Here is a 57,671-nt window from a genome sequence, read left to right as displayed (position 1 = left end):
TGCAGATACATTATGTTTTGATTTTGAAAAGGAAGGTCTAACGGATTTACATGCTGACTATATTTTTATGGCTCAGGTTCTGCTCCATATTCATGATGTTGAATTCGTTTTATCAAGGCTATTTGATGTTCTAAATGAGGGAGGACATTTACTAATTGTAGATTTTAATAAAAATGAAAAAGTAGTTTCAGATATAGTTCATAACGGATTTAATCAAGAAGAGCTGGCTGACGTTATGACTAAAATAGGGTATAGAGGTATTCAATCCAAAACTTTTTATAATGGAAGTAAAATATTCATGGGACAAGATGCATCTATGTTTATTCTTGATTCTCGAAAATAAACTTTTAGGCAGAAATCGGCTCTCCCTATATTCGGGGTTCCAAGGTACAACGAAATAAAAGGCCGCCCCTTATGAGACAGCCCCATGCTTCTTGTACGGTGTTAAACTTATGATTCAATCTGTGCCTAGTAATGAATTAATTATGTTCAGGTGGCTTTTTTATAAACCAACCCAGCACCAGAATAAGTATTGCCAGAATAAATTCAATCCAAAAAACTGTTTGTAGACCGGAAACCATGCTTTGTGTCTTCTCATGCATCGCAGTGGGATTGAGCGAATGGTGAAGATAACGATTGGCTCCAGACGACATGATGCCGACGAACAATGCGATGCCAATTCCCCCTGCAATCTGTTGGAGCGTATTGTATATGGCTGTGCCATGAGAAACCAGGTGACGTGGAAGTTGATTTAATCCTGTCGTCTGAGCCGGCATGACGACGAACGACATGCCTAAGAATAAGAGGATATGATTGAAGAGAACGGAACCTTGTGTTGTATCACTGTCGATGCCGGTAAACAGCCACAACGATATGGCGATCAGGAACAGTCCGGGCACAATTACGAGTCTCGGCCCGAATTTATCGAGTAATCTCCCCGATACCGGCATCAGCATTCCGTTCAAAATGCTACCTGGCATTAGAAGTAAGCCTGTCGCGAATGCGGTCAACTTCATCACATCCTGCATATAGAACGGCAGCAATGTTGTTGTGGCGAATAGAACCATCATCAGAATTACAATCAATACCGCAACCAGAGAAAAAGTGGAATGCCGGAATACGGAAAGATCGATCAACGGCTCTTTGATCTTAAGCTGGCGCCATACAAGCAAGAGCAAGAAAAGGCTACCTATTGCAATCGATCCGTAACCTTCTGGCTCAAGAGAGACACTTGTTTGGCTGAAGCCATAGGTGACGCAGCCGAAACCGACGGTTGACATCACAATGGATACAAGATCGACCCTTGGCTTGGTCAGTTCTGTCACATTCTTTAAGTAAATGAATGCATAAATCATCGAAAACAGTGCGACAGGAATCACCATGTAGAACAGCCATCGCCATTGAAAGGTATCGATAATTAAGCCAGACAAAGCCGGCCCGATGACAGGGGCGACCATGATGACCAGCCCCATGAGACCCATGGCGGCACCCCGGCGTTCTGGTGGATAGAGGGCGAGAATCGTATTCATCATCAACGGGATCAATAATCCTGTCCCGCAAGCCTGAACAACCCTGCCCATCAGCAAGATTCCGAATCCCGGGGATACTGCACACAAGCAGGTACCGGCCAAAAATAACGCCATCGCAGACATAAACATCTGGCGAGTCGTGAACCATTGCTGTAGTAATGCGGTCACCGGCACCAGTACGCCGATCACGAGCATATAACCCGTCGATAACCATTGTATGGTCGAAGCAGCAACGTTAAATTCTCTCATCAACGCAGGAAACGCATTGGTAAGTAAATTTTCGTTAAGAAACGCGACAAATGTACCGATGAGTAGAGCGGTTAATATTGCCCCTCTCTTCATTCCTCTTGCACCTTGAGCCTGATTGTCCATCTTCTACCTCCCGATTGTTCATTAAGTTCCGTCCATTGTTTGTATATCGCTTATCCCGCAACGCCTGAAGATCATTCTACGTGAAGTGGGGTGAATTGGAAAAAGCGAAATTGCTCAGCATACTCGGAAATTCATTCATATTTCGAAAGCATAAGGGGGGCTCCCCCACGGTGTCGCTCATTCGCGCATTATTTCTTGACAAGATGAGGTTAGGGGATTATGATAACGTGCCGGTCAACTCTACAAGGCAAATAAAATCAAAAAGGCTGACTTTTCGTAGTGCCTTGGCACCGGAATCGTCAGCCTATCGTGCAGATTATCCTACACCATCACTTTCTAACAAAGAATAAAAATTATCACGGTCTTGGTCATCAAATTTGCCAAGTGTCCGTACCCTAACAAATTCATGTCCGCCATACATGTCTATTTCCTCACCGTACCTATTGTAGAGCGCGATCATATTTCCATCCTGATTCAACTCCAAGTACCCGTAACATTTTGCTTCAGGCACTTCACCGTAAAAGAGCATAAATTTGATTTTGATCACTCTGTGCATGCAGATCCTCCCTTCCTGTCTTTCGTATTAGCTTTGAATATATACAGTATTCTCCATAAAATGTCAACAAATAAGTTTAGAGTATCAGTCTTCAGATGATCGATACCTGCGAGCTTCACCTTCGATTTAATTATGACGTGGCGGAGCTTGAACATTTCGAAATCGGATATACGAGGAAGCCGAAAAAATGCTAAAACGCTACTGACATCCCGTTGTCAGTAGCGTTTTTGTATATTAGGAGCATGCGAATAGCGCAGTGTTTTGGAGATAGGGTGACCTTTCTCAAATCTTACCATAGAGGTGGAATTTATTATGAGCAATATCAATTGGGAAGTGGATCGGGATCACAGCTCCGTCGAGTTTTCGGTGACGCATTTAATGATTAATAGAATCAAAGGAGTATTCGAGCATTTCCAAGCGATCTTGAGTTTTGACCCCAATGATTTAACAACCATGGGTATTCAGGCTTCCATAGACGCAAATAGTATCACAACTCGCCAATCGCAACGAGATGAGCACCTGAAGAGCGACGACTTCCTTCATGCAGCCAAGTATCCAACCATTACGTTTCAAAGCACCAGCTGCGTCCTTGCTGGCGAAAGGCAATATGAACTTACGGGCAATCTAACTTTGCATGGAGTAACAAAAGCCATCACTTTTCATACCGTTTTTGAAGGACTAAATAAAGACCCTCGCGGCCGGGAACGTGTAGGATTTCATTCAACAGCCAGTATCGAACGCAATGAATTTGGCTTGACATTCAACTCGCATCTGGAAAAAGGCGGGATTGTTGTCGGGAATGAAGTGAGAATCGAACTTTATATCGAGGCAATTAAAATAGTAGATTAGCGGTCCTAAAGGCCATCCTTTTATCGGGATGGTCCTTATTCAAAAACTTGCCGCTACAAGTAGATGCCTTGGCGGCCTCATGTTGAGCCTTCCAAGCCTCCATCCGATTGATCTGGCTTGTAGCATAGCTTGGGGGTGATAGTTTTATCAACCTGCGTTATCCGACAATACATGGCCATTCCTTCTTTGGTTAGATGAGGCAGTATAAGGCTCCATAGGATGGACAAGATGTTTTTTGAATTTGTAAGAAATTTTTGGAGAAGAATTATTTCCTGTGTGCCATACATATTTATCGATAGTAAAGAAATAGACAAATCTTCATATTGCCCGGCATATAATTCTTCTTTCATAATTCCTTTATTAACAAACCCCTTAAATATGTTGGTGAAAAGTGTATAGAAATCATTAACAACCTTAATTTGCATTTTAGCTATCTCCGGATACAACTTAGGCAATTCTGTAAAACTGGAGAAATAAAAGAAATATTTTTTACGGAATGCATTAAGAATTAAAAACTGCTGATTCAGCCCTTCGATAGAAATCTCCGCTGAGAAATTTAAGTTTTGGTATTCTTCATACTGCATTGCCATAACACCAATCATAAGATCATGTTTTTTTTTGAAATAGTATGTCAAATTACCAGGACTTATATTTAATGCATCGGAAATATCCCTCAATGTTACATATGCATATCCTTTTTTATTAAATAATTCAATTGAAGTCTCAAGGATCTTATCCCTTAAATTAATATCCATTTCTATCTCCTTTAGAGCGTTTGTGCTATGCACTTGAAATCAAAAGCATTATATCATAAATTGTTCCTTCAAGCCGAAATAAGTAGCTTGATTAAGAATACGGAAGAATTCGAGAGATAATTTGCGAAAATCCTCAGCCAAGAGTGCCATTCCCAATAAAGACCAGAGTTGAGTTGCTGTATTTGCAGGAATATACTGATTTTAGTACACGTGTACTAAAACTTTTCTGAATAATTATTGAAGGGAGTGAACCCACTTGCAAGAAATCAGAAAGAGACCTAGGAGATATCCTGTTTGATGTTAATGGAATTAAACAGTTCTATGATGAGGCTTCCAGCAAGGATAAGAGCCTAGTAATATATCCAGGGAAAGTTCACAATGCGATTGAACAGGATACAGAAGCACGCTGCTTATTGATTGACTGGTTTGAAGAAAAACTATCAAATGGAGGCAAGCTATGAATCCATTACCTATCGACATTAACGAAAGAAGTAATCACTTTTATGAACTTACTTGGAAAGAAGTACGGATTCCTATGAGAGACGGGAATTATCTCGCCGCAAATCTTTATCAGCCTAATGTGGATGGGAGTTTTCCAGTAATCATGACGATGTGTCCGTACGGAAAGGATCTGCATTTCTCGCAATTTGCTCCTGCTAATCCAACGATCGCAATAGAATATGCACACTCGCAGGATAAAGGGCCCTTAATTAGTTGGGAAACACCAAATCCTGAATTTTGGGTGCCGCAAGGCTATACTGTCTTGCGAGTAGATGAACGTGGTATCGGTAATTCTCCAGGAAAGCTGGATATATTATCAAATTCTTTGAAGAAGGATTATTATGATGCAATCGAATGGGCTGGAACGCAACCATGGAGCAATGGAAAGATAGGACTGCTGGGCATCTCCTATTTGGCTATGAGTCAATGGGCCGTGGCATCCGAACAACCTCCTCATTTAGCTTGTATCATACCGTGGGAAGGTACAGTAGATTATTATGCTGAATTCTGTTATCCGGGCGGAATCCAGGCGAACGGTTTTCTTTCATTCTGGTGGAAGAACGGAGTTTTGGCGCATCAATACAATCCCGATGGAAAATTCTCGGAAGAACAATTGCAAGCCAATCGCACTGATTTCCCGGAGATGGTAAAAAACAATCCATTACGTGATCAATCGTGGACGAATCGATTTTCTGATTTGAGTAAAGTAGAGGTACCTTTATTATCCGCAAGCAACTGGTTTAGCGCCGGAATGCATACCCGTGGAAATTTTCTGGGTTTTCAGAATGCGGTATCAGAGCACAAGTGGCTTGAAGTACATATTGGGAGCCATGTTGGTGCATTTTACACCGCTCAGGGTCGGGAACTGCAGAAAAAATTTCTGGATTATTGGCTTAAAGGAATCGATACTGGCATAATGAGAGAACCGAAAGTGAAGCTTGCCATTCCTCGCGGAGGCAATAACTACACATGGCGCTACGAGAACGAGTATCCGCTTAAGCGCACCCAATGGACCCGCTTTTACCTTGATGCAAGCTCGAATCTGCTTTCGCAAGAGCCTCCGCAAGCCAAGGCGCAGCTTTGCTATGAAGGCGATAAGGAGTGCGAGTCAAAGCACTGGGCGAAGCCATTTATGGTGAGAGAATTCTCGAGAGAGGAAAACAATTCAAAGCGTGTTCTGTTTGAAACCGATCTGTTTGATAACGAAACAGAAATTCTCGGGCCTATCAAGCTCCGTTTGTGGGCATCGTCAACTACAGATGATATGGACATTTTCGTATCTTTGCGAAATATTGACTCACTAGGCAATGAGGTCGTTAACTCAGGAGCACTAACAGAGAAATTTCCAATTAGCCAGGGCTGGCTGCGCGCTTCTTTACGTAAAACTGATGATGAATTATCTACAGAGTATAAGCCTTATTACACCTTCGATGAGTTTCAAAAGCTGGTTCCAGGCGAAGTCTATTGCTTGGATATTGAGATATGGGATAGCGCAATTGTTGTAGCTAAAGGAAACCGATTGCTCCTGGAAATTGGAAGCCAGAATCAAAGCGGCTGCGCACTGCTGACTCAGACGGGGGATGACAGGGTTTGGGATGCAGACATTACTCTGTATACAGGGGATGAATTTGATTCTTATTTGTTGCTGCCGATCATACCCTAACTGAGTTCAAATTGACATGCTTCCCAACGCCCATGTTCCCTCAGACAGAAGGAAGTTGGAGAGAATATTCCTTTGGATCGGTGACGATTTATGTGTACCAGTAAGTTGTGAGCTCCAGAACCGTACCATAAGTAGCGGCAAGTTTTTTTGGGCATAATGAGATAAAAGGAGAGGTGGAAATGTCCTATATCGTTGATTTTAATAATGTGTCTACGGTTGGTTTAGAGTCTTCACCTGTAGTAGAAGCGCTTGCTGGTTTGCGCGCTAATGAAGCCCGTTACTTTATGAACAAATACAAGCATGAATTTACGGTTGTGTCAGCTAGTGAAAGTCAGGAGACCCTTGATTATGTGAACCGAATTCTGAAAGAGCGTGATATAGAGTTTGCGGCCAAACCTTTAGAAACGTCACGTTTTCAAGTGGAAAATATTAAATTTGCTTATGTCTTTTATGAGGATGGTCTTGAGGTCAACGTCATGTATACGGTTGATGACACTAAGAAGCGGGCCGTTGGGTTTAAGCTTTCTGAGGGGATGGAGGTACCAAAGGAGCTAGAAGGGAAGTTTAAGTTTGCTAGGCAGAAGTCAAAACTAGCTGGAACAATTCGGGGTTCGTTTTTTGTAATTAAAGGAGAATACTAAAGTAGGCAAAAGCGCAATTGGAGAAATCGGATGTAAATCAGCTTCCGATCTCTCCGCAAACATGATCATGACTTGGATTATTTATCTTTGGAGTGTCGTTCACCCACTTGGTACTCATTCGCATGTTCAAACATATATTTCACCGTTACGGGACCTTGGCCCGTCAGCTTCTTAAAGTCGTCCGTAAATATATCCATTTTTCCTAAGCGAATAGCTTGTCCAAAGGTAACCATACCTTCAGAAGAGAAGGGGGCTTCGGAGTCCTCCGCAAATTTGCCATCCGTTGTTCTGGGAACACCCATGGCATCAAATATGGCGTAGTTTTCTTCATCCGTGATCTGCTTGTAGGTAATATGATGATCCGTTACTTCATTTCCAATCTCAATAAAGTCGGACATTGTTATTAATTCAGGACCATTTATATTTAATATCGCCTCATGATAATTGCTTGCTGCTAATGCATAAGCGACAGCTTTGGCACAATCTTTCCGTGAGATATAGGCCATCTTGCCGTCACCCTGATTATTTTTCAACACGCCGTCAGACTTCACATAGGTGAAGTAATTGGTAACCATGGCTTCCGCATATTGCGAATTACGCAGGAAAATATAATCTAACCCGACACTTTTGATATAATCTTCCGTATAGACGTGGTCCAGTTTTTCAATACTTGGATTGGATTCATCCGCCGCGTTAACCAATGAAGTATAGATGATTTGTTTTACTCCAGCTTCTTTCGCCGCATCGATCACGTTTTTGTGTGCATTTTGGCGTTTTACCCCCACAAAAGGCATAGAGATTAAAGCAAGCTTATCTGCATTAGCAAAAGCTTCTGCAAGACCGTCTATTGTATTGAAATTGGTCACATGCGTTTCAATACCTTGTTCGGCATACCCTTGTAAAGATGCCGGATCATATGCACAAAAAATAATTTGGTCTTTTTCTACTAATTTCAATAAAAATTCAGCTGCTTGTCTGCCCAGATTGCCATCCACACCCGTTAATAATAACTTACCCATGTTTGTCGTCACTCCTTGCTGAAATGAACTATACTTATATATTATGTGAAAAAAATAACAAAGTATAATACAAAAAACTTATGGGCTATTGCTAAAACGAATTTTGTATTTGTTGCAGGAATGAGTCGGACCTCTTCTTTCAGGTCAGCAAGATCAATCTCCAATAACCATTGGATTCAGCATGACAAGCGGATACTTATATAACTCTTCCTTTAAGATGGACTCAAAACTGAAGAGAGGATGTTGTTTACTTACAGCCGCGCAGTAGCGTCCGCTATATAATGTATGGGTTAGGATTTCTTCTTTCCCTTTAAACTCTGAGTCAAAGGCAATGGCTACGTCATGTATTCCTTTTTGCAGATACTCAGCGATATCCTTTAGCAATACTTTATTTAATTCAAGTTTAATCTTTGGATGATTTTCTTTAAATGAAGGGATGAATTTTAACAAGCTTTGGATATCTGTGATTGCAGCATATTCGATACTCAATAGTTGGGTATTATATTTTTGAAAATTTTCCATGCTTGTTTTCATATGATTCCCGTCATAAATTCAAGCCAGCATACCCTAATGTTAATGGCAAACTGGCGGTTCATAATTTGGAGGTAAAATGAGCACCATCTACTTCAGTCTCTTCTTTACCGTCTCTCCTTCAATTAATACAGGTTGATAATAGGTGTGGTTGCGTAGCTCCTTCTTTCCTTGCAGTTTCTTAATAACCCAATCGGCGGCATCACGTCCCATTTGTTCCTGTGGGTGTGTTAATGTCGTTAGTTTGATGTTTGCATTCTTGGAAATATAGGAATTATCTTGACCAATAATGGATATGTCTTCGGGAACAGATATACCAAGTTGTCTGCATACATGTACAACTTCTAATCCTACCTCGTCGTTATAGCAGACAATTGCGGTTAACTCGTCTCTTTGTTCGGTTAGGAATTTTTTTAAGTTGGCGGACAGGTCCTGCTTCATCTCTGTATAGAATGAGAGCACTTGCTCTGGGTGAAACCGTAATTTGGCTTCTCCAAGCGCTTTGATATAGCCCTTCATTCGATGCTTTCCTTGTAAATCATCCATTTTGGCAATGATACCAATGTGTGTGTGTCCGTTAGCAATCAATTCTTTTGTTGCCAGATAGCTGGATTGTACATCATCGAGACAAAAGAAAGGAACTTCCAACTCCTCATAATAAGCATTTATCATGATGAACGGAACATCCTGCTCCTTGAACGTCAAATAGTAAGAGATATTGGGATTATATAGATTGCTCTTCGTAGGCTCAATGATCAAGCCATCCACACCAAAGGACAACATCATCTCCAAAGCTTTCTTTTCCTGTGCGACATCATTATTTGTACTAGCTAATAGCAATGAATAATTATCTTCATTCAATCTAGCTTCAATCCCGCGAATAATAGAAGGGAAGATGTAATCGGAAATATAGGTCGTGATGACTCCGATGGTTTTATTACTGGAATTCCCGCCGGTTTTTGATCGGAATTGGTTGCTGACGTAAGTGCCCGATCCTTTTTCACTTCTTAAAAAACCCTCGTTGGATAGTTCTAAAATAGCCTTTCGTACCGTCTGGCGACTAACTTTATACATATCCTGCAAGGCCGATTCCGTTGGAATTTGCTCTCCTACGCTGTATGCTCCTGATAGAATGTTGCTCTTTATATCCTCAAGGATGACCTGATACTTTGGTTTCACTTTATTCCTTCTTTCCTGGTTGTCCTAATACTAATTTACCTACCCATAATATTTGTATGTACATATTTTAGCATAATTATGAGCTTATTATAATCCATAGCCTAACATGCATTAATAATAAAGGAAAAGTAGATAAATACTCGGTTTATCAGAATATTTGTATGTATAACTATGTATGTGTGTTGACAAATGTACGAACAAAAAATATACTAAGGTTGTAAATTAAAGAAAGCGCCTTCTTTCAATTATTGCGATTATAACAGTTGTTCAGAGAGAGGAGTAACGTGAGCATGGATCAAGACATTAAACAAGCGATTACTAAGGGAGAAACTTCACTTGGTATCGAATTTGGATCCACACGTATTAAGGCAGTGCTGATTGATCATCATTTTGAAACAATCGCATCTGGAAGCTATGAGTGGGAAAATCTCTTGGTAGACGGTTATTGGACGTACAACTTAGAGAGTATTATTACGGGTCTGCAAGAGGCTTATAGTGAAATGAAGCAAGAGGTTGAGCGGAAATATGGAATCACCCTTCGTACCGTTGGTTCTATAGGATTCTCTGCAATGATGCACGGATATATGGCTTTTGACAGCAAGGGCGAGTTGCTTGTTCCGTTCCGTACTTGGCGGAATGCGACAACTGGTGCTGCAGCAAAAGTGTTAACTGATAAATTCCAATTCAACATCCCTGAGCGATGGAGTATTGCTCATCTGTATCAAGCTATATTGAACGAAGAGCAACATGTCCCTCAAATTGATTTTATGACGACGTTAGCTGGATATATCCACTGGCTGCTGACTGGCAATAAGGCCATTGGCGTCGGAGATGCTTCGGGCATATTCCCAATTGATGAGACTACACATGATTATAACGAATCGATGGTTAAGCAGTTTGATGAACTTATTGCAGCCAAAGGTTACGATTGGAAGTTAGAAGGAATTCTTCCTAAAGTTTATATTTCAGGCGATCAGGCAGGTGTACTAACCGCCGCTGGAGCCAAAATCTTAGATAAATCCGAAGATTTACAACCAGGTATTCCGCTTTGTCCTCCAGAAGGCGATGCGGGAACAGGGATGGTCGCTACGAATAGTGTGAGAAAACGGACTGGCAACGTCTCTGTGGGAACCTCGGTTTTTGCCATGCTTGTATTAGAAAAGGATCTTTCAGCGGTATATCCGGAAATTGATCTGGTGACTACACCGAATGGTAATCCGGTCGGAATGGTTCATGCCAACAACTGTTCAAGCGATCTCAATGCTTGGCTGGGATTGTTCCGTGAGTTCTATGAGGCAATGGGGCAAAAGGTGGACCCGAATCAATTATTCAGTGTGTTGCTGAATAAGGCTTTGGAAGCAGATCCAGATGGCGGCGGCTTACTTAGCTACGGATATTTGTCAGGAGAGAATATCACCGGAATAGAGAAAGGCCGGCCATTGTTTGTCCGCTCCCCTGAGAGCCGTTTCAATTTGGCCAATTTCATGCGGACTCATCTGTTTACTGCGTTTGCTGCTTTGAAAATCGGAATGGATATTTTGACAAAGCAAGAAAATGTCGCAATTGACAGCATTCTGGCTCACGGTGGTTTATTTAAAACCCCTATTGTCGGACAAAAAATTGTTGCTGCTGCCATGAATGTCCCGGTATCAGTGATGTCAACAGCTGGAGAAGGCGGGGCGTGGGGTATTGCTATTCTGGCTTCTTACATGATGAACAAGGCTCAGCAAGAAAGCCTGGAAGACTTCCTCGACCAAAAAGTATTTAGAGATGCTGAGGGGCAAGAAATTTCTCCTGACAGTTCCGACGTTAAGGGATTCGAAGCATTCATGGAACGCTACACACAAGGTCTAGCGATTGAACAGGCTGCTGTAGATAATCTAGTGGAAAACTGGAGGGATTGACGTGTTAGAGCAACTGAAAGAAGAAGTATATCAAGCCAATCTGGATTTGCCTAAACATGGACTCGTGAAATACACCTGGGGTAACGTAAGCGCTGTTGATCGTGAGAGCCGCTTATTCGTTATCAAACCTAGTGGTGTTAGTTATGACACGATGAAACCTAGCGATATGGTGGTTGTTGATTTTGATGGCAATGTTGTTGAAGGAGAAATGAGACCTTCATCAGATACACCGACTCACGCTGTACTTTATAAGCATTATGCAGAGATCGGCGGTATTGTACACACGCATTCGACTTGGGCGACCATTTGGGCTCAAGCAGGCCTGGATGTACCTGTAATGGGGACTACTCATGCAGACACCTTCTATGGTTCTGTTCCTTGCGCCCGTTTCTTGACACAAGAGGAGATTGATCGTGGTTACGAAGCGGAAACCGGCCGTGTCATCATCGAGACTTTTGAGCAGCGCGGGCTGGATATTTTAGCAGTGCCTGGTGTTCTACTTAAGGGTCATGCTCCCTTCACTTGGGGCAAAGATGCAAAATCGGCGGTAATGAATAGCGTCGTGTTGGAAGAAGTTTCGAAAATGAATTTATTCGCACGAGAATTGAATCATTTTGCTGAAGAATTGCCGCAGCGCATTCTAGATAAACACTATTTACGCAAACATGGGAAAGACGCGTATTACGGGCAAAAGTAATATAAACTAAAAAATTAAGAAAAGAGGATGAATGATGTCAACAGTAGGTACAAAACAGTTCTGGTTTGTCGTAGGTTCACAACATCTGTATGGAGAAGAAGCATTAGCAGAAGTCAAAGCACACGCACAAGAAATGACCGATGCCTTAAATAAGAGTGGCGTTCTGCCTTATCCGCTTGTATTGCAGGATCTGGCGGTTAGTGCAGACAAAATCACCAACCTCATGAAAGAAGTCAACTATCGTGACGAGGTTGCCGGTGTCATCACTTGGATGCATACCTTTTCACCTGCAAAAATGTGGATTCGCGGTACTAAATTGCTGCAGAAGCCGCTGCTTCATCTTGCTACACAGTTCAATGAAAGCATTCCTTGGGCTACGATTGACATGGACTTCATGAACCTCAATCAGGCAGCTCATGGTGACCGTGAATATGGATTCATCAATGCCCGTCTGAAGAAACAGAATAAAGTGGTCGTAGGGTACTGGGAACGTGCGGAAGTGCAGAAGCAAATCGCAGAGTGGATGGATGTAGCGGTTGCTTATAACGAAAGCTTCAATATCAAAGTTGCCCGCTTTGGCGACAACATGCGTAACGTTGGCGTTACGGAAGGTGATAAGGTCGAAGCTCAAATTCAATTTGGATGGACCGTTGACTACTTCGGAATTGGCGACCTTGTTCAGTACGTCAATGCTGTGAAAGAAGAAGAGATTGATGCTTTGTTTGCGGAATACTCCGAACTTTATGAATTTGATTATGGTACTTACAGCAAGGAAGCTTGGGAAGCCAGCGTAAGAGTGCAAGCAAGCTATGAAATTGCCCTTAAACGGTTCCTGGATAATGGCGGCTATACTGCCTTCACTACGAACTTCGAAGACCTCTATGGTATGAAACAGCTTCCTGGTCTTGCGGTTCAACGTTTGATGGCACAAGGATATGGCTTCGCCGGGGAAGGGGACTGGAAGACGGCAGCGCTCGATCGTCTGCTTAAAGTAATGAGCCATAACCAATCCACTGGCTTTATGGAAGACTACACCTATGAATTAGCGGCTGGTCAGGAATCGATTCTTCAATCCCATATGCTTGAAGTTGACCCAACGTTGGCAAGCAACAAGCCTAAAATCATCGTTTCTCCGTTAGGTATCGGCGATCGTGAAGATCCAGCCCGTCTAGTGTTTGACGGCAAGGCAGGAGACGGTGTGGTTGTTTCCATGGCTGACTTTGGCACGCACTATAAACTGCTGATCAATGAGGTTACTGCATTTGAACCGACAGTTCCTGCTCCAAATCTTCCTGTGGCCCGTGTACTGTGGAACGTGAAGCCAAACTTCCAAGATGGGGTTAAAGCATGGATTGAGAACGGCGGCGGTCACCATACCGTGGTTTCCTTGAATCTAACCACAGACCAAATTGTTACTTATGCAAAACTGGTTAACCTGGAATACGTGATTATTAAGTAACTAGAAGATAGTCATCTATAAAAGCATTGGGTCAGTCCTCAGGGCCCAATGCTTTTTATTGATTTTCTAAGGATGTCGAGATAAGGGGAGGTTTTTAAGCTATCTGGCGATATAACGAAACAATAGGATTCTCCTTAAGGTAATCATTTAATTCATAAGGATGTGATACTATGGCGAGTTTACCAGCTACGAAAACGAAATTGGTTATCGTTGAAGGTATACCTGGCTCTGGCAAATCCACATTATCTAGGTACATACATGACATGGTAAACACACATCAAATAGAATCGGAACTATTTTTAGAAGGGAACTTACGACATCCCGCTGATTATGAATCGGTTGCATGTATGCCAAACGAAGAACTTGAACGGCTTCGATCAATCTATTCCGAGGTGTTTCATTACATTGATCCTTTTGTATCTTTGAATGGCAACGACTCTTTAATCGCCTATGCGCTTGCGCAACAATCAGCTCATAATGAAATTCCTTCTAGTTTGTATGAGGAAATTCGGCGTTATGAAATCTACGATGGAGTACCTGTAGAAAAGCACTGCGGGTTGATGATTCAACGTTGGAAGTCTTTTGTTAAAGATCAACGAGAAAAAGAAAAGCTGACCATACTCGAATGCTGTTTTTTACAGAACTCAGGGTGTGCATTACTCGCCCGGCATGATGCTGGAGAAGATCGTTTTATTCAGCATGTATTACAGATTGCGGAGCAAATTCAGGAGTTAAATCCAATTTTGTTCTATTTGAAGCAACCGAATGTGGGTGAGACGATTGAGCGAGTTAAAACAATGAGATCTCAAGAATGGTTAGATTTCGCGATTTGGTACCATACGGAGCAAGATTATGGAAAGAGGAAGGGTTTGCACGGGTACGAAGGATATATTCAGTTCCTTGAACATCGACGTGATCTAGAATTGCAAATCATTGAGCAACTCCCTTTTCAATCATTTATTATGGATAACTCCGATTATGATTGGGAGAATCAACAACAGACCGTTTTGAATATCATGATGAAGTATTTATAAACCGTGAAGCTCATTCCAGAAAACGTTAGTGCAATTAGAAAGGGCCTATCCCGTAAAGACATATTTTACCGAATTATTCATATACATGGACTCTACGGGTGTGTTTACCGAAGAATTGTCGGTGTCTGTTATTACTGCTAGTAAGTGAAGCTCAAATAATACAGCGTGTTGAGATCAATTCTTATTATTTCTGCAAAGAAAATTCTCACTTTTTAGCAGAAATGATTTATAATTATCAGATAATAGACAATATAATTTTTAAAAGATTATATTTTAGTTATAATAGAGACAGAAAAGATATGTTCCTGAGTGGAGCCTTGCTTCTTGGATCACCTAAGCAGGAGGGCCTGCTCTTTTTTGCAAATATAAGAGATAAGGAAGGTTTTTATGAATAGCATTCAGAAAAAAACAGACATTATCTTAATTGGTGCCGGAGTCATGAGCGCGACTCTGGGATCATTGCTGAAAGAGTTAGCACCGGAATGGGAAATTAAAGTGTTTGAGAAACTCGCAAACGCAGGAGAAGAAAGCTCTAACGAATGGAATAATGCAGGTACAGGCCATGCTGCACTGTGCGAGCTGAACTATACTTCCGAAAAAGCTGACGGATCTATAGATATTCGTAAAGCTGTAGACATTAATGAGCAGTTTCAGCTTTCAAGACAGTTTTGGTCTTTTCTTGTAAACAGCAATTTGATTCGTAATCCACAGGATTTTATCAAACCAATACCGCATATGAGTTTGGTAACAGGAGAGAAAAATGTATCTTTTTTGAAAAAAAGGTTTAAAGCGCTTTCAACTATTTCTCTGTTTCAAGGCATGGAATTCTCCGATGACCCTGAAAAGCTGAAGGAATGGATTCCGCTGATTATGGAAGGCCGTACATTGAATGAACCAATCGCGGCAACCAAAATCGACTCTGGAACAGATGTCAACTTTGGTGCTTTAACACGCATGTTGTTCGAGCATTTAAAAAGTAAAAACGTCGACATCAAATACAAGCATAGTGTAAAGGATATTAAACGTGCGAGCGACGGCTCGTGGAAAGTTAAAGTCCATAATCTGGACAACGGCAAAATCGAATACCATAATGCCAAATTTGTCTTTATCGGTGGTGGGGGTGGAAGTCTACCTTTGCTACAAAGAACTGGTATTCCTGAGTCCAAATATATCGGGGGATTCCCGGTAAGTGGACTATTTATGGTATGTAACAATTCTAAGATTGTCGCCCAGCATCATGCAAAAGTATACGGTAAAGCTAAGGTTGGTGCTCCTCCCATGTCTGTTCCGCATCTGGATACAAGATACATCAGTAACCAAAAAGCACTGTTATTTGGACCGTTTGCCGGCTTCTCACCGAAGTTCTTGAAAACGGGTTCAAATTTGGATTTGATCGGTTCTGTAAAACCCAATAACCTCATCACGATGTTGGCGGCAGGCGCAAAAGAGATGGCATTGACCAAATACCTGATCCAGCAAGTGATGTTATCGAATGAAAAGCGTCTGGAAGAATTACGCGAGTTTATTCCGAACGCCAAAATCGAGGACTGGGGGATTGTGGTAGCGGGTCAACGTGTGCAGGTGATCAAAGATACGGAGGGCGGTAAAGGAACACTTCAATTTGGCACGGAAGTGGTTAGTGCCGCTGATGGTTCGGTAGCTGCACTGCTCGGCGCTTCTCCGGGTGCTTCTACTGCTGTTCACGTTATGCTGGAAGTATTGGAAAAATGCTTCCCACAACATATGGAAGAGTGGCAACCCAAAATAAAAGAGATGATTCCTTCTTATGGGGTGTCACTAGCGGAAAATCCAGAGCTTTACCAAGAAATTTATGATTCCACAACGGAGGTGCTAGGTCTGGGCGAAAAAGAGCCGCTTCATCGTTGATTTTGCATGGCTGGTAACTGGATCATCCCACTACTTTTTAATAAAATGTACAGTAATCTTACGATATATTTTAAAGTCGAATAAGCAACAACACCAAGCGGTGGGGAGCCCCCACCGCTAAAATGTTTGTTTAACAATACAAAGTTTTGCAATCCTTCCGCATTTTCGATGTCTGCTACAGTGATCACAGTAATGATGTAGCGCGCTAACCCCTCTGAGATGGCGCGCACGGCGAACTTCGTACCGGAGTAGACCGACTGGTTTGGCACAGTCTTATGTCCTGCTACAGAAGCGATGGTCACGAAATGTTCGGAACCCTGTTTGTGCAAGATAGGCAGTGCTGCGGCTATACCGTACAAAACGCCTTTAATATTGACATCAATCATGTCCTCCCAGTCCTCGAAACAACCGTGGGGGATGCCCAGAGGCAAGTTGTCTTTGGTCTGCTTAGAGAGGATATATCACACCAACGGAAGTTCGTCGAGCCGTTCGTAAATCAACAATCCTTTCTCTTTCGCCACCCTTACCATTTCATCGGCGCCCTGAGAGGGTCCTCCAACTCGAAGCACGGCGTTACAGTAATCAAGCAGGCGAATGGAAGACGGATGAAAGATTCTGTTAAAGGTCTCGTCTCCCAGAGTAGTGGAACCAGCTGTTGCGATAAGGGGCAAAGCATACCACTCCCCCAGCACCGGCATATGACCAGCCTCGTAAACTTGAAGAGCAATTTCATTCATGTAGTTGACGTTCTTCTCAATTAATACATGATCATCATTCGTTCCAGATCGATACGGGCCTGCGATAAGGATATGAAGCGGTTTCGATTTCACTTTCAAGAGTCCTTGGATCTGAGCGTATTGGAGCAGCATTATCGTCTTGGCGTCGCGAATCTCGCCGCTTTCGACCATGTTTAGCACTTGAGCAAACGGGAGTTCCATCACTTCAATGTTTTCCTGCTCCTCGTCAAGGCCACCACCGCCACCCGTTGTCATATCTTCACTATACTCGGCCACATAGAAGTGCAGGATTTCGGTAACAGAGCCCGGTGACATATAGGCCTCGCCAACTTTCTGCACACGGTCGATACGGTATCCCGTCTCCTCCTCCGTCTCCCGAAGAATACCTTCTTCCGGTGTTTCTTTATCGAGTAGTCCTGCACAGGTTTCGATAAGCATCCCAGTTTCATTGCCGTTCCGATAAGTAGGCATCCGGAACTGTCTGGTCAGCACAACGGTTTGTTTGTGCCGATTATAGAGCAGGATCGTTGCACCATTGCCGCGATCGTACACTTCACGGGATTGTGTCTCCCATTGTCCATTATTTTTTTCAAACTCGAATGTGACCTTATTTAGGATGTACCAGTTATCCGATAGAAGCTCCTCTTTTACAATCCGTACTCTTGGGTGATACTGTTGTGCCTTCATCTCATTTCCTCCCTAGAAAGATTCCGTTCTCTTTAGTCATTTCGAGAGTTCCGTTCTGCTGCAGAAGCCGATTGACGTGGTCTCGAAACTTGTCAATAGCTGCTCCGACAAGTCGCTCTCTTGCGTTCATCGGAGTCGAAATTATATATTCGATCAGGGGTTCCGCTTCGTCGACCAACAGACAGTCCTCGTATCGAAGCAACCGAAGATCGGAAAAGCAAGAAGACAGCAAGTCCCCTCCGTTATCCAGGTGGAACCGTTTAATAGCATGATCCAACACATGAAGCTCAGGATCGAACGAAACCGCCAAGTGTTCGACCTCTTGTAGGTGTTGAGTGCTCATTGTAGAGGTGCATACTATACCTCCTTGCTTTAAGATACGGTGCATCTCGCGGATTGCTCTAGGGATGTCCGGCACGTGGTACAGCATGTTGTTAGCGATAACCATATCGAATTGCTCTTCATGGAATGGGATCTGTTGCGCGTCAACAGATAAAAACTTAAACTGCGGATGGTTGCTTCCCAAGCGGCAACGTGCTTCTTCCACCATCCCGCTTGACATATCGGTAAGCGTGATACGCCAGCTGCTTGGAATTCTTTCGGCATTTCTTATCCAAAAGGTCCCGTCGCCGCAGCCCAACTCGAGAATGTGGGCTCCCGGCTGCACCTCCAGTTGTTCAAAGATCCAACGATGCCAGCCTTGGGGATTCGTACTGTACTTGTCGTAAAGATGTATCCGTGTTTGCAGACGGTTCGCCGTCCGATATTGCTCCCCCCAATTTTGCTCACTCTGCACAGTTTGAATAACATCCGCCAAATGGCTCCAATCGGAGCCATAAGCCGACATTTCCATAGCATCTCGTATTGCATGTACTACGTGCTCTGTATGAGCAATTTTCTTTTGTAAAACATCGAGTTGTGCTTGCAACGAGTGTCTGATCTCTCCGTTGGATGGTGATTCTGCATCTAAAATGTCCATTATTGTTTGAAGCGATAACCCTAGATACTTCAACATCTGAATTCGCTGTAATCTTTCCATATCTTTCATGTTGTACAGTCTTATGGATCCAGTGCGATGACCTCCTGGACTCAGAAGTCCAATTTGATCGTAATATCGCAATGTCCTGACCGTTATCCCTGTACGTTTGGCAAGCTGTCCTGTCGTCAGACAGTTCTCTTTGTCCATCCATTGCTCACATCCAATTGATTGCTCTAGCGTGTCGTTCTCAGTCAGTATAGCAAATGACGTAACGTCACCCTCAAGAAAAATTTATGCAATAAGAAACAAGAGAAAACCACCTTAGCAAAAGGTGACTTGGTAGTTAGTCACGAATATCATGTAATAAAAATTCATCAGCTCTTCATGGAGGATACTATGAAAACTTTCATTTACATGGTGAGACATGGCGAATCACCGAAGACGGAAGGAAATGAAAGAACAAGAGGTTTGACTGATAAAGGCAAGTCAGGTGCTTTTCAAATAACTGAATTATTAAGAGAAGAGGGGATCGAGGTTTTCGTTTCAAGTCCATATCAACGGGCAATCCTGACCATTCAAGAATTAGCTCAAGTCTCAGGACAAGAAGTTTTAATATTCGAGGATCTTAAAGAAAGAATTTTTTCTAGTGAAGACAACCGAATGCCCGATGATGAATTATTCCCTTTGTTAGATAAGTCATTTTCTGATCCCAACTTTGCTTTAACGGGAGGAGAGTCTAATGCAGTTTGTCAGAACCGAAGTATAACAGTCTTAAAGGAATTGCTAAAAATCTACCGAGGAAGGAAAGTCGCATTAGGCACTCATGGAGCTGTAATGACTTTAATGATGGAGTATTATGACAAGCAGTTCGATTTGAATTTTTTACTACACACATCCAAACCAGACGTATACAGAATGGAATTCAATGATCAGGAATTAGTTGAGGTAAAAAGATTGTGGAACATGCCGTAATAGTTTGTGAGGAAAAGGTATAAGGACTATTCTTCAAAGAGAGACCACCCTTAAAAAAGGATGGTCTCTTTTCAAAACTTTTCTTTTATAACTATTGCGGTGAACCGTTAAGCAAATCTTCAGCTACTTTTACCAAGTCTTCTTTGCTCAGCGGGCTGTCCTGGTTATCAGATATGTTGTAGTGTAAACGTCTTTTTTCATCGAGCCATCCCAATCGATTTTTTCCTACCTCCAAGGGCTTGCTTGTTTCGCTTGCTCTGATGTAATAGGCCTTGGTTCCTTTAATCATCAGTTCCTCAGCCGAATCCTGTTCATTTTGCATCACGGTCGTCTTTGTGACTTCGGGAGCGTATTTGGTGACGGTGATGTTTACATAGTCATTTCCTCTCGCATACCGGGCGAGGGTGAAGTCAGACTTGTCCCAGCTCAGCTTTTGAATAAACAGATTTTCACCTTCCTGTGCAGCTTTAGCCTGTTGCGTCAGTTTATCCGTTAAAGCGCGATATTCCTCTTTGTTCATCATCCCAGGATATGCAGCGACTGGATAGACGTATCCGAAATCAAACCGGTAGCCATTCGGCAGATGAGTGGGACTATGCAACAGAGGAGCTTCTGTCCGCTTGATTTCATCCTGCAGACTGCTGAAGCTAGAAATTTCAGCTGGTTTGTAGGCAAACAGGACGGGATTAGACGAATTTTGTTGATTCATAGAATCGTCCTTAACGTAATAGGCGGCATACTCTCCAGGCTGTAGACGGTCTGTCACCTCTTCGTTCCACTGTGTGTAGGTGGTTGTATACGTTTTGGAAGCATCCGTTTCGGCAGGTGTTTTGGCGGTATTTAATACGACATCGCCTTTACTGTTACGGAATTCCAGATATTGCGAAGCGGCGTATCCAGTCACAGAGGCGCCCAATACAAAAAGCAAGATCATGATAGGAGCGGTGATGCGCGGCTGAAGACGCATTTTTACAATGAATCCCTTTTTGGGTTTCGCCTTTTGGTAGACCTGTTCCATCACTTTGTCAGAGACGTCAAAAGCTTGGATTTTTAGGACACTCTCTGGTTCTGTCAGCATGTCCATGTTTTTTAAGCCTCTGTCTTTTAGATCGGTGTATTTCAGGCCTTGTTCCTGAGTTCTGTCTTGTAATTCACGCATTTTGGGTCCTCCTCTATGGGCTCCATCATTTTTTTGAGCTTTGTTTTTGTTCTGCCGTATTTTTTCTTGATAGCTTCCTCGCTTTTGTTCATAATTTCCCCGATTTCTCCAAACGATTTTTCTTCAAAAATGCGCAGCACCAACAGGTTTCGCTCCTCTGCATTCAGTTGGTCCAATGCCCGGCTCAGCGGTTCACTGAAAAGCTGACGTTCCATAACCTGCGCAGCACTGTCTGAAGTCATGTTAGTTGAGGTGAACAGGGTCATTTTAAATTTGCGCTGTAGTTTCTTCCTGCGAATCAGGTTCAGGCAATGATGATAAGCCATTTTATACAGCCAGGAGGAGAAACCCACTGTGGGCTTGTACATACTGATTTTCTCGAAAGCACTAACGAAAATATCCTGTACAGCCTCTTCCGCTTCCTGCTCACTGCCTAATAGTCGCCAGCAGTACACAAAAATCTGACGCTGATACTCCTTTACAATGTAGGCGTAATCCTGGATCTCGCCAGCTTGGACCCGTTTAATTCTATATTCGATTTCCTCATTCAAAGATTTAGGCACCCCCTCTGATTAAAAAGAAAACTATATCTGTATAACAAATGAAGAGGACCGAAAGGGACACCTTTTCTAAAATTTTTTAAGTATTAAATTAACTCTCTAAGAGAATACGATAAAGCAGAACAATTATCACCAACGTTGTTGATTTCATAGAGCTTGAAATTATATTGTGGAAATAAATAGAATGATAAAATATACCTATCAAAAAAGTGAAAATAGATTGTAAAGAAAAAAGGGGATGGGAAATGGGGTTTTATGATAATAGAGAAAATGCCTTATTCCGCACTCTTCAAGAGCAAGTCATAATATTCAAACAATGGGGTGCTAGCATAGCTGAAAAACATGGAGAATGGGAAACGAATTATCTTTATTGGGATAAGCTTTATAATGCTGTTGAGGAAGTGTTAGAACATACTTCATTAGCTGAATGGCAGACAGAAGTTTATGAACTGATCTTATACACATTGGCAAGGGATAATGAGGTTGAGAATGTATTGCAGTTGCTAATTGTACGACCCAAAATATTTTTGTCTTTAGCCTACAGTGCAATTACATACTCTGATTACGAAGCCAGGTGGCAAATAGCCTATGGATTAGGTGAAGTAAAAGGAATGAGGGATGAAGTAAATAGTCTTTTGTCTAAGCTCTCCAATGATGAACACGAATATGTCAGAAGAAGGGCATTAATTGCATTGCAGAAAAAATGGAAAGATGAATTAAACGATCAAGAGGTAAACTCGGCAGTCCCGCCCGTATAGCTAACGATAACCATCGGCTATGCTGGGCGGGATTGCCTCACCCTCTTTAATGCAGCGTATCTTCTACTTATTCCCTTTGCGTACCTTTAACAGCTTACCCTTTACGGTCGTATTCTTCATAATCTCAAGCACCAGTGGACCTTTACCATTCAGAATCTCAACATCTGTCGCATAATCCAGAATCGTAATGATCCCGATATCATCTGCGGTGACTCCATCAAGCTTAGCGATGGTCCCCACGAAGTCGACAGCTCTGAGTTTTTTCTTCTTACCGCCGTTAAAATTCAGCTTCATAATCTGTTGGTTTAATTGCTCGCGCTTATCTTTTTTGAGTGCGGTTTTTACATGCAGTTTCTGCTCAAAATTTTCTCTACGGAGATCAACAGCCTCTTCTGAGGGGGCCTTTACCTGCGGAATCGCGAATCCAATATATGCTTCAATATCAGCTAATCTTCTGCCATCCTTAGGAGTGATGAGGGAAATGGCTTTCCCTGTTTTGCCAGCACGTCCCGTACGTCCTGTGCGGTGAACATAGCTTTCCTTCTCAAGGGGAATATCGTAGTTAATGACATGGGTGATATTCGTGATATCAATCCCTCTGGCTGCGACATCTGTCGCAATCAAGTAACGGAATTGACCCCTTCTGAATGCATTCATTACCTCAAATCGCTCGTCTTGCTCCATGCCACCATGAATGCGATCACATGGATATTCGAGATCAGCCAATGCTCTGAATAATGTATCTACATTCTCCTGCGTACGACAGAAAATAATGCAGCTGTCAGGATTCTCAACAATGAGCAGATCTTGCAGTAGTGCCAGCTTGTCTGACTCCTTCACCTGAATAAGAGAGTGATCAATTGTGGCGGTCGTTATACCAGTTGCTTTAATCTCAATTCTAACAGGATCTTTCATATATTTACGTGACAGTGTGGCTACATCTTCAGGGAAGGTAGCGGAGAATAACATGGTAACCCGGTCACTAGGCAGCGCTTGAATAATCGACTGGACTTGTTCGATAAAGCCCATATTCAGCATCTCGTCAGCTTCATCAATCACGAGGTAGGCAATCCGATCTAACGATAGCGTGCCTCGTTCGATATGGTCCAGTACACGTCCTGGCGTACCTACAGCCACATGCGTCCTTTGTTTTAACTCAGCCTTTTGGATATGAAAAGGATGTTTCCCATAAAGGGGTGTTGCTTTTATCCGCTTAAAGCGTCCAATATTCGTGATGTCTTCGGTGACCTGTAATGCGAGTTCACGGGTTGGCGTCAGAATTAAAGCTTGGGGCTTATTCTCATTCCAATCTACTAGCTCACAAATTGGAATACCATATGCTGCTGTTTTGCCGCTACCTGTTTGCGATTTGGCGACAAGATCCTTCTTCTCAAGCGCAACAGGAATGACTTCCGTCTGTATCTCTGTTGGCGTCTCATAGCCCAAGCTATTGAGCGCTCTTACAATTTCTTCACTTAATGCGTAATCTGTAAAATGCTTCTGACTCATCTTCAACCTCTTCTGCGCTGTATTTGAATACCATTACATATATAATGTCATCGTGTATCGAACTTATACTCATCTAGTATACTCTATATCCAGGTTTACTCTAATACATATCCATATTAACTGAATCCTTGGAACATTTACCGAATGGACGTAAGGAGGAAAGGAGTCTCCTCCTACGTACAAAGGGCACCCGATTGGGTGCCCTTTGTACTGCTGTATAGTGATTCCCATTCGTTAAAATTGAATTCACTCTGAATTACTTAAGAAGTGTAAGTGTCACATCTATCGTGTTATTAATAAATGATCGTTCTGGACGAGACTTTATCATTACGGTCAGTCCAATTAACGATACGACTAGCGCCTGTGATACAGCCTTCGCATTGAGCCCGATCTCAAGCTCACCTGATTGTATACCTCGTTCAATGGTTTCTTGAAATATAATCGATAGGTACATTTGATGTTCCCTTGTAAGAATTTCAAATTTCTCATCATGAGGTGCAAGTTCAACCATTGTATTGATACAAAAGCATCCTTTTCTAGGGTTTTCTGTATATTCCTCATCGACCACACCTTCAAAAAAAGCTCGAAATGCTTCTTTTACAGATGGTTTGCTTTGAAGCTTGGCTCGGATCAGAGAAGCACGGGACATCATGTATTTGCGCAGCGCAGCTTCGAACAATTCTTTTTTGCCTCCAAAAGTGGAGTATATACTAGGTCGTTGAATTTCCATTCTGGAAGTTAAATCACTCAGTGAGGTAGCTTCATATCCCTTCTCCCAAAATATTCGCATTGCTGAATCTAATACTTTATCTTCGTCAAATTTGCGGATTCGTCCCATAATCAATACCTCTCATTGTTCGTAATTTTATTCTTAACTCAATAACTCTGATTATAATTGTCTGGGGTCTTTATTTGCGTACCAATTAGTATGTTATTATCTTATAATTAGCCCGTTATATTGTCAAATGCAGATTGGTTTATCGCACCAAGGAGATATAAGTGTGAGGATAAATCAAAGTATTTTTACTATATTTATTGACAGTATTCTTTTTAATGAGTTATATTTACTGGGAAAATATATTACCGATCGGTATGATATTTTATAGGTATTTGATTGTCATACAAAGAAAGCTATTAGAATAGGAGAGATGGACCATGGAGATAGGTATTACTTCGTTTGTAGAAACAAAGCCTGACGTTCAGACAGGTGAAGTGATAAGTCACGCACAGAGATTGCGCGAAGTTGTCGAGGAAATTATCCTTGCTGATCAAGTGGGACTTGATGTGTTTGGGGTAGGTGAGCATCATCGGAAGGATTATTCGGCATCTTCACCAGCGATTGTGCTGTCAGCGGCTGCAGCGCAGACGAAACAGATTCGGCTGACCAGTGCAGTCACAGTGCTTTCTTCAGCTGATCCCGTTCGCGTTTTTCAGGATTTTGCTACGCTGGATGGTATTTCGAATGGACGTGCGGAGATTATGGCGGGCCGAGGTTCCTTTATTGAATCTTTTCCACTGTTTGGCTATGACTTGGAAGACTATGATGAGCTGTTTGAACAACATTTGGAATTGCTCCTTAAAATACGGGAGTCCGAAAAAGTAACCTGGAAAGGTGGACATCGGCCAGCAATTAACAATTTGGGTGTGTATCCACGGCCGGTTCAGAATCCTTTACCGATATGGGTTGGCAGCGGGGGCAGGCAGGATTCCGCTATCCGTGCAGGTCTGTTAGGACTGCCCTTGATGTTGGCGATCATTGGTGGAAATCCAATGAATTTTGCACCGCTTGTACAGCTTTATAAGAAGGCAGCAGCGCACGCTGGCCATGACGAATCGCAGCTTAAGGTTGGATCGCACTCGATAGGATTTGTCGGAGAGAATAATGAACGAGCTGCAGATACATATTTCCCTTCTACGATGGCAGGTATGAATAGATTAGGCAGGGAGCGGGGCTGGGCGCATTATGATCGTTCTAGCTACGATGCCGCGCGCAGCTTTGAAGGTGCGCTGTATGTTGGCGATCCTGAGACTGTTGCCCAGAAGATCATTCACCTTCGCAAACATGTAGGTGTTACACGCTTTATGCTGTATGTTCCGTTAAGTACAATGCCGCATGCCGAGGTGATGAGAGCCATTGAGCTGCTGGGAACAGAGGTAGCACCCCGAGTTCGGAAGGAAATAGCCCAGTGGGAAGCAGAGACGGAAAAAAGATTATAAAACCAAACATAGGAGTGATTCACATGGATTTTGAAAATCGTTTGTACCCAGAATTTAGGTCGGTAATTGCACAATTTCCTGGCTTTCAACTGGAAGAAAATTTAGAACTGAGTAGAAGCTATTTGTCGAGTCCTCCCATTGAGCAGTCGGAGCACGTACGCACGACAAGCCGGATGATTCCGAGCGTAGCAGGCGAGATATTAGTCAAAATCTACGAACCTGACCAGCGAACTGACGTTAGGCTTCCGGCCATGCTGTGGATTCACGGGGGAGGCTATGTGATGGGGCATCCTGATATGGACGATGCTTTGTGCGAACGCTTCGTGCAGGCGGCCAAATGTGTCGTCGTATCGGTCGATTACCGACTTGCTCCCGTGCATCCCTACCCAGCTGCCATCGATGACTGTTATGCCGCTTTGACGTGGATGACCGACGAAGCTGAACTGCTGGGCATCGACTTAGATCGGATCGCAATTGCCGGAGCAAGTGGGGGCGGCGGTCTGACCGCAGCACTTGCTTTAATGGCACGTGACAAAGGCGGGCCAGCCCTCATTTTCCAAATGCCGCTGTATCCGATGATCGATGACCGTAATATTACGGCGTCAAGTCATGAAATTACGGCCGATAACGCAACTTGGAACCGGACGAACAATTTGGCGGCCTGGAACATGTACTTGGGCGATCGTACTGAAGACACCGAGGTGTCCCCATACGCTGTGCCGTCGAGGGCGGAAAACTTAGCTGGGCTGCCGCCGACCTATACGTGCATTGGCCAGCTCGATCTGTTTCGAGATGAGACGATTGAATATGTGACACGCCTTGCCCAAGCTGGGGTAGACGTTGAATTCCATCTGTATCCCGGCACATTCCACAACTTTGAAGGGATGGTTCCGCAAGCAGAAGTAAGCCAGCGTGCTAGCCAAAGTTATGTGGACGCGATTGCAAGAGCGCTTAATCCTTAAACTATTAAATGGGTAGTCTCCAAAGTGATATGCTTCCAAAAAAGTAGACAGGTTAAATAATAAAACTTGCTACTGTAAAAGGGGAGTATATCACTTTTTGCAGTAATCTTTTTTGTCGTTTCAGAGTTGTTTGGGATTCGTGTTGTGACTGTCCTGCAATGATGTAAGATTTTTCGGGTTAAATCTATACTTTCACATGTAGCAGAAAACAACTATTCATTCTTATAATTGGAAATGTAAGCGCTTAAATTTAAGGGATGAGTATTATCAAACTATATGTGTGAGGAGGAGATTTTATGTTGAGAATTAAAGTGGGTAAGTTGGTGAGTAGCTTGGCTCTGGCGGGTGTGTTGTTATCTTCTGTTCTGGTAAACCAGGCTGATGCTGGACTGGCAAATGGAAGCAAATTTTTGGGGAATGTCATTGCGGGCAGTGTCCCTCCTAGTTACGGGACATACTGGAATCAAGTGACGCCGGAGAACTCGACTAAGTGGGAATCGGTTGAAGGCAATCGTAACAACATGAACTGGTCACAGGCGGATACTGCCTACAATTATGCCCGTAGCAATGGCTTCCCGTTCAAGTTCCATACGTTGGTATGGGGTGCTCAGGAGCCAGGATGGGTTAGGGGGCTGTCGGTTGCTGATCAGAAAGCGGAAGTGACTCAGTGGATTAAAGCAGCAGGTCAACGCTATCCGAATGCGGAGTTTGTAGATGTGGTGAATGAGCCGCTGCATCAGAAGCCGTCCTATCGCAATGCCATTGGTGGTGACGGGTCGACCGGATGGGATTGGGTCATATGGTCGTTCCAACAGGCCAGACAAGCTTTTCCCAATGCCAAGCTGCTTATAAATGAATATGGAATTATCAACGACCCTTCATTAACCGACCAATATGTCAATATTATTAATCAGCTCAAGAGTAGAGGTCTGATTGACGGAATTGGCATTCAATGCCACCAGTTCAGTATGGACACCGTCTCAGTCAACACAATGAATACTGTACTAAATAAGCTGTCGGCGACCGGGTTGCCGATCTATGTGTCGGAACTAGATATAACTGGAGATGACAACACCCAACTTGCCAGATACAAAGAGAAGTTTCCGGTACTCTGGCAACATCCTTCAGTGAAGGGAGTTACGCTCTGGGGGTATATCCAGGGACAAACCTGGAAGGCGAACACACATCTGCTGAACTCGAACGGCTCGGAACGTCCCGCACTCCAATGGCTGAGACAATATGTGCAGAGTTAAGCTATAGGTGGCACTTAAAACCCAACAGATGAGAACTTTTACTAAATGTATGGGCTGAGCAGATGTTTATTTGAAGAAGTCTTGGCTGAAATGCTATACGCCAAAGGCTTCTTTTTATTTAGCTTAAACGTAACGTATCAAAACCTAATCCAACTCAATTAGGCTTACATACCCGATCCAATAATTTCAAACTCACTTGAAATAAAACCGTCTGGACGGTATAATAAAGTGGGCGGTGATCAAAATGAATACAACTAAAAAAACATTAAAAAGAGAATTAATTCTTAAAGCGGCCTCCATAATTGTGCACGAAGAAGGAGTAGAGAAGTTAACGTTAGAAGCGGTGGCTAAGAAAGCGGGAATAAGTAAAGGAGGATTGCTTTACCATTTTCCGAATAAGGATGAATTGATTTTGGGAATGGTTGAGCAACTATCGACCAGCTTTGTCTCCGAATTTAATGAGAGAGCAGAAAACGATATGCATTCCAAAGGAAGATGGACTCGCGCGTATATGAATACATCATTTTCTGGCGATCGGAATGCAAGTGACCTGTATACCGCTCTCTCAGCAGCACAGTTTACGAACCCTCAAATGCTAAAGTTACTTCAGGACGAGTATGAGAATATCCAAAATAAAATTGAAAACGACGAATTAGATCCCGTTCGTTCCACGATAGTCCGATTAGCTATAGACGGCTTGTGGTTTACCGAAATGTTTGGGCTTGCTCCTCCTAATAAGGAAATGAGGCAAAAAATGATGGAAGAGTTAAAAACATATATAAAGGAGAATGAATAATGGCTTATCTTTTCTTGGCAATCTCTATTGTTGGTGAGCTTATTGGAACTTCAATGCTTAAGGCTTCAGAAGGTTTTACCAGATTGTATCCGACTCTATTCACAATTGTTGCGTTTGTGATCTCTTTCTTCTTTATCTCCTTATCCCTTAAGACGCTCCCTTTAAATATGACTTATGCCATCTGGTCAGGTGTAGGGGCTGTTGCTACAACGCTTATATCAGTATTGATTTGGAAAGAAAAAATCAATACAGGAAGCATCGCAGGTATTGCTTTAATTGTTATTGGCGTAGTAGTACTGAACCTATTTGGTGCAGGACATGGTGAGGCAAAAGGTACAACAGAAGCAACTAGTTCAATCGTTCAAAAATGAGATAAAGATTTTCGGACCGAGGATACAAGCACGCTTGAAGGCATAAGGGCATTCGTCGAGAAAGTTCTTGTGCCGCACGGCGTGAGGGTATGAATTTTAGTCATGTAAATTTTTTTGATTGAATTACAGATATAATAAGTCTATAATATCTATTGTAGAATGCTTCATATCCACATACGTAAGGAGGGAGTTCTATAATTAAAGAGTTCTATAATTAAAGAGTTCTATGATTAAGGAGTTCAACAAGGACCCTCAGGTTAAATTTTTATGACATGATTTTTTATCATTGTAGATATTAGTAGACTTTAAAATCTATTTAGTAGAAGGGAAGTATAATTAATGACCCAGTCTTTATTTGATCCCGAAGTATGGAAGGCTGCTTGGATTAACGATCCGGAAGCCGGTGTAAATCGAATGCTTAGAGCGGGAACGGTACCGGCTCATTCATTTGATGATATGACGAGGGCAAGAAGCTTCCACGAGCAGGCATTTAATGAAGAGGGAATAAAGAGAACAACCAGAATTATGGGATGGCTAAGGACACAGGGAGTTACCTTTGAAAATTCCTCTATCTTGGACATTGGTGCTGCCTCCGGTGTCTTCAGTATTCCTTTTGCAGAGGAAGGGGCAAATGTTACCGCCGTTGAGCCTTCAGGACCGTTGACAGCCTTAATGGAAGAGAGTATTAAGCCATCGATAAAGGGAAACGTTAAAATCGTGCGGGAACAATTTGAGGAGTTATCTATTGAAACGAATGGATGGAAAAACAAATTCGATCTGGTGTTTGCATCTATGTGTCCAGCCATTTTCGGTTGGGAAATGGTAGAGAAGGCGCTCGCCTGTGCCAGCCAGTTTTGTTACATCAGTACGAGTGCCGGGCCTAAGGAGCATAGTCTGATTCAGGAACTGCGCCCTGTAGTCGGAATAAAAGAGGACCTAGTACAAACGTCAGATATGGCATATATCATCCAACTATTAAATATATATGGCTACTCTTTTCAAACCCTGATTACTCGTGAAACCCAAACGGTAATGATGTCGGTGGACGAGGCGGTAAAACATACACTAGGCTGGTTCTCATTCTTCGGGATGCCAACAGATGAACAGTCGCTACAGAAAGCAGAAGCCTATTTAAGAAAGACTTACGCAGGGAAGAGAATCCCTGTTCAGCAAGGAGGACGCTTTGGGAAAGTTCTGGTCCGAATAAAGGATCAGCATATGTATTAATCGTTTGGATAAGTAATATTATAAGTCCAGTTTCCGGAGAGGAAACATGGACTTTTTTATGTGCAAATGCACAATCAATTTCGTCTGTTCTTCAATATTTTTAACGTGCGGCAATCGATATAATGAAAGCGTAATCAAAAATTGCCCGGGGGGTTAGACAGATGGAAGGATTGACGATCAGTTGGATAGGAGCTCTGGCAGGGCTGGCTATTGCAATTATTTTGATATTAAGAAAGCTGAATCCGGTTTACGCTTTGTTTTTGGGAGCTATTGTAGGCGCTTTATTGGGCGGAGCCAATCTGGAGCAGACGATCAGCGTGTTAATAAGCGGTACGCAAAGTGTGATGGGGACGGTCATTCGTGTGCTTGCCGCAGGTGTATTGGCAGGCGTAATGATGGAATCCGGGGCGGCGGAGACGATTGCGCAGGCTATTGTAAAGAAGTTCGGCGGCAGTAAAGCTATACTCGCATTAGCCTTGGCGACGATGATTATTACGGCGGTAGGTGTATTTATTCCCGTTGCCGTGTTGATCGTGGCACCTATTGCATTGTCGGTCGGTAACAAAATGGGGATTTCCAAGCTGGCGCTCCTGTTGGCTTTGTCTGGAGGCGGAAAAGCGGGGAACATCATCTCTCCCAATCCTAATACGATTGCAGCGGCGCGCGGATTTAATCTGGATTTAAGCCACGTGATGTTGGCGGGTGTGGTTCCTGCGATATGTGGTTTAATCATGACTGTCCTGGTGGCGTCTATGTTGAAAACCAAAGGTGTGAAGGTGTCCGATCAGGATATCATGGACAGTGATGTCGATACATCGAAATACCCGGCGTTGGGACGGGCGATTGTAGCCCCGCTGGTAGCTGTTATTTTGCTGATGATTAACCCGATTGGTTCCATCTCCGGTATTGAAGCACTTTCAAATTTCAAGGTGGATGCGATGTACATTTTGCCGATCGCCGGGATCGTGGGTATGCTGGCCATGGGACAAGGGCGCAATATCTTGAAGTATTCGGCCTCCGGTTTGAATAAAATGACGGCGACCGTGCTAATTTTGATCGGTGCAGGCGGGATTGCGGGGCTGATCTCTGCCTCCAACTTGTCTGCTCAGGTGGTTGGCCTGATTGAAGCTTCGGGAGTTTCCGGTACATTTTTGGCACCGCTTGCAGGTATTCTGATGGCAGCTGCCACGGCGTCCACCTCGACGGGAGTTATTCTGGCGACAGGCTCGTTTGGGGAAGCCATTCTGAACATGGGAACGGCCCCGCTCGCTGCAGCTGTGATGGTGCATACAGGAGCTACAGTCATTGATTCCTTGCCGCAGGGCAACTATTTTCACGTCACGGCAGACAGCATGAAGATGAGCATTAAACAACGGATGGGCTTGATCCCTTACGAAGCTATTGTGGGTGGAACGATGGCAATTGTAGCGACACTCATGTATGGATTTTTACTTTAATAATTACGATGGGGTGAGAAGATGAGAGAGAAAACATTTGTACTGGCACCAGATTCTTTTAAAGAAAGCATGACGGCTAAAGAAGTGTGTATTGCGATGGAGAAGGGACTGCGCAAGGTCTATCCGGCAGCGAATTATGTCCACGTACCGATGGCGGACGGCGGTGAAGGAACGGTGCAGTCACTGGTGGATGCGACAGGGGGACAGATTCGTTATATCGAGGTGACAGGACCGCTTGGAGAACCTGTAACTGCTGCATACGGCCTGCTGGGAGACGGCACTACGGCGGCAATCGAGATGGCGTCCGCTAGTGGAATCCATCTGGTGAACAAGGATAACAAAAACCCGCTAAAGACAACAACCTACGGCACAGGGGAGTTAATCCGTGAATGTCTGAACCAGGGAATTCGAAAAATTATTATCGGCATTGGTGGAAGCGCGACGAATGATGGTGGTACAGGAATGGCGGAAGCGCTGGGCGCCAGATTTCTGGATGCAACAGGCAATACTCTTCCGCGCGGCGGCGGTAGTCTGGGCGAGCTGACCAGTGTTGATATTTCATCACTGGATGATCGCTTGCAGCAGGTACAACTGATTGTAGCCTGTGATGTGACAAATCCGCTGTGCGGAGAGCATGGGGCATCTCAAGTATTCGGGCCACAAAAAGGGGCAACTCCGGAGATGGTGCAGCAATTGGATGCCAATCTTGCTCATTACGCCGATGTGGTGAAGCAGCAGCTGGGCAAGGATGTGCGCGATCTCCCAGGCGCAGGTGCAGCAGGTGGATTGGGTGCGGGCTTATTGATTTTCACTCAGGCGGCGCTGCAAAAAGGCATTGAAATTGTGATTGAATACACCGGTTTAAAACAAAAGCTCGCCACTGCCGATATCGTTTTGACGGGGGAAGGCGGTATTGATTTTCAGACCAAATTCGGTAAAACCCCGTATGGAGTAGCTCAGGCGGCAAAACAGTCTGGCAAAAAGGTCATTGCGGTCGCAGGTTATATCGGGGAAGGGATCGATACGTTGTACAAGGAAGGAATAGATGCGGTGTTCGGCATCGTACCGGGAGCCTCGGAGCTCGGTAAGCTGCTGCTCGAAGGGCCGCAAAACGTAGAGCGTACGTGCGAGAATATCGCAAGAGTACTTCAATTCAGCGAGAAATGAACAGATTGAGAAGCGGGCTATAAATATAAAACGGCATAATACAAATACGATATAATACGAGCGCTCGCCTGTAATCCCGAACTTAGCCAAAGCCGGATTGACTGAGAAACTTGGGAGTGACGGCGAGCGAAAATATGGTATTACTGGCGCATGCTCTGGCGTGACACAGCAGTTCATTGATACAGTGCCAATAAGCCGTGCGTAAGCTCAAAAAGCTGAAGGAGATTCCGGGGATCTTTACCGGTTAAGGTATGGATGCGCTTCAGGCGGTATTGCAGCGTATTTCGGTGAATATTTAATTCATCTGCGGTAAAGGAGACACTACCGTTATGGTTAATAAAGCTTCGCAGCGTATCCAGCAAATCCACGGTATCTTCCAGCTTGCTTACCAGATAGATCGTGTTCGTCAGGTTCGTTTGACTCAATCTGACCAGAAATTCGACTTCCGCAAAAGAAATTTTTTGCACAGGCGGGCGCAAAGCCAGTAAAACATTCATAGCTGACTTGGCTTGCATATAGACATCCGCGATGTTGTGCTCTTGTCTGCTGACCGTAATCAGCACATCGGGATGGCTGCGCACAAGTGGCTCTAGCAGTTTGTCTGTCGGCTCCTGATTTTGTATTAGAATGAGATAGCAGTCTTCCTCCATACGAAAGGATGGATGCTGCATGAATATATTGGACAACTCGGCTAAATGAGCTGGATCAGCAGGCAGGTACTTTACATATACAGCCGAAGTTTTTAGAAGCAAATCAATGTGATATTGAGCTGCTTCTTTTTTTATTTTTTGCGTGTAGGCTCCCTGATGATTTAACAACATTTCCAGCACAGATTTTTTGCGGTTGGCTTCGTGGGCCAGATGCTCCAATGAGATGCGCTGTTCAATCAGGAGAGACACCGTCGTTTTAACAATATTGCAAAAAGGACGCACTTCATCAGGATTGCCTGAAATACCAATGACACCAACTAACTCATGATGAATGACAATCGGTTCATTGGTTCCCTTTTTCTCATAGTGGCCGTCCTGCCACACTTCAACCATTTTCCCAGTTTCGAGCGCCTGAACAGCGCCTTGGTGAATGGTTCCGATTCGTTCACTCTCGCCGCTGCCAATGATGATGCCTCGTTCATTCATAATATTGATATTGTATGGAATATCCTTCATCATTTTGTCTACGATGTCTTGGGCTTGTTTTACGGAGAGCTGAAACAAATCAGGATTCCTCCTTTATCTATAGTAATGTACCACCTTTATGAAAGGGTTTCCAATTTATTGTGCATCTGAACAATATGATAAGGCAGGACGCTGAACATGTCAGTCAATTTTATCATAGATGTGAAATTGCAGCGTATTATGATAATCCATTAGATGATGTTATATATTTTAGTATTAAGTTGTAATTTAAGGAGGAGAGTATAGTTATACGTAAAAAACAGGGCTCTAAGGAGCACCTGCTTTTTGTGTCTCTTCCTTTTTATTGCCAGCCACGCTGTCTAATGACGAACCTCGCGGAAGCTATAGGTAATGTCGTGTAGTTCTTTCTTTAAACGGCCGTCTTTAGACGCTGGTGCATATCCAAGCACCTGGTAGTACTTCTTTTCGGTCTCAATAATCGTTACATGGGTGACATATTTGTCCACATCTTTTTTACCTTTAATCACAAACTCAAGGGCAGGATATCCTTGAATGGTTGTGTTAGAGACAGGTCCTACACTGGACAGGTTCCACTCTTTGATTAAGTTATTTTCAGCTTTCTTACCATACTGTTGAAGAGTTATATTGCCCAATTGCTTTTTCGAGTGGGATAGTACCACGACGGACTTTTGGATGTACGGATTGAATATCGCAATCTCTGCTTTTCCTTCACGATCCGGGTCTGTTGACCAGTCCAATGGGGCCGTGATTTGAAATCGTCCATCTTTACTTATATAGCTTTGCTCTTTCTTGTTCACCGGAGCTTCAGGAGGCACGTAATTGTTTGCCAGTATAAAAATAGCATTTACAAACGAGGCCCCCAAGATCACCATTGCAGTAAAAAATATAAACAGCGAACGTTGCATTGTCTTTTTGCTAATCGGCTCTAAATCCCGTACCTTTACAACATATGTACCTGCAGCTAAATCACCAATTCGTTGTCTTGATGCAGTTACTAACACACTGATACCAGCAGGTATCCCACCCATTAGCAACGGATTGGTGTCTATTAGCCTGAGCAGCGTACGAATGAGTGATTTAAGAAAACCAGGAGGCTTTCCTTCCCCGTTAACTACCTTAATACGAAAAACGAACTTACCCAGCGTATAGCCTGTATAACCTTCCAAAAGCAAATAATAGCTGAAGAAAGCAATAAGCAGAATACAACGGGCTGCAATCGCTAAAGGCAAAAACCATCTATCCGTTATTTGAATGACAGAAATAAAAAAACAAATATATCCGATTACAAAAAATATGCAATCAAAAACCGTTGCTCCCCACCGTCTAAACAGAGTAGAATTCCCGTACGTTTTTGATATTTCGGCCATTCTATTGGTGTCTGCCCCATAATTTTGACCATGCCGAATGTACATCTGTCTTGCAGTTTCCTGCGGATTGTGTGATATGTGCTGTTCGTCCAAAAAATACACCTCTTCTTAATAATTAAAAACATACTCCTTATATTAACGGTCATTTTATAATCCATGTTTAGGAAAACATTCTATAAACAAAGAAATTATTATAAATATCCCTTCCTCTCACTTAGTCTATAATTGGAAGAAGAAAGTAACGATAGACTCGGGAGGCATAGGTATGCAAGAAAATCTGGCAAAAGTGAATAAGACGGCAAGAGGTGAGAATGTGAAAGGTGAGTTTCCGGTTATAACGACCGAACGTCTCGTATTACGAAAAATGGTAGCGACGGACAGCAAGGACATGTTGGAATACTTTTCAGATGAGCAGGTTATGAAGTTTTATGGACTGAGCCCGTTTGAGTCTGAACAGGATGCACTGGATGAGATCAGTTGGTATGATCAAATTTTTGAGACAGATCAGGGAACCCGCTGGGCTCTTCAAACCAATGAAGGTAAAATCATCGGTTCTTGCGGATTTCATAACTGGGATCAACGTCATCACCGGGCAGAAATAGGCTATGAATTATCCAGAGCCTATTGGGGCCAAGGGTTAATGTCGGAGGTACTTGCAGCTGTAATCGATTATGGGTTTAATGCCCTCTCATTGAACCGCATTCAGGCGCTAGTAGAGCCAGAGAATGCACAATCCTTGCGTTTGCTTGAAAAAGCGGGCTTTCGGCAAGAAGGGCTCCTCTCCCAATATGAATTTACGTCCGGGAAATATGATGATCTTTACATGTGCGCCTTAGTCAAATCAGAGTATATCAATCGTTCTCAGAAATGATAGATGTAGGTGGATCAAGCGGGGGAGCATGGATAGGAAGAAGGTTGATCATTGTACAACATGATCAACCTTCAGCGGCATACACATTTCATATTGCTCAATGGGGTCTTTCGAGAGACCTATTTTTTGGATAAAGGATTCAAGAGAGTCATTGTCGGACAGACAAATGTACACCTTCTCAATCTTTTGGATCTCTGCTGCTCTATGAAGGAGGGCGCGTCCTAATCCTTGGTTGCGATGCTTAGGATCGACCCAAAGAAAGTTGATTTTACCCTGAGCACTCATGCTCACCATGCCGAGACACGTTTGATTCACTTCGTAGATGCCGAGAAAAGCTTCCTGTGTACTGGTGGCGTAATAAGGTGTGTCACTTTGCCAATGGATGTGGCAGTTGGTGAGGGTCTTACGAAAAGCTGCGACGTCATCAAATGTAACTTCCTTAAGAATATACGAAGATGAGAGGGTAGCGGGTGGTGCGGAGGGCAGAGTGCCGTTGTAGTATTTCAGCGTATAGCGTGGCTGATAGCCTTGCTTTTCATATAATTTGACGGCCCGATGATTATCCTTGATGACTTCGAGCCATAGCTGCTGGCAGCCTGCGGAGATGGCTGTTTGTTTGTGTAATTCCAGCAACTTGTTGCTAATCCCCTGACCACGGTAAGCCGGAGCGACGCATAGTGTACCGCAACGCATAGTCTTGTACCCGTCGAACTGCCGGACACCGCCGAGAATTAAGCCGATCGGTTGATTCTCATCCATGGCAAGGAAAGAGTGATTCCGTGTATTACCCTCAGGACCAAAAAAACGTGCTGCGAAATCGTCCTGAACCGCGGTCAGCCGAATGGAATAATCCGAGAACCCAAGCGAAAATGCTTGAAAAATGTGTTCCATGCTGACATCATTGCATCTCATATAGGTGATCACTGTTATTCCTCCTGAAAATCCAGTATATTTGGATTGTCTTATTATACACACCTTATGTTGTTGTAAGGTTACAATTAGTATCGCCTAGCTATACTTAAAGTCAACACAAAACCAGCAAAAATATAGCTTGAAATGCCCTGGACATTCTTTATTTTGGAAGATGGGAGAATGGAATGAATAAAAGGCAAATGGAAATTTTACGCATGTTGTTAACTGAACCGGACCGGTTGTGGTTAGCGCAGGATCTGGCGGATCTGACCGACTGCTCTGAAAAGACGATCCGCAACGATCTGAAAGTAATTGAAGATTATATCGTTAAACATTCTGATGCCAATCTGGTGAGAAGGCCGGGACGCGGCATTTATCTGGAGATGGGTAAAGCGGATCAGAATGAATTGTTCCATCGACTGTATGCGGATGAGAGTACAGCCCAACACGAGTCCGATGAGGAAAGGGTGCTGCATCTCGCCTATCGGCTCTTGATGAATGCCAAGCCTGTGACCATCCAGGATCTAGCTTCACAGTATTATGTGAACAAGACGGTGATCCGTAGAGATATGGAAAAGATTGATGGCTGGCTGCACAGTTTTGACCTGGCCTTGATTACCAAGCAGCGCGTAGGCTTGACCATTCAAGGCTCTGAGAAAAATAAGCGAATCGCATTGGCGCGGATGAACCAGCTGGTTGACAGTCCTGAGTTAACGGGACAGATGATGCGCAAACAGTTTGAATCGCACGAGATTACAACCATAAATTATGAATTAAAAGCATTTCAAAAACGCCATGAGCTCAGCTTTACTGACGAAGCTTTCGAAGCTCTAATGCTGCATATCCTTTTAATGGTCAAACGAACCAAGATGGGACAACCCATTTCTCTCTCCAAGCAGGACATTGCCTTTTTGCAGGAGAGACGCGAATTTACATGGGCTACATCTTTTTTGCAGCAGTTGCAAAAGTTGTTTGCCGTGCCTTTTTCCAAGGAAGAGACGGCGTATTTAACTCTGCATCTGCTTAGTGGGAAGTTCCGTTACCAGCAGGAGGAAAGAAGGGGAAAACAAGGCGAGCTGGCAGATAGTCACCCGCTTTTGCCTGAGTTGATTGAGCAGTTAGTCCGGCGGATGTCCGAGCTGAATATGATTGCCTTTTCCAAGGACAAGATGTTGCTGAAAGGCTTGAATGTCCATTTATATACGACCCTGAACCGTCTTCAATATGGGTTGACCGTGTCCAATCCTATGCTGGCCGAGATCAAGAAGATGTACCCCTACATGTTCGACCGGGTTATTATTACGCTGGAAGAGGTGGGGAAATGGATCCGGCTATCCTTCCCCGAGGAGGAAGCGGCGTATTTAACGCTGCATTTTCAGGCTTCTGTGGAGCGATTGCACCAGAGAGAGAGTCATCCCCAAAGAGCCATCATCGTGTGTCACATGGGCATCGGTATGTCCCAACTGCTGCGCACCAAGGTGGAACGTAAATTTCCGGCTGTACATGTGGAGACAACCCTTTCCAAAGCAGAAGTCGAGGATTATCTGGCAGCCCAGGAGGTGGATCTCGTCATTACCACTGTAGATCTCCCAGAGATGAACGTTCCGCACATTCTCGTCTCTCCCTTACTGGATGCCAAGGACGAGCGTCGGCTGGAGCAAGTGATTCGACGACTGGATGAGCCGGAACATAGGGCGGCAGAAGAATCTGTATTTTTTAAATATACAACACCTTTTTTGGTCTTTCCCCAGCAGGAAGTGCAGCATCCGGAACAATTGATCTCCAAGCTGGCGCAAATACTGGAGGACAAAGGATATGTGGAGCCCGGTTATGTGGATAGCGTACTGGCGCGAGAAAAAATGTCGGCTACGACGATTGGGGGAGGCATAGCCATCCCGCATGGCGGTTCTGAATGGATAAGGCAGTCCTCCATTGTAATCGCTACCTTGAAGCAGCCGCTTACCTGGGGAACCGAGAAAGTAGAGCTTGTGTTCCTGCTTGCGGTTAAACAGGATGGGCGGGAAGAGATGCGTCAGTTATTCAAGGAATTGTCCCTGATCAGTGAGCAACCTGCTTTGGTTCATGCCTTATCTAAGGAGACCGATGCAATGAGACTATTAGGGAAAATGAAGGGATAAACTAAAATCAAAAGCTGTGTTCTGGAGCAGGACTTATAGATAAGTCCTGTTTTTTGTCGGTATAATTCCGTTTTTCTGAAAGTTCCGGTAAAAAGTTCGTCCGATAACAGCAAGATAGGCGTTTATACTATCAATGTAAGCGGAAACACCAGAGAGAAGGGGAATGACTATGAAGATATTGGCGATTACCTCATGTCCTAACGGAATTGCACATACGTATATGGCAGCTGAGAATCTGCAAAAGGCAGCAGCGAAGCTGGGCATCGAGATGAAGGTCGAGACACAAGGCTCCATTGGAGTCGAAAATCAACTGACCGAGCAGGAGATCCGTGAGGCAGATGGCATTATTATTGCAGCGGATAAGACGGTAGTTAAAGACCGCTTCGTCGGTAAGAAACTGCTGGTCGTTGGCGTACAGGATGGTATTCGCCGTCCGGAAGAATTGATCCAGCGGGTGATGAAAGGCAATGTACCTGTGTACCAAGCAGAGTCACGTTCTGCCGAAGCTAGCTCACAGGAGAACAAACCGAAACAAAATCCCATCTACCGCCATCTGATGAACGGTGTATCCTATATGGTACCCTTCATCGTCATTGGGGGATTGCTCATTGCCATTGCGTTGACGATTGGCGGTGAGAAGACACCAGGCGGTCTGGTTATACCGGACGGTTCATTCTGGAAGACGGTTCAGGATATCGGCTCGGCTTCGTTTACCTTTATGATACCGATCCTCGCCGGATTTATCGCGATGAGCATTGCGGATAGACCGGGGCTTGCACCGGGTATGATTGGCGGATTCATTGCTGCGAACGGCAGCTTTTATGGAAGTGAGGCGGGGGCTGGATTTATCGGCGGGATTATCGCTGGTTTCCTGGCGGGTTATGTTGCACTTGGGATTCGAAAAATTAAAGTTGGCCGAGCATTACAGCCGATCATGCCTATTATAATTATCCCTGTATTGGCATCGTTAATTGTAGGATTAATCTTTGTCTTTGTGATTGGTGCTCCAGTCGCACAATTGTTTGAAGCTTTAACAGGTTGGCTTGCAGGTATGCAAGGTACAAGTTCAATTCTACTGGCATTGATTCTAGGTGCGATGATCTCCTTTGATATGGGCGGCCCTGTGAACAAAGTCGCTTTCTTATTCGGTTCGGCTATGATCGGCGAAGGGAATTATGAAATTATGGGCCCAATCGCCGTTGCGATTTGTATCCCGCCAATTGGGATGGGACTTGCAGCGATGATCAACAAACGTAAATTTGCACCTGAAGAACGCGAGGCTGGGAAGGCAACATTCACGATGGGGTTGTTCGGTATTACCGAAGGTGCAATTCCATTCGCGGCGCAAGATCCACTACGTGTTATTCCCAGTATCATGGTAGGGTCCATGGTCGGCTCTGTCATCGCCATGTTGGGAAATGTAGGTGATAAGGTAGCTCACGGTGGACCGATTGTAGCTGTACTTGGTGCAGTGGACCATGTGCTTATGTTCTTCATTGCCGTTATTGTGGGCGTAGCTGTATCGGTTGTCCTGATAAGCTTGCTGAAAAAAGATATTGCAGCAACTGTAACTCCGGATGTTGCTGGGGAAGCGATGCCTGGACATTCTACCACAGGAGCTGGACAATCTGCGATTACTACAACGGCCGCTGCGGAGTCATCTGCATCAACAACTGTCACAAATAACGGGCCAGTCGTGTCTTCGCAAGCCATTCACATTGAGAAACTGACGGATATTGTAACGATGGATCTGATTAATTTGGATCTGGAAGGAACGACACGAGATGCTGTGGTTGATGAAATGATCGGAGCACTTGAGAGAACTGGAGCCGTAAGCTCTGCCAGTGATTTCAAACAGGCGATATTAGCCAGAGAGGAAGAAGGCTCCACAGGCATTGGAATGAATATTGCCATTCCTCACGGCAAATCGAAAGCTGTCCTGAAGCCAAGCGTGGTCTTCGGCATCAAGCAGGATGGTGTTGACTGGAATAGTGCAGACGGAAGTGAAGCAAAACTGATCTTCATGATTGCCGTACCGCGCAACAGCAAGGAAAATGCGCATCTGAAAGTGCTGCAAATGTTATCACGTAAGCTGATGGACGATCATTTCCGAGAGGCGCTTCTAGTAGCTGCAACGAAGGAAGAAGCATACCAATTGCTGGATCAGGTGCATTAATTCAATGTGCTAAGAACTTGAATCAAAGAAGAGAGGCTCCCGAAGTTACAGCCGGGAGCCTCTTTTTTGAGAAGGTCTTTGCGTGCGTCAGCGGCGTTCACCGCGTGACATGAGCATGATGCCCAGAAACACAAAGCCTGCACCAGCTAGATGAGCAAATGAGAAGGATTCACGGAGGATGATATAGGACAGCGGTAGTGTGCTGACGGGAATACAACCCGTGTATACAGCTGCTGTACTAGCCGGTACTCTTGATACACCCCGAAACCATAATACGTAGCCTAATGCGGTGACAAAGATACCATAATATAAGACTAGCCCAATCTCCCCTACACCAACGTGGTTAAAGTTGAACTGTTGGGCCTCCACAAAGGAACAAGCCAGGAACATGAAGAATGAAAAGAGTGTTATATACATGGTTCCGAGCAGGGAAGAGACTTGGCTGGATAGCTTCTTGCGTAACACTGTCAGTGCCGCTTCTCCGAACACAGCAGACAGAACAAGCAGCAGGCCAATGAACGAGGTTGCGCTAGGAGCATTGAACCAGAGCGCCGATATGTGAGGTACTTGCAGTGCCAAAACACCGAGCAGCGAACAGGCAATCCCTAGTCCGGAACGGAGCGCAATCTTTTCTCTCAGCAGCACATACGAAAGAAGTGCAACGATAGCTGGGGTTAAGCTAGTTAAAATTCCGCTTTCGGAAGCAGAGGCGTAGGTCAGCCCGTACAGCATTAGGACACGGAAGAGAAACATGCCGACCAGTGCTTGAATGAACAGGATTAAGGCATCCCGTTTGCTGATCCTTAGTGAATACTTCTTGATGAATACAATGGGTACCAAGAACAGAAGGGCAACAGCCAGACTGGCAGATTGCGATAAAAAAACAGGTAGCTGCATCACGACCAGTTTACCGACTACCACAGAACTGCCGACAATGGAGGTTGCGATCACTAATTCCATGTAAGTCGAAAAGGTTGGTTTGTTCATTTCATCTCACCTCTTGTACAGATATTGATATATACTGTAGCAATAGAAACTGGGCACTTGTAGATCCAGATGAAGAGGTTTTTGACAGTACCGCTTGGGGGGCAGCTATGTGGTTATCTATCGATAAGAATGTGACAGTTCCGATGCTGCGTCAGGTATATCAAGCAATACGGGACCGTATTTTAGCTGGAGAACTGAATGCAGGGTATAAACTTCCTTCGACTCGGGTGCTGGCCTTACAGTTGAACGTTTCTCGGAATGTTATCCTCGAAGCTTATGAAATGCTGCTAGCCGAAGGCTTAGCCATTGCGCGCTCGGGTTCAGGTACCTATGTAGCCGAAGGGGCCGTCCTTCCAGGTTATGTATCCACACCGCCTATCGAGGCGTCTGCGTCTGCAGTGGAATCTGCATATTCAAATGAGATGTCGGTAATTTCTTTCCGAACAGGCCTTCCTGCATTGGAATTATTTCCGCGCAAATCATGGGCTGACTTGCTTCAGTGCGTATGCAAAGAGGCTCCTGATCTGGCACTAGGTTATGGCGATCCTGCTGGAGAGCCTGAGTTACGCAGGGAGCTGGCCGACTATTTGGTTCACACCAGAGGAGTGAAAGCCAGCCCGGAACATATTGTAATCACTAGCGGAGCAGTACAAGCGATTCAGCTTGTCACCCGTCTGTTACTGTCAGCTGGAGACGAAGCCCTGGTAGAGGAACCGACAAATGAAGATTTAAAAAGCATTCTGGCGGCCACAGGAGCCACATTGCGGAGCATGCCTGTTGATGATTCGGGAGTTATAACAGCCGATCTGCCGCAAAAGAGACACCCCAAACTGGCATATCTGACACCCTCGCACCAGTTCCCGCTGGGAGGTATCTTGCCGATCCAAAGGCGGATCGAGCTTATTCAGTATGCAGCCCGGACAGGATGTCTTCTGCTCGAAGATGATTATGACAGTGAGTTCCGGTATGACGGGGCGCCTGTCCACTCCTTGCAGAGTCTGGACCCAGAACGGGTGCTATATGTCGGGACGTTTAGCAAAATATTGTTCCCCGCGCTGCGGATCGGCTATATTGTTCTTCCCCCGTCACGAGTCGCTGATTTTATCCGTTTAAAGCAACTGGCGGATTACCAGACAGCGAGCCTGGAACAAATTGTGTTGAGTCGGTATATCAGGAAGCGACTCCTTCATAAGCATGTACATAAGATGAAAAAAGTGTACGCCAAGCGTCGTCAGGTCCTGCTTGATAGCCTGGAACAGCATTTTACAGGGCAATACCGGGTATGTGGCCGATCGGCTGGTTTACATTTGGTAGCAGAGTTTCAGTTCCCACTCCGAGAGAATCTGCTAGAACATCTCCGTAGCAAAAATGTATTTGCGGCACAGCTCGAAGGAAACCGACTGCTAATGGGCTACGGGCATCTAAAGGAAAATGAAATTCGTGAAGGGGTTAGCAGGATTAGGAATGCCCTGCAACGGTAGTACACGCAAAAGCAGCCTATCCTTGGGTGAGGATAGGCTGCTTTTTTCACAACAAGATATCGTGTTCCATGATCACTATTCATACGAGGTTTGAGCCATGTAATCGCTACATAAAGTCAAAAAAATAACGGATTACGTGAAAAAAGACGGGCGAGGTGTAGGTCAAGCTATCCACCCGACTTAAGTAGCTTTTTTTCAAAGCATCGAACTTATCATCATCGCCGATTAATAAATCCCGCTTCAGCACGGAAACCGTTAAGCTGCCGAAGAAACCGCTCAAGCTGATCAGCATGCCGAAAATAATTCCAAATTTCAGGTCAAACGGCGTCAGATAGGGATAGATAAGATAGGAAGCCGCTATGGTTACGGGAAAAGCGAATGCGAAGCCTTCCCAAGTTATATTGGGATTGGATGTCGGGACGATTTTCCGCTTTCCGAAATAGAGTGATGCTAGATAGTGTACGACATCATTGAGCTGTGTCAGTACCACTAGAAAAAGTACAAGTTTCGCTCCGTATTGCGGCGTAGCAAACTGAAAATAGGCCAGATGACTCAACCCGAAAACCATCAGCATGAGTCCCCATTGGGTCGAGCTGACACTGCGCAAAAAACCAACCGTTCCTTTGTTGATCAATCGCGGGAGCGGTAGCAGCAAGAATACATAGATAGGGATAAAGACAATAAACATTCCGTACCACCCGATATAAATCCAATAAAATTGTACGGGAATCGCTAAGTACGCCCATAGAAACAATCTGCGATCAGCTTTTCTGGATCTAATCATGGAAAAGTATTCTTTTAGCGCAAAAAAGGTGAGTGCCATCAAGGAAAGCAGTGAAACGATCGGATTGAAAAGAGTTGCCAAGCAAAAGATAAAGAACATACCCCACCATGTCTTGATACGAAGCCCAATCGCTGCATAGTCTTTATCAAGCTGTGTTTTGACTACTACTATGTAAATCAGATAGATGACCAATAAGGCTGTAAAAATAAGGATTAACGTTAATAGCGAACTGTCCATTACCACTCACCAACTTATCGCGAAATAGGATTCCATTAAGGTTCCTATGTTATTATGAAGGAATAATTCAAACTTGATAAGGGGAAATTTCGTAAATGGTAGCAGATCCATCCGTCTTTATCTTGCTTACGAATACGGGAACGTTTCTTACGAGAGTCATTAAAAGCTATACGAGAGCGCCATACAATCACGCCTCCATTTCCTTCAACCGGGAACTTTCGGAGTTATACAGCTTCGGGAGAAAGACCCCTAATAACCCTCTGGATGGTGGTTTCGTGAAAGAGGATATTAAGACAGGTACATACAGCAGATTTCCGAATACAACATGTGTTATCTACGAGCTTCAAGTAACCGACCGTGAAGTTGAAAAAATGAAGCGAGTTTTACATGTATTTATCCGAAGTCGTCAAAAATATATGTATAACTTACTGGGTTTGATTGGTATTGCACTCAAAGAGCCAGTCGAGTTCAGCAATTCTTATTTTTGTTCGCAATTCGTCGCAGAAATTTTACAGCGATCTGGCATAAAAATATGGAACAAGCTGCCCGCTCTTGTTACGCCAGACGATTTTCGTCAAAGTGATCGATTCCATTTGGTCTACGAGGGGAAATTGAGCGAGTATGATCCTCAAGCTTGAGGACCAGCACCCATTACTTAAACCTCTTCCGGCACAATTACCTCAATATGACGTGGTAAAATACCAAGCTCGATAGGCAAAGACGGCCCTTCCTCACCATCTACATTCGTACTGACCGTTTCTGCAGAGCTGACACTTACATGCTTTGCGGTAAAGTAAACGATATCACTATGATCCTTCAGGTTGCCTAAAAATAAGGATATGCTGGCCGTCACGGTGTTCAATATATTGAGGTTTTTGAAAATAAAGCAGTGAAGCAGACCATCGTCAACAGCCGCATCGGGCGCCAGTTTCTCGAATCCGCCAACTGAGTTGGTTAAAGTAGCCAAAAAGAGCGGGGATTTCCCTTCCCAGGTTTTGTCATCGTAGTTGACGATAAGTGAGTGGGCAGGATGGCTGATAAGCTCTTTCATGCCTTCTTTGAGGTAGGCAAACGTGCCAAACATGGATTTATCGTCTGATGATACAGCTGATAGCGATTCAGCAAGCGAACCTGTGGCAACCACATTGGCAAACATCCGGCCGTTTAAGAGACCCATATCTACGTTTTTCACGCGGGTAGAAGTCAGTGTACGGATCGCCAGCTCAGGACTTAGCGGAATTTGCAAGGCACGGGCAAAATCATTGACTGTCCCAAGGGGGATGACACCCAGTCTTGGACGGTGGTCTTGATCAATGAAACCGTTGATGGTTTCGTGAAGTGTGCCATCCCCGCCGATGGAAACGACTAGGTCACAAGCTTCCTCGCACGCATTGACGCAAAAACGAGTGGCGTCCAGTTCCTTTGCCGTCTCTTTAACCGTAACAGCGTATCCTTGATCACGTAGAATCTCATCTACGCTTCTGACATGTTGGAGGGATTCCTCTTTGCCGGAAGAGGGATTTACAATAAGCATAGCTTTCTTCATATACATGTTCCTTTCTCTGGGGAAGGTTTGGGTTACCAACTCTCTTACCCGAAAAGCAGACCTTTAGACTCTAGATTAGACATGTGTTATATTTTTAGTTACTATATAAAAGTAAATACAATTTGAGTGGAGGATTTCATATGAAAATTGCATTAACAGGAGCAACGGGGCAACTGGGTTCCATCGTGGTAGATACGTTACTTACATCTGTCTCCGCAAACGATCTTATTGTTAGCGTAAGAAATCCAGAAAAAGCAGAGAACTTACGGTCCCGTGGTGTTGACGTTCGTCATGGCGATTTTGATAAACCGGAGACGCTGGATCAAGCGTTTGCTGGAGTAGATCGACTGCTGATTATATCCGCAGATGGGGATAATGATACTAGAATCCGTCAGCATAAAGCGGCTGTTGATGCTGCCGTGCGTGCTGGAGTAGGCTTCATCGTGTATACTAGCGCTGCCAATGCCGCTGACAGCACTCTATTCCTTGCACCCGTACATCGTATCACGGAAGAGTTCATTCGAGAGTCAGGTATTCCTTACTCCTTCTTGCGTAATAATTGGTATCTGGAGAATGAGGCAGGCACGATCCAATCCGTACTCGCGGGGGCTCCTTGGCTAACCTCGGCAGGGTCCGGTAAAGTAGGTTGGGCTACCCGCGCAGATTATGCGCAAGCAGCTGCAAATGTTTTGTCTGGCGAAGGGCATGAGAATACAATATACGAACTCTCCGGTAAGCCGATTACCCAAGAAGAGTTTGCAGCGGTACTGGCTGAGGTTCTGGGCAAAGACGTTCCTGTACAGCAGGTGGATGATGCTACGTATGCCGAGGTTATGCTCGGTGCGGGAGTCCCGGAAGGTGCAATCCCTATTGTGGTCGGTATTCAACAAGCGATTCGTGAAGGAGCCTTGGATGTCGTAAGCAACGATTTCGAGAAGCTGTTGAAACGCCCCCTTACGCCGCTTAGTCAAGGAATTAGTGAACTGATCAAGCAAACCCAAGCATAATAAACGTGCCATAAAAAAGGATGCTGCCTAGGAAGGCAGCATTCGTTTTAGTTGCATGTTCACCTTTGGGCATTTTCAGTAGACAGAACGCTTACATATAAGATACAACAATACTCAGATTAGTTTCATCAATGAGTGGAATCGTGACGGATTATCCAATATACTTGTAGGGAACTCCAAGGAAGACTTGGAGCAGGCTTGGTCTATCAAGGAAGCTTAGCATAGCAGTAGAATTTGAAAATGAATGGAGTACATAATACCATGTCTAATTTACCAAATTGTCCTGAATGTAATTCAGAGTACACTTATGAGGATCGCAGTCTTTTCATTTGCCCGGAATGCGCTCATGAGTGGTCTACCGAGTCAGAAGCAAGCAGTGAAGACGTAATGGTTGTTAAAGATGCGAATGGTAACATCCTGCAGGATGGTGACTCTGTAACGGTCATTAAAGACCTTAAAGTGAAGGGAAGCTCATCCGTCTTGAAAATCGGCACCAAAGTAAAAAACATCCGTCTGGTGGATGGCGATCACGATATTGACTGCAAAATTGATGGTTTTGGAGCAATGAAGCTAAAATCGGAGTTTGTAAAAAAGAATTAAAATGTAAGAAAGGAGAAGCCGAGGGCTTCTCCTTTTTTTATTTACAATGGTGCTAACCATACGGTTCCTGTTCCCCTGTATACATTCACCAGCCCTTCGCCGGAAGCAGCCGAGCCCATTTTGGTTTTCCCGGATTTTTCGACGGTGAACTGTAAGGTATTGGACCACATGAGGGCAAAGTTACCATCCACCTTCAGCACATCATTTTGCAATTCTATAACCACCGCTTCCTCGGAAGGGATTGGCGCCTGAAGTGCCAGAACTCCTTTTCCGCGGGCGCTTAAATTAAATAAACCTTCTCCACCCAGTGCGGCAGAGGAAAGATTACTACGTGCAACGACGGAAATGTCCAGCGTCGTGTCACAAGCTAAAAACAAGCCGTCTTCGATGGCAATATCATCATTATCGACATCAATAAGCCAAATATATTGGTAGGTAGGCTCCAGCATGATGGTACCCGTGCCTCTATAGTGTGGTTTAATGGCGCCTGTTCCCGTTACAGCACCGGACACCAAGTTTCGCATCAAGCCTCCAACGCCTTTTACACCGGTAGTCATTTCCATGCTACCCACAGTATATTGCATGGCCCCCGCCTTCATCATAATCTCACTATTGTTGATTTCGATCATGAGCTGTTTGCGGCGCATGTTACTTTTACTCATATAGTAATTGTCTTTCGCAGCCATAACCGAGGTAGAACTCAAATCTGTTATGTATTCTAGTACCGTAAACCCACCTAATTGGTCAGTGATGGCAACATTGCTGTTATCCTTTAAATTATTAATGACAAAAGCCATAAATGTATGTGCCTCCTTGTTGTATTCATGTTGTGGGGATGGGAATCTTCTTTATTCCATAAAATATTCGACAAAGAGACTTCTTTTCCTGCGGTGAATCTTGACACTTCCCTTGGCTGGTTTTCAGACTCAAAAAAGGAGAGCTTGAAAAAGATGCAAAAAAGGTTCAATATAAAGATATCGGTTTTTAAAATGATTGGCTTCGAAAGCAGTCGTATGAGAATGAGGCATGAAAATAGGGGGTAGAACAAGTGGAGATAGGTATAAGCACATTTGTAGAAACAACGCCGGATACCCAAACGGGTGAGGTTATCAGTCACGCACAACGTATACGTGAAGTGGTCGAGGAGATTGTGCTTGCAGATCAGGTAGGGCTGGATGTGTACGGCGTGGGGGAGCATCATCGTAAAGATTATGCGGCATCTGCTCCGGCCGTTATCCTCGCTGCTGCTGCAGCACAGACCCAACGAATTCGGTTAACCAGTGCAGTTACGGTGCTTTCATCGGATGATCCCGTACGTGTGTTTCAAGATTTTGCTACACTGGACGGTATTTCGAATGGACGAGCTGAGATTATGGCAGGCCGGGGCTCTTTTATCGAATCGTTCCCGTTATTTGGGTATGATTTGGATAACTACGATGAGTTATTCGATGAAAAGCTGGAGCTGTTATTGAAAATCCGAGATTCCGAGAAAGTCACCTGGAAAGGCGGACATCGGCCTGCAATTCACAATTTGGGCGTGTATCCGCGTCCAGTTCAAAATCCGTTGCCTGTGTGGATTGGGAGTGGGGGCAATCAGGAATCTGTGGTTCGTGCAGGCTTGCTCGGTTTGCCGTTGGTTCTGGCGATTATTGGGGGTAGCCCTGTACAGTTTGCTCCGTTGGTAGAACTGTATAAAAAAGCCGCTAGGCATGCTGGTCATGATGCATCGCTACTTCCGGTTGCATCACACTCGCATGGTTTTATCGCAGAGACTACTGAGATGGCAGCGGATAAGTTCTTCCCTTCCACTCAGCAGAGCATGAATGTGCTTGGGCGTGAACGTGGTTGGGGCCCTTACACTCGTTCCAGCTTCGATGCCGCACGCAGCTTTGAAGGAGCGTTGTATGTAGGCGATTCCGGCACGGTTGCCAAGAAAATTATTCATCTGCGTAAACAGGTAGGCATTACACGTTTTCTGTTGCACGTACCCGTCGGTACGATGCCGCATGATGATGTCATGAGAGCTATTGAGCTATTGGGAACAGAGGTAGCACCACGGGTTCGTGAAGAGATATCCAAGTGGGAATCTGAGAGTAAATAAGCGGGTTACCTCATAGATAAAAGAGAAAGGAGCAGGCCATGGGGGTGAGGTCGCTCCTTTTTTGGGTTCTAAAAAACTATATGCGAGCTGATCAGATCATTTTTTATTTGGTCCGTTTTTTATGCGTGATGCGTTTCTGTAATTGAGGCTTCCCTTGTTTTAGTCTCTTAGGTTTTGCAGGAACTCTGCGCAAAATAGGTTTCTCTTGGGTTGCTTTGGAAGGCAATGTCATGCGGAATGTGGATGATGCAGGTTTTCTTTGACTGCTGCTCGTTACAAAGTTGATGGTGTAGTCCAAGACGAACGGACTAACTGCGATTCTCCGCAGTCCCACGCTTCTACAAGTGGTACAGCCTGTATCCCAGCACCAATTGAAGGCATTCTCAGGAACTTGAGTGAAGTATGTCCCCCTCCATTCGCGTCCAAAATCATCTTCGGCGTAATAAAAGAATGTATTACCTCCTGCGAAGCCGCTCCAAACCTGAATAGTCTGTCCAGGGTTAACACGGTACCAGCCTGCTTTAGAATAGTTAACAGGACTACAGCTGAAGTCCGGGTAGGCAAAGACTACAAAGATAGCCGCATTAGTACTGTTGCGAAAATTGAGACCCATTGTCGTCACTTCTTTCCTCATATAGTAATTTACAGTGTATCCTATGAGAGTTTTGAAAGAAGGGAACGGACATGAGTCTCTTAATCGCTGAAATTGAACCATTTGCTGATGTCTATTTTGTGATGTTCATTCATAGATCGCCATTCGTTTGATTCTGGTTGATAGGTATAATCTTTTTGCCAGGTCATGATGTTTTCCACGATTGCCCGTATGGAAGAGGCGATATAGGAGACTTCCTGATTCGTCATCATGGGATGGAGCGACAGACGCACCCAGCCCGGTTTTCGAGATAAGTCTCCCGCATGGATCAGGTCTGTCATTTGTTTAGATGTTTGCTGGTCGATGCCCAGCAAATAATGTCCGTAGGGGCCTGCACAAGAGCAGCCGCCCCGGACCTGAATGCCAAACCGATCATTCAATAGTTTTACAATCAGGTTATAGTGAATATGGCCGACAACGAAAGAAACGATTCCCATTCGTTCTTGGCTACTCCCTCCTAAAATGTGTAGGTCTGGTATGGTACTCAAGCTCTTTAGTAATAATGATGTCAGTTCCTTTTTGCGCTCCAACAGGCGCTTCTGTCCCATTTGTTCCTTCAGCCGAATGCAGAGCGCCGTTCGAACGGCCTGTAGAAAGGCAGGCGTCCCTCCATCCTCACGGGCTTCAGTATTATCTTTATACTCGTATCCACCCCAAGGATTGGTCCAGCTAACTGTGCCCCCTCCTGGCTGATCCGGAGCACAATTGAGGCACAGCCTCGAATCCATAATTAAAACGCCGCTTGTACCGGGACCCCCAAGAAATTTGTGGGGGGAAAATACAATCCCGTCCAGTTTCTCAAGGGGATCTGTGCGGTGCATGTTGATCTCGGCATAAGGTGCGCTTGCCGAGAAATCAACAAAACAAACGCCACCATGTTCGTGCATTTTGCGGGCTAGCTGGTAAATCGGCACTTCGAACCCTGTAACATTGGAGCAGGCGGTAAAGGCGCCGATTTTGATAGGGCGATGCCGGAATTGAAGCAGCAGTCGTTCGAGATGAGTTGGATCGACAATCCCGCCGGGACCCGGAGGAAGACAGACAACGTCACCAATGGTTTCTGCCCAGGAAATATGATTGGAATGATGCTCCATGTGTGTAACGAAAATAACGGGACGTTCTTTTTCGGCGATGGGGTAGAGGGGCTTTAATTTTTCATGTATTTTCAATCCTAACAATCGCTGAAGCTTATTCACTGCACCTGTCATACCTGACCCGGCGAACAGGATGATATCGTGCTCATTGGCATGAACGTGGCTCTTAATGATTTGTTTCGCTTCTTCATAGGCTTGGGTCATCAGAGTTCCTGTCAAATTAGACTCCGTATGCGTGTTCGCCACAAAAGGGCCTAATTCATTAGCTATTTTCGACTCGATGGGTCCATACAGACGGCCGCTGGCTGCCCAATCCGCATAAATCAGCTTTTTTTGCCCATATGGAGATTCAAAGGTCTGGCGATATCCGATTGTACTTTCACGATACCTTTGGAAATAAGCCTCGTTAGAAGGCTGATATCTACAATTACTGCTTCCAATTCGAGCCATGAGCATACGGCGCCTCCCAAGTCGTTCTGTCTTCTTAGGGTACGTAGGTAGGCCCGAATAGGTTAAAAAAAATAGGCGAGTGTCATCATTTAGTCACAATAAAAGCCTCATCCAACAGCCGGATAAGGCGCAAGTCTATCTTATATAAACAACTGCATATCGGATTCGAGCGCATCTTTTAGATACGTTTTGGCCTCGATAATTTCCAGTTCAGGTATAAATTCTTCCGGTTTAAAACCCATAATGTCGACCGATAGCTTACAGGCATAAAATTTTACATTTTTCTTCCGCGCTCCTTTCAGGAAATGAATGAGCTTCGGGGCTTCATTATCTTCGATCATTTCCGTCAGCATCAGCTTGCCAAGACCGCTAAAATTCATTTTGGATAACGGCAACTCTTCGGGTCCTTTTGGAGTCATCCAGCCCATGATTTTTTCATAAATCGTCTTGTCCTCAAACGTCATCTTGTCAGGATCACGAACCAGAAATAGTCCCCAGAACGCAAAAAACATCGTCACGTCCACGTCCAATTCCCGCGCTGTATTTGCCAGAATCAGTCCAGCCATTGCCTTATCATAATCGCCGCTGAACATAAGCAGATTCATCCTTTTATCCACAATTCCCGCCTCCATTACCAACAGATATATTCAGTATGGATTTGGGAATGAGAAGTATGCCCAGTTCACATATCGCTCACAATTTATGAAGTGGATGTTGGCAAGAAAATTTTTAGCGTTGCTTTTCATGTGGAGATAAAGGGGCGGATGCTTTCTTTTAGTGAAGTGAGCGGACCACCGATCAACTGTTCCAAATCATCCGACGTGGAGCGCGTATCTATTTTGCCCAAAAACCCAAATATCCAATTTTTGATTTGGGGTTCATGACGGAGGGAGATGGATTTGCCTGTAAGCTCGGTCAAAGCTGCTGTCAAATCTGAAAAGGTCCAGGGACTGGAGGAGACGAATTCATATTTCTTATTCTTATGGCGGTCTGGACCGGATAGCACTGCTGCGATCCCTCTGGCAAGATCCCAACGCGTGACGGTGTTAAATTCCCACTCCCCAGGGTAAATATCGAGTGCGCCCTTCGCTATGGCGGTGTTCAGGTCAAGAGTTTTGACAAAATCGGTATATAATGCATTCCGTAGAAAAGTGTAAGGAATTCCGGTGGTACAAATGGCGTGTTCTGTAGCCAAATGCAGATGCGAGAGGGGGATAGAGCTAGCTTCAGAAAAGGCAAAGCTGGTGTATAAAATGTGTTTTACTTCACATTTTTTAGCTGCTTCTATGATATGGGTATGTTGACGAATACGTATCGTATCGTCGGGATGTGAACTTGAAATCAATAACAGTTGGGAAGCACCCGCGAATGCTTGCTCAAGCCAATTGGGTTGATCGTAGTCACCCAATCGTACTGTAATTCCCTGTGCCTCATAGTGTTTTCCGGTTTCAAGGTGGCGAACACAAGCGGTAATGTCATGAGGTGAGACTTTTTGAAGGAGCTGTTGTATGATTAGGCTCCCCAATTGACCATTGGCTCCAGTGATAACGATCGACATGGAATATCATCCTTTTTATACAAATGGGATTTTAGTTTAGGACTTAACCAATTGAGTAGAAAAACCGTTACGCCCTCTTTAATTTGTTGAGCAGGGAAAGGAGCTGCTTCAATTCCTGATCATTCAACACTTGCATTTTTTCCGCAATCCTCTGCCGGTTTTCGGGTAAATTACGCAACAGGAGGCTTTGCCCTTCGTTTGTTATAGAAATTACCGATTTTCTGCCGTCCATGGGATGGCCTTCCCGGCGAATGAACCCTTCGTTTTCGAGCGGGGTGAGCAGCAGGCTAATATTTGATTTGGTGACACCGATCCTTTGGGCGAGCACAGATGGCAGAATTGTACCTCCTTCCTTCATGATTTCAACCAGAATTCGAATTCTGGCTCCATTGGTTCCCTTCGAATGCCAGTATTTTTCTGAGACATCAACTAATCCGGCTGTCGTTTCCACCAGTGAAAAGAAAACCAGTGAATGCAGCGGCAAATCAAGTACGTAATTCTGTAGGTTTTTCAAACGATCACCACCATAAATGTAGTTAAGGGCTTAACTAATATGAATTTACTAAAGTTCGGCATTACTTGTCAAATTAATTTTTCAGCGCTGATAGGAGGATTCCAAGGCCGTTACCGCTATGGTATCTGTTTGGCCCCACCGTTACCAATGTCATATCTACAAACCGCTCCTATTCTGTATAATCTCAAGGGAATTCAAGACATAAGCCTGAGATCGGGAGGATCATGAGAAAGTGAGTATAGACAACAAATATAAAGCACTTGAACTGGAAACGCCGGGCATCTACGAGCTGGAGGGACTGGAAGTCGGGGTCACCTCTAATTGCAACTTCAAGTGTGATTACTGCTGCGCGTATCAGCGGAACGATGGGCAATGTATTAGCAGCAAAGAGGTCATTGATATTATTGATGATATTCCAACGTTAAAACGTGTGCGACTGTCCGGGGGAGAAGTGACCTTGAAGTATGAGGATTGTCTGGACATTGTGGCTCACTGTTCAAGCAAGGGCATCGCTACCCAGCTCAATACCAATGCCAGCTTGCTCAGCCCTGAACGAATTGAGAAACTACGTGATGCAGGACTTTCCAACATTCATATCTCTTTCAACTTCACGGATGCCGATAAATATGCAACCTATTATCATGTTCATCCTCGCATGTATGAGAAAATCGTTCAAAATATCCGGTTATGTACCGAAGCCAAGCTGGAAACGGTGCTGGAGACGTTGCTGTTTGCGGAGACACAGAACAACATGCCAGCTATTAGCGAAAAGGTATATGAACTCGGTGTGCGCATTCATGAAATCCAAAACAGCATTGTGATGGATCATACGAACTGGAATGCTATTTCCACCAAGGAAGCGCTCGTCCGTTCCGTTCATGACCTGATTGCACATAAAAAAGATGATACTGTGTTGTATTTCACCTGTATGGACCGTTTTGCAGAAGCGCTGGGCTTCAAGGAACAGCCGGGTGTTTATTTTTCCAACTGTGTTGATGGTAAAAAACAGCTCCATCTTCACGGGAACGGGGACATCCTGATCTGTGAGCTATGCCATCCTGTGGTCATCGGCAATATTTATAATGGAACATCCTTAAAGGATATTTACAAAAATAAACCGAAGCAGCTTCAGGAGTTTCTCGACAAACTGCCTTGTCCTGCATATGATGCGCTCTTTCCTGTAGGAAGCAAGTAAATATGATTTGAGATTGTGAGGCTATAAGCATCTACCACCCTAACAGTCAGGGTGGTAGATATCCTTCATATAACTCCATGAGTCCGTTATCAATGATTTTAATGAAAGGGTTTACATGTTAAAATATAAAAATATGATCTTCTTATGAAAGAAGGAGTAGATATGAAATATAGAAATGTAGGCAACAGTGGTCTTAAAATTAGTGAAATCGGTCTGGGGAGCTGGTTAACGTACGGTACAGCTGCCGAGCAGGAAGCAGCTCATACCTGTATTGCCAAAGCCTTTGAACTCGGGATTAATTTCTTTGATACCGCGAACGCGTATAACCGGGGAGAAGGCGAGAAGGCTATGGGAGCTGCCTTGAAGCCTTATCGAAGAGAGAGCTATGTGTTATCTACCAAGGTGTACTTCCCTATGGATTCTGGTCCCAATGACAGGGGACTGTCACGCAAGCACATTATGGAGCAATGTGAAGCGAGTCTGAAGCGTCTTGGCACGGATTATATCGACATGTACTTCTGTCATCGTTATGATTCGGACACTCCTTTGGAGGAGACGCTGCGAGCGCTCGATGACCTTCAGGCTCAGGGTAAGATTCTATACGCTGCTGTCAGTGAATGGAGTGCTGCCCAGCTCACGGATGCCTATGGGATTGGAAAAAGGCTGAATCTGCGGCCGTTGATTGCGAATCAGCCGATTTATAATATGTTCGAGCGTTATATCGAACATGAGGTACTTCCCGTATCCGGGCAGGTAGGTATCGGTCAGATTGTATTTTCGCCTCTGGCTCAAGGTATTCTCACGGGTAAATACAAGCCTGGCCAACCTTTACCGACGGGCAGCCGCGGAGCTGATGCCTCTGTCAATAATGTCATCAGCAGTTACATGAACGATACCGTTCTAAACTGTGTTCAGGATCTGGATAAGCTGGCGAAGGATTTGGGTATCACCCTGTCACAGCTCGCGCTTGCCTGGATTCTGAGAGAACCGGGTATCAGCGCTGCGCTCATTGGGGCCACTAAACCGGCACAAATCGAAGAAAATGTAAAAGCAGTCGAAGTGACGCTGCAACCGGAGACATGCGCGGAAATTGAGCGGATTCTCAAGCAAGCAGAGGGTTTTGAACCTTTGCGTTAAGCATTCACATGAGCCTCTGTAGAGAGGAACCATTAATAAAAAAGTCTCGCTCTTCCTGTGCGTAACAGAGAAGGGCGAGACTTTTTAACTTGCTTCAAGCATGGCATAAATACCTGAAACCACACTAAATACAATCCCGCTTACTAAAACAAGGATTTGCTTCTTACTGAGATCCAGCGGATCAAAAAAGATAGGCAACAGCCATTTTAGGCTGATGACAGCCCATAAGCCCTCCAGTACCCCTAGCAGCAACACCTTTTGTCCCCAGTGAAACTTCATTTGCGGTGTTAGCGGACCTTCAAGAAACAGGTCACCTGAAG

54 protein-coding genes and 1 pseudogene (2 of these 55 running past the window's edge) are annotated in these 57,671 nt (G+C 44.4%); 29 read left to right on the top strand and 26 right to left on the bottom strand.

The annotated features are described in order from the left end of the window. On the top strand, positions 1-343 hold the 3' portion of the coding sequence (locus KAI37_RS25785; protein WP_220030501.1) for a class I SAM-dependent methyltransferase. Its footprint begins 260 nt before the window's first position; 343 of the gene's 603 nt are visible here — the last part of the coding sequence; the start codon falls outside the window, past its left edge; it ends in the stop codon at positions 341-343. Between the two features lie 136 nt (positions 344-479). On the opposite strand, the gene KAI37_RS25780 is transcribed toward KAI37_RS25785, so the two are convergent. Continuing rightward, positions 480-1,901, bottom strand: a complete 1,422-nt coding sequence (locus KAI37_RS25780; RefSeq protein WP_071644085.1) for an MDR family MFS transporter — start codon at positions 1,899-1,901, stop codon at positions 480-482. Positions 1,902-2,217: 316 nt separating this feature from the next. Next, entirely contained in the window at positions 2,218-2,457 is a 240-nt protein-coding gene (locus tag KAI37_RS25775) for a hypothetical protein (RefSeq protein ID WP_220030500.1), read from the bottom strand. Positions 2,458-2,769: 312 nt separating this feature from the next. Here KAI37_RS25775 and KAI37_RS25770 point away from each other — a divergent pair, with 312 nt between their 5' ends. Continuing rightward, the gene (locus tag KAI37_RS25770) at positions 2,770-3,306 is read left to right on the top strand and encodes a YceI family protein (protein ID WP_220030499.1); all 537 of its coding nucleotides are present in this window, start codon (positions 2,770-2,772) and stop codon (positions 3,304-3,306) included. A 77-nt stretch (positions 3,307-3,383) separates the two neighbouring features. Here KAI37_RS25770 and KAI37_RS25765 read toward each other — a convergent pair whose 3' ends face one another. Beyond that, entirely contained in the window at positions 3,384-4,061 is a 678-nt protein-coding gene (locus KAI37_RS25765; RefSeq protein ID WP_013312721.1) for a TetR/AcrR family transcriptional regulator, read from the bottom strand. A 457-nt stretch (positions 4,062-4,518) separates the two neighbouring features. Here KAI37_RS25765 and KAI37_RS25760 point away from each other — a divergent pair, with 457 nt between their 5' ends. Both KAI37_RS25760 and KAI37_RS25755 read left to right on the top strand, forming a co-directional pair. Further along, positions 4,519-6,225: a CocE/NonD family hydrolase gene (locus KAI37_RS25760; protein WP_076292880.1), complete on the top strand. Its 1,707-nt coding sequence runs from the start codon at positions 4,519-4,521 to the stop codon at positions 6,223-6,225. 179 nt (positions 6,226-6,404) lie between these two features. Continuing rightward, the gene (locus KAI37_RS25755) at positions 6,405-6,866 is read left to right on the top strand and encodes a phage tail protein (protein WP_071644079.1); all 462 of its coding nucleotides are present in this window, start codon (positions 6,405-6,407) and stop codon (positions 6,864-6,866) included. A gap of 77 nt (positions 6,867-6,943) precedes the next feature. Here the strand turns inward: KAI37_RS25755 and KAI37_RS25750 are convergent, their stop codons facing one another. The 3 genes from KAI37_RS25750 to KAI37_RS25740 form a co-directional block, all read right to left on the bottom strand. Continuing rightward, positions 6,944-7,885, bottom strand: a complete 942-nt coding sequence (locus KAI37_RS25750) for an NAD(P)H-binding protein (RefSeq protein WP_076292879.1) — start codon at positions 7,883-7,885, stop codon at positions 6,944-6,946. Positions 7,886-8,038: 153 nt separating this feature from the next. Next, positions 8,039-8,419: a LysR family transcriptional regulator substrate-binding protein gene (locus KAI37_RS25745; protein WP_220030498.1), complete on the bottom strand. Its 381-nt coding sequence runs from the start codon at positions 8,417-8,419 to the stop codon at positions 8,039-8,041. 87 nt (positions 8,420-8,506) lie between these two features. Continuing rightward, a complete protein-coding gene (locus tag KAI37_RS25740) occupies positions 8,507-9,595 on the bottom strand; it encodes a GntR family transcriptional regulator (protein WP_076292877.1) in 1,089 nt (362 codons plus the stop codon). A gap of 290 nt (positions 9,596-9,885) precedes the next feature. Here KAI37_RS25740 and KAI37_RS25735 point away from each other — a divergent pair, with 290 nt between their 5' ends. The 5 genes from KAI37_RS25735 (at position 9,886) to KAI37_RS25715 (ending at position 16,576) form a co-directional block, all read left to right on the top strand. After that, positions 9,886-11,499, top strand: coding sequence for a xylulokinase (locus tag KAI37_RS25735; RefSeq protein ID WP_220030497.1), 1,614 nt, complete (start codon positions 9,886-9,888; stop codon positions 11,497-11,499). A gap of 1 nt (position 11,500) precedes the next feature. Beyond that, the gene (locus KAI37_RS25730; protein WP_068939259.1) at positions 11,501-12,196 is read left to right on the top strand and encodes an L-ribulose-5-phosphate 4-epimerase; all 696 of its coding nucleotides are present in this window, start codon (positions 11,501-11,503) and stop codon (positions 12,194-12,196) included. Positions 12,197-12,230: 34 nt separating this feature from the next. Next, positions 12,231-13,655: an L-arabinose isomerase gene (gene araA / locus KAI37_RS25725; protein ID WP_071558008.1), complete on the top strand. Its 1,425-nt coding sequence runs from the start codon at positions 12,231-12,233 to the stop codon at positions 13,653-13,655. Positions 13,656-13,825: 170 nt separating this feature from the next. Beyond that, positions 13,826-14,689, top strand: a complete 864-nt coding sequence (locus tag KAI37_RS25720; protein ID WP_220030496.1) for a P-loop NTPase family protein — start codon at positions 13,826-13,828, stop codon at positions 14,687-14,689. A gap of 387 nt (positions 14,690-15,076) precedes the next feature. Beyond that, the gene (locus KAI37_RS25715; protein ID WP_220030495.1) at positions 15,077-16,576 is read left to right on the top strand and encodes a malate:quinone oxidoreductase; all 1,500 of its coding nucleotides are present in this window, start codon (positions 15,077-15,079) and stop codon (positions 16,574-16,576) included. Between the two features lie 143 nt (positions 16,577-16,719). Here KAI37_RS25715 and KAI37_RS25710 read toward each other — a convergent pair. The 3 genes and pseudogenes from KAI37_RS25710 to KAI37_RS25700 form a co-directional block, all read right to left on the bottom strand. Further along, a pseudogene (locus KAI37_RS25710) lies at positions 16,720-16,977 on the bottom strand (SDR family oxidoreductase); the annotation flags it as partial. A 60-nt stretch (positions 16,978-17,037) separates the two neighbouring features. Further along, positions 17,038-18,000 carry a GDP-mannose pyrophosphatase NudK gene (gene nudK / locus KAI37_RS25705; protein ID WP_071644064.1) on the bottom strand — a complete coding sequence of 321 codons (963 nt, stop codon included), beginning with the start codon at positions 17,998-18,000 and terminating at the stop codon, positions 17,038-17,040. Position 18,001: 1 nt separating this feature from the next. Then, positions 18,002-19,186, bottom strand: coding sequence for a MerR family transcriptional regulator (locus tag KAI37_RS25700; protein WP_076292872.1), 1,185 nt, complete (start codon positions 19,184-19,186; stop codon positions 18,002-18,004). 189 nt (positions 19,187-19,375) lie between these two features. Here KAI37_RS25700 and KAI37_RS25695 point away from each other — a divergent pair, with 189 nt between their 5' ends. Then, positions 19,376-19,951: a histidine phosphatase family protein gene (locus KAI37_RS25695; protein ID WP_076292871.1), complete on the top strand. Its 576-nt coding sequence runs from the start codon at positions 19,376-19,378 to the stop codon at positions 19,949-19,951. 91 nt (positions 19,952-20,042) lie between these two features. On the opposite strand, the gene KAI37_RS25690 is transcribed toward KAI37_RS25695, so the two are convergent. Further along, positions 20,043-21,110 carry a DUF4367 domain-containing protein gene (locus tag KAI37_RS25690; protein ID WP_220030494.1) on the bottom strand — a complete coding sequence of 356 codons (1,068 nt, stop codon included), beginning with the start codon at positions 21,108-21,110 and terminating at the stop codon, positions 20,043-20,045. Next, complete coding sequence (locus KAI37_RS25685) at positions 21,071-21,661, bottom strand: RNA polymerase sigma factor (RefSeq protein WP_220030493.1); 591 nt, start codon at positions 21,659-21,661, stop codon at positions 21,071-21,073. The genes KAI37_RS25690 and KAI37_RS25685 overlap by 40 nt, the downstream gene beginning before the upstream one ends. Positions 21,662-21,915: 254 nt before the next feature. On the opposite strand from KAI37_RS25685, the gene KAI37_RS25680 reads away from it, so the two are divergent. Further along, complete coding sequence (locus KAI37_RS25680; protein WP_076292868.1) at positions 21,916-22,428, top strand: HEAT repeat domain-containing protein; 513 nt, start codon at positions 21,916-21,918, stop codon at positions 22,426-22,428. Positions 22,429-22,491: 63 nt separating this feature from the next. Here KAI37_RS25680 and KAI37_RS25675 read toward each other — a convergent pair whose 3' ends face one another. Both KAI37_RS25675 and KAI37_RS25670 read right to left on the bottom strand, forming a co-directional pair. Then, positions 22,492-23,937, bottom strand: coding sequence for a DEAD/DEAH box helicase (locus KAI37_RS25675; protein WP_104497512.1), 1,446 nt, complete (start codon positions 23,935-23,937; stop codon positions 22,492-22,494). A 256-nt stretch (positions 23,938-24,193) separates the two neighbouring features. Continuing rightward, positions 24,194-24,775 (bottom strand): TetR/AcrR family transcriptional regulator, encoded by a 582-nt coding sequence (locus KAI37_RS25670; protein WP_220030492.1) that lies wholly within the window; start codon positions 24,773-24,775, stop codon positions 24,194-24,196. Between the two features lie 317 nt (positions 24,776-25,092). On the opposite strand from KAI37_RS25670, the gene KAI37_RS25665 reads away from it, so the two are divergent. The 8 genes from KAI37_RS25665 (at position 25,093) to KAI37_RS25630 (ending at position 33,387) form a co-directional block, all read left to right on the top strand. After that, positions 25,093-26,154 carry an LLM class flavin-dependent oxidoreductase gene (locus KAI37_RS25665; RefSeq protein ID WP_071644050.1) on the top strand — a complete coding sequence of 354 codons (1,062 nt, stop codon included), beginning with the start codon at positions 25,093-25,095 and terminating at the stop codon, positions 26,152-26,154. A gap of 23 nt (positions 26,155-26,177) precedes the next feature. Further along, positions 26,178-27,116 carry an alpha/beta hydrolase gene (locus tag KAI37_RS25660; RefSeq protein ID WP_220031534.1) on the top strand — a complete coding sequence of 313 codons (939 nt, stop codon included), beginning with the start codon at positions 26,178-26,180 and terminating at the stop codon, positions 27,114-27,116. A 296-nt stretch (positions 27,117-27,412) separates the two neighbouring features. Next, entirely contained in the window at positions 27,413-28,369 is a 957-nt protein-coding gene (locus tag KAI37_RS25655; RefSeq protein ID WP_071644046.1) for an endo-1,4-beta-xylanase, read from the top strand. Between the two features lie 244 nt (positions 28,370-28,613). Further along, positions 28,614-29,165 carry a TetR/AcrR family transcriptional regulator gene (locus tag KAI37_RS25650; RefSeq protein ID WP_071644045.1) on the top strand — a complete coding sequence of 184 codons (552 nt, stop codon included), beginning with the start codon at positions 28,614-28,616 and terminating at the stop codon, positions 29,163-29,165. Then, entirely contained in the window at positions 29,165-29,536 is a 372-nt protein-coding gene (locus tag KAI37_RS25645; RefSeq protein ID WP_071644043.1) for a DMT family transporter, read from the top strand. Before KAI37_RS25650 ends, KAI37_RS25645 begins: the two co-directional genes overlap by 1 nt. A 339-nt stretch (positions 29,537-29,875) precedes the next feature. After that, positions 29,876-30,763, top strand: coding sequence for a class I SAM-dependent methyltransferase (locus KAI37_RS25640; protein WP_071644041.1), 888 nt, complete (start codon positions 29,876-29,878; stop codon positions 30,761-30,763). Between the two features lie 161 nt (positions 30,764-30,924). Continuing rightward, complete coding sequence (locus KAI37_RS25635) at positions 30,925-32,220, top strand: GntP family permease (protein WP_013312693.1); 1,296 nt, start codon at positions 30,925-30,927, stop codon at positions 32,218-32,220. Positions 32,221-32,241: 21 nt separating this feature from the next. Continuing rightward, positions 32,242-33,387: a glycerate kinase family protein gene (locus tag KAI37_RS25630; RefSeq protein WP_220030491.1), complete on the top strand. Its 1,146-nt coding sequence runs from the start codon at positions 32,242-32,244 to the stop codon at positions 33,385-33,387. A 173-nt stretch (positions 33,388-33,560) separates the two neighbouring features. Here the strand turns inward: KAI37_RS25630 and KAI37_RS25625 are convergent, their stop codons facing one another. Further along, positions 33,561-34,601, bottom strand: a complete 1,041-nt coding sequence (locus KAI37_RS25625; protein WP_104497522.1) for a CdaR family transcriptional regulator — start codon at positions 34,599-34,601, stop codon at positions 33,561-33,563. Between the two features lie 281 nt (positions 34,602-34,882). Next, positions 34,883-36,013 (bottom strand): RDD family protein, encoded by a 1,131-nt coding sequence (locus KAI37_RS25620; protein ID WP_258383026.1) that lies wholly within the window; start codon positions 36,011-36,013, stop codon positions 34,883-34,885. Positions 36,014-36,224: 211 nt separating this feature from the next. On the opposite strand from KAI37_RS25620, the gene KAI37_RS25615 reads away from it, so the two are divergent. After that, complete coding sequence (locus KAI37_RS25615) at positions 36,225-36,782, top strand: GNAT family N-acetyltransferase (protein WP_220031533.1); 558 nt, start codon at positions 36,225-36,227, stop codon at positions 36,780-36,782. Positions 36,783-36,830: 48 nt separating this feature from the next. Here KAI37_RS25615 and KAI37_RS25610 read toward each other — a convergent pair whose 3' ends face one another. After that, a complete protein-coding gene (locus KAI37_RS25610) occupies positions 36,831-37,706 on the bottom strand; it encodes a GNAT family N-acetyltransferase (protein ID WP_220030489.1) in 876 nt (291 codons plus the stop codon). A gap of 173 nt (positions 37,707-37,879) precedes the next feature. On the opposite strand from KAI37_RS25610, the gene KAI37_RS25605 reads away from it, so the two are divergent. Both KAI37_RS25605 and KAI37_RS25600 read left to right on the top strand, forming a co-directional pair. Beyond that, on the top strand, positions 37,880-39,832 hold the full coding sequence (locus KAI37_RS25605; RefSeq protein ID WP_220030488.1) for a BglG family transcription antiterminator: 1,953 nt from the start codon (positions 37,880-37,882) through the stop codon (positions 39,830-39,832). Between the two features lie 169 nt (positions 39,833-40,001). After that, entirely contained in the window at positions 40,002-42,008 is a 2,007-nt protein-coding gene (locus tag KAI37_RS25600) for a PTS fructose transporter subunit IIABC (protein ID WP_220030487.1), read from the top strand. Between the two features lie 87 nt (positions 42,009-42,095). On the opposite strand, the gene KAI37_RS25595 is transcribed toward KAI37_RS25600, so the two are convergent. Then, a complete protein-coding gene (locus tag KAI37_RS25595) occupies positions 42,096-42,995 on the bottom strand; it encodes a DMT family transporter (RefSeq protein ID WP_220030486.1) in 900 nt (299 codons plus the stop codon). Positions 42,996-43,102: 107 nt separating this feature from the next. Here KAI37_RS25595 and pdxR point away from each other — a divergent pair, with 107 nt between their 5' ends. Next, positions 43,103-44,476 carry a MocR-like pyridoxine biosynthesis transcription factor PdxR gene (pdxR, locus tag KAI37_RS25590; protein ID WP_220030485.1) on the top strand — a complete coding sequence of 458 codons (1,374 nt, stop codon included), beginning with the start codon at positions 43,103-43,105 and terminating at the stop codon, positions 44,474-44,476. Positions 44,477-44,582: 106 nt separating this feature from the next. Here the strand turns inward: pdxR and KAI37_RS25585 are convergent, their stop codons facing one another. Continuing rightward, positions 44,583-45,497, bottom strand: coding sequence for a phosphatidate cytidylyltransferase (locus tag KAI37_RS25585; protein WP_220030484.1), 915 nt, complete (start codon positions 45,495-45,497; stop codon positions 44,583-44,585). Between the two features lie 95 nt (positions 45,498-45,592). On the opposite strand from KAI37_RS25585, the gene KAI37_RS25580 reads away from it, so the two are divergent. Next, positions 45,593-46,135 (top strand): hypothetical protein, encoded by a 543-nt coding sequence (locus tag KAI37_RS25580; protein WP_220030483.1) that lies wholly within the window; start codon positions 45,593-45,595, stop codon positions 46,133-46,135. Between the two features lie 17 nt (positions 46,136-46,152). Here KAI37_RS25580 and KAI37_RS25575 read toward each other — a convergent pair whose 3' ends face one another. Further along, positions 46,153-47,043 (bottom strand): diacylglycerol/lipid kinase family protein, encoded by an 891-nt coding sequence (locus KAI37_RS25575; RefSeq protein WP_220030482.1) that lies wholly within the window; start codon positions 47,041-47,043, stop codon positions 46,153-46,155. Positions 47,044-47,183: 140 nt separating this feature from the next. On the opposite strand from KAI37_RS25575, the gene KAI37_RS25570 reads away from it, so the two are divergent. Further along, the gene (locus tag KAI37_RS25570; RefSeq protein ID WP_220030481.1) at positions 47,184-48,050 is read left to right on the top strand and encodes an SDR family oxidoreductase; all 867 of its coding nucleotides are present in this window, start codon (positions 47,184-47,186) and stop codon (positions 48,048-48,050) included. 261 nt (positions 48,051-48,311) lie between these two features. Beyond that, complete coding sequence (locus KAI37_RS25565; protein WP_220030480.1) at positions 48,312-48,650, top strand: zinc ribbon domain-containing protein YjdM; 339 nt, start codon at positions 48,312-48,314, stop codon at positions 48,648-48,650. 41 nt (positions 48,651-48,691) lie between these two features. On the opposite strand, the gene KAI37_RS25560 is transcribed toward KAI37_RS25565, so the two are convergent. Continuing rightward, a complete protein-coding gene (locus tag KAI37_RS25560) occupies positions 48,692-49,447 on the bottom strand; it encodes an AIM24 family protein (RefSeq protein ID WP_025719198.1) in 756 nt (251 codons plus the stop codon). 251 nt (positions 49,448-49,698) lie between these two features. On the opposite strand from KAI37_RS25560, the gene KAI37_RS25555 reads away from it, so the two are divergent. Then, complete coding sequence (locus KAI37_RS25555; RefSeq protein WP_220030479.1) at positions 49,699-50,751, top strand: LLM class flavin-dependent oxidoreductase; 1,053 nt, start codon at positions 49,699-49,701, stop codon at positions 50,749-50,751. Positions 50,752-50,854: 103 nt separating this feature from the next. On the opposite strand, the gene KAI37_RS25550 is transcribed toward KAI37_RS25555, so the two are convergent. The 5 genes from KAI37_RS25550 to KAI37_RS25530 form a co-directional block, all read right to left on the bottom strand. Beyond that, positions 50,855-51,364 (bottom strand): DUF1036 domain-containing protein, encoded by a 510-nt coding sequence (locus KAI37_RS25550; RefSeq protein WP_220031532.1) that lies wholly within the window; start codon positions 51,362-51,364, stop codon positions 50,855-50,857. Positions 51,365-51,444: 80 nt separating this feature from the next. After that, on the bottom strand, positions 51,445-52,953 hold the full coding sequence (locus tag KAI37_RS25545; protein ID WP_220030478.1) for an aminotransferase class V-fold PLP-dependent enzyme: 1,509 nt from the start codon (positions 52,951-52,953) through the stop codon (positions 51,445-51,447). Between the two features lie 134 nt (positions 52,954-53,087). Beyond that, positions 53,088-53,564, bottom strand: coding sequence for a DsrE/DsrF/DrsH-like family protein (locus KAI37_RS25540; protein ID WP_023991039.1), 477 nt, complete (start codon positions 53,562-53,564; stop codon positions 53,088-53,090). 125 nt (positions 53,565-53,689) lie between these two features. After that, on the bottom strand, positions 53,690-54,505 hold the full coding sequence (locus tag KAI37_RS25535) for an NAD(P)H-binding protein (RefSeq protein WP_220030477.1): 816 nt from the start codon (positions 54,503-54,505) through the stop codon (positions 53,690-53,692). A 67-nt stretch (positions 54,506-54,572) separates the two neighbouring features. Continuing rightward, positions 54,573-55,019, bottom strand: coding sequence for a MarR family winged helix-turn-helix transcriptional regulator (locus KAI37_RS25530; protein ID WP_220030476.1), 447 nt, complete (start codon positions 55,017-55,019; stop codon positions 54,573-54,575). A 232-nt stretch (positions 55,020-55,251) separates the two neighbouring features. On the opposite strand from KAI37_RS25530, the gene KAI37_RS25525 reads away from it, so the two are divergent. Next, complete coding sequence (locus KAI37_RS25525) at positions 55,252-56,214, top strand: radical SAM protein (protein WP_103047134.1); 963 nt, start codon at positions 55,252-55,254, stop codon at positions 56,212-56,214. 162 nt (positions 56,215-56,376) lie between these two features. Next, complete coding sequence (locus KAI37_RS25520) at positions 56,377-57,351, top strand: aldo/keto reductase family protein (protein ID WP_068939209.1); 975 nt, start codon at positions 56,377-56,379, stop codon at positions 57,349-57,351. A gap of 84 nt (positions 57,352-57,435) precedes the next feature. Here KAI37_RS25520 and KAI37_RS25515 read toward each other — a convergent pair whose 3' ends face one another. After that, positions 57,436-57,671, bottom strand: the 3' portion of a protein-coding gene (locus tag KAI37_RS25515) for a hypothetical protein (RefSeq protein ID WP_256703247.1). The gene runs 220 nt beyond the window's last position; only the last 236 of its 456 coding nucleotides appear in the window; its start codon lies off the right edge, out of view; the stop codon is at positions 57,436-57,438.

It is taken from the genome of Paenibacillus sp. S25, from assembly GCF_019454085.1.
Taxonomy (GTDB): domain Bacteria; phylum Bacillota; class Bacilli; order Paenibacillales; family Paenibacillaceae; genus Paenibacillus; species Paenibacillus polymyxa_B.
This window is presented reverse-complemented; position numbering and strand designations above follow the sequence as displayed.

Bases quoted from the DNA above. Each gene is read 5' to 3' on its own strand.
- KAI37_RS25780 (WP_071644085.1), bottom strand. From the start codon at position 1,901: ATGGACAATCAGGCTCAAGGTGCAAGAGGAATGAAGAGAGGGGCAATA.
- KAI37_RS25775 (WP_220030500.1), bottom strand. From the start codon at position 2,457: ATGCACAGAGTGATCAAAATCAAATTTATGCTCTTTTACGGTGAAGTG.
- KAI37_RS25770 (WP_220030499.1), top strand. From the start codon at position 2,770: ATGAGCAATATCAATTGGGAAGTGGATCGGGATCACAGCTCCGTCGAG.
- KAI37_RS25765 (WP_013312721.1), bottom strand. From the start codon at position 4,061: ATGGATATTAATTTAAGGGATAAGATCCTTGAGACTTCAATTGAATTA.
- KAI37_RS25760 (WP_076292880.1), top strand. From the start codon at position 4,519: ATGAATCCATTACCTATCGACATTAACGAAAGAAGTAATCACTTTTAT.
- KAI37_RS25755 (WP_071644079.1), top strand. From the start codon at position 6,405: ATGTCCTATATCGTTGATTTTAATAATGTGTCTACGGTTGGTTTAGAG.
- KAI37_RS25750 (WP_076292879.1), bottom strand. From the start codon at position 7,885: ATGGGTAAGTTATTATTAACGGGTGTGGATGGCAATCTGGGCAGACAA.
- KAI37_RS25745 (WP_220030498.1), bottom strand. From the start codon at position 8,419: ATGAAAACAAGCATGGAAAATTTTCAAAAATATAATACCCAACTATTG.
- KAI37_RS25735 (WP_220030497.1), top strand. From the start codon at position 9,886: ATGGATCAAGACATTAAACAAGCGATTACTAAGGGAGAAACTTCACTT.
- araA (WP_071558008.1), top strand. From the start codon at position 12,231: ATGTCAACAGTAGGTACAAAACAGTTCTGGTTTGTCGTAGGTTCACAA.
- KAI37_RS25720 (WP_220030496.1), top strand. From the start codon at position 13,826: ATGGCGAGTTTACCAGCTACGAAAACGAAATTGGTTATCGTTGAAGGT.
- KAI37_RS25715 (WP_220030495.1), top strand. From the start codon at position 15,077: ATGAATAGCATTCAGAAAAAAACAGACATTATCTTAATTGGTGCCGGA.
- nudK (WP_071644064.1), bottom strand. From the start codon at position 18,000: ATGAAGGCACAACAGTATCACCCAAGAGTACGGATTGTAAAAGAGGAG.
- KAI37_RS25700 (WP_076292872.1), bottom strand. From the start codon at position 19,186: ATGGACAAAGAGAACTGTCTGACGACAGGACAGCTTGCCAAACGTACA.
- KAI37_RS25695 (WP_076292871.1), top strand. From the start codon at position 19,376: ATGAAAACTTTCATTTACATGGTGAGACATGGCGAATCACCGAAGACG.
- KAI37_RS25690 (WP_220030494.1), bottom strand. From the start codon at position 21,110: ATGCGTGAATTACAAGACAGAACTCAGGAACAAGGCCTGAAATACACC.
- KAI37_RS25680 (WP_076292868.1), top strand. From the start codon at position 21,916: ATGGGGTTTTATGATAATAGAGAAAATGCCTTATTCCGCACTCTTCAA.
- KAI37_RS25675 (WP_104497512.1), bottom strand. From the start codon at position 23,937: ATGAGTCAGAAGCATTTTACAGATTACGCATTAAGTGAAGAAATTGTA.
- KAI37_RS25670 (WP_220030492.1), bottom strand. From the start codon at position 24,775: ATGGGACGAATCCGCAAATTTGACGAAGATAAAGTATTAGATTCAGCA.
- KAI37_RS25665 (WP_071644050.1), top strand. From the start codon at position 25,093: ATGGAGATAGGTATTACTTCGTTTGTAGAAACAAAGCCTGACGTTCAG.
- KAI37_RS25660 (WP_220031534.1), top strand. From the start codon at position 26,178: ATGGATTTTGAAAATCGTTTGTACCCAGAATTTAGGTCGGTAATTGCA.
- KAI37_RS25655 (WP_071644046.1), top strand. From the start codon at position 27,413: ATGTTGAGAATTAAAGTGGGTAAGTTGGTGAGTAGCTTGGCTCTGGCG.
- KAI37_RS25650 (WP_071644045.1), top strand. From the start codon at position 28,614: ATGAATACAACTAAAAAAACATTAAAAAGAGAATTAATTCTTAAAGCG.
- KAI37_RS25645 (WP_071644043.1), top strand. From the start codon at position 29,165: ATGGCTTATCTTTTCTTGGCAATCTCTATTGTTGGTGAGCTTATTGGA.
- KAI37_RS25640 (WP_071644041.1), top strand. From the start codon at position 29,876: ATGACCCAGTCTTTATTTGATCCCGAAGTATGGAAGGCTGCTTGGATT.
- KAI37_RS25635 (WP_013312693.1), top strand. From the start codon at position 30,925: ATGGAAGGATTGACGATCAGTTGGATAGGAGCTCTGGCAGGGCTGGCT.
- KAI37_RS25630 (WP_220030491.1), top strand. From the start codon at position 32,242: ATGAGAGAGAAAACATTTGTACTGGCACCAGATTCTTTTAAAGAAAGC.
- KAI37_RS25605 (WP_220030488.1), top strand. From the start codon at position 37,880: ATGAATAAAAGGCAAATGGAAATTTTACGCATGTTGTTAACTGAACCG.
- KAI37_RS25600 (WP_220030487.1), top strand. From the start codon at position 40,002: ATGAAGATATTGGCGATTACCTCATGTCCTAACGGAATTGCACATACG.
- KAI37_RS25595 (WP_220030486.1), bottom strand. From the start codon at position 42,995: ATGAACAAACCAACCTTTTCGACTTACATGGAATTAGTGATCGCAACC.
- pdxR (WP_220030485.1), top strand. From the start codon at position 43,103: ATGTGGTTATCTATCGATAAGAATGTGACAGTTCCGATGCTGCGTCAG.
- KAI37_RS25585 (WP_220030484.1), bottom strand. From the start codon at position 45,497: ATGGACAGTTCGCTATTAACGTTAATCCTTATTTTTACAGCCTTATTG.
- KAI37_RS25580 (WP_220030483.1), top strand. From the start codon at position 45,593: ATGGTAGCAGATCCATCCGTCTTTATCTTGCTTACGAATACGGGAACG.
- KAI37_RS25575 (WP_220030482.1), bottom strand. From the start codon at position 47,043: ATGAAGAAAGCTATGCTTATTGTAAATCCCTCTTCCGGCAAAGAGGAA.
- KAI37_RS25570 (WP_220030481.1), top strand. From the start codon at position 47,184: ATGAAAATTGCATTAACAGGAGCAACGGGGCAACTGGGTTCCATCGTG.
- KAI37_RS25565 (WP_220030480.1), top strand. From the start codon at position 48,312: ATGTCTAATTTACCAAATTGTCCTGAATGTAATTCAGAGTACACTTAT.
- KAI37_RS25560 (WP_025719198.1), bottom strand. From the start codon at position 49,447: ATGGCTTTTGTCATTAATAATTTAAAGGATAACAGCAATGTTGCCATC.
- KAI37_RS25550 (WP_220031532.1), bottom strand. From the start codon at position 51,364: ATGGGTCTCAATTTTCGCAACAGTACTAATGCGGCTATCTTTGTAGTC.
- KAI37_RS25545 (WP_220030478.1), bottom strand. From the start codon at position 52,953: ATGCTCATGGCTCGAATTGGAAGCAGTAATTGTAGATATCAGCCTTCT.
- KAI37_RS25535 (WP_220030477.1), bottom strand. From the start codon at position 54,505: ATGTCGATCGTTATCACTGGAGCCAATGGTCAATTGGGGAGCCTAATC.
- KAI37_RS25520 (WP_068939209.1), top strand. From the start codon at position 56,377: ATGAAATATAGAAATGTAGGCAACAGTGGTCTTAAAATTAGTGAAATC.